51 protein-coding genes (1 of these 51 running past the window's edge) are annotated in these 56,914 nt (G+C 60.0%); 34 read left to right on the top strand and 17 right to left on the bottom strand.

Features of this window, described 5'->3' with window-relative positions; genetic code table 11:
• The 10 genes from ACI77H_RS26635 to ACI77H_RS26590 form a co-directional block, all read left to right on the top strand.
• Positions 1–793 carry the 3' portion of a cobalt-precorrin-5B (C(1))-methyltransferase gene (locus ACI77H_RS26635; RefSeq protein WP_407014673.1) on the top strand. 305 nt of this gene lie to the left of the window's left edge, so only the last 793 of its 1,098 coding nucleotides appear in the window; the start codon falls outside the window, past its left edge; the stop codon is at positions 791–793.
• Entirely contained in the window at positions 790–1,509 is a 720-nt protein-coding gene (locus ACI77H_RS26630) for a cobalt-precorrin-6A reductase (RefSeq protein WP_407014672.1), read from the top strand. The genes ACI77H_RS26635 and ACI77H_RS26630 overlap by 4 nt, the downstream gene beginning before the upstream one ends.
• 161 nt (positions 1,510–1,670) lie before the next feature.
• Positions 1,671–2,069 (top strand): DUF2946 domain-containing protein, encoded by a 399-nt coding sequence (locus ACI77H_RS26625; RefSeq protein ID WP_407014670.1) that lies wholly within the window; start codon positions 1,671–1,673, stop codon positions 2,067–2,069.
• A gap of 48 nt (positions 2,070–2,117) precedes the next feature.
• Entirely contained in the window at positions 2,118–2,597 is a 480-nt protein-coding gene (locus ACI77H_RS26620) for a copper chaperone PCu(A)C (protein ID WP_407014668.1), read from the top strand.
• A 21-nt stretch (positions 2,598–2,618) separates the two neighbouring features.
• Positions 2,619–3,068: a DUF2946 domain-containing protein gene (locus ACI77H_RS26615; RefSeq protein ID WP_407014666.1), complete on the top strand. Its 450-nt coding sequence runs from the start codon at positions 2,619–2,621 to the stop codon at positions 3,066–3,068.
• 187 nt (positions 3,069–3,255) lie between these two features.
• On the top strand, positions 3,256–5,373 hold the full coding sequence (locus ACI77H_RS26610; protein WP_407014665.1) for a TonB-dependent copper receptor: 2,118 nt from the start codon (positions 3,256–3,258) through the stop codon (positions 5,371–5,373).
• A 127-nt stretch (positions 5,374–5,500) separates the two neighbouring features.
• Positions 5,501–6,880, top strand: a complete 1,380-nt coding sequence (locus ACI77H_RS26605) for a PepSY-associated TM helix domain-containing protein (RefSeq protein ID WP_407014664.1) — start codon at positions 5,501–5,503, stop codon at positions 6,878–6,880.
• Positions 6,881–7,167: 287 nt separating this feature from the next.
• Complete coding sequence (locus ACI77H_RS26600) at positions 7,168–7,956, top strand: ABC transporter ATP-binding protein (RefSeq protein WP_407014663.1); 789 nt, start codon at positions 7,168–7,170, stop codon at positions 7,954–7,956.
• Positions 7,953–8,900, top strand: a complete 948-nt coding sequence (locus tag ACI77H_RS26595; RefSeq protein ID WP_407014661.1) for an ABC transporter substrate-binding protein — start codon at positions 7,953–7,955, stop codon at positions 8,898–8,900. The genes ACI77H_RS26600 and ACI77H_RS26595 overlap by 4 nt, the downstream gene beginning before the upstream one ends.
• Entirely contained in the window at positions 8,897–9,907 is a 1,011-nt protein-coding gene (locus tag ACI77H_RS26590; RefSeq protein ID WP_407014659.1) for a FecCD family ABC transporter permease, read from the top strand. Before ACI77H_RS26595 ends, ACI77H_RS26590 begins: the two co-directional genes overlap by 4 nt.
• 32 nt (positions 9,908–9,939) lie before the next feature.
• Here ACI77H_RS26590 and ACI77H_RS26585 read toward each other — a convergent pair whose 3' ends face one another.
• Positions 9,940–13,272, bottom strand: a complete 3,333-nt coding sequence (locus ACI77H_RS26585; RefSeq protein WP_407014658.1) for a hypothetical protein — start codon at positions 13,270–13,272, stop codon at positions 9,940–9,942.
• Between the two features lie 462 nt (positions 13,273–13,734).
• On the opposite strand from ACI77H_RS26585, the gene urtA reads away from it, so the two are divergent.
• The 11 genes from urtA to ureC all read left to right on the top strand — a co-directional run bounded on the left by urtA (position 13,735) and on the right by ureC (position 24,046).
• Positions 13,735–15,000 (top strand): urea ABC transporter substrate-binding protein, encoded by a 1,266-nt coding sequence (urtA, locus tag ACI77H_RS26580; RefSeq protein WP_407014656.1) that lies wholly within the window; start codon positions 13,735–13,737, stop codon positions 14,998–15,000.
• A 160-nt stretch (positions 15,001–15,160) separates the two neighbouring features.
• Entirely contained in the window at positions 15,161–16,663 is a 1,503-nt protein-coding gene (urtB, locus tag ACI77H_RS26575) for an urea ABC transporter permease subunit UrtB (protein ID WP_407014654.1), read from the top strand.
• Complete coding sequence (gene urtC, locus ACI77H_RS26570) at positions 16,663–17,742, top strand: urea ABC transporter permease subunit UrtC (RefSeq protein ID WP_407014653.1); 1,080 nt, start codon at positions 16,663–16,665, stop codon at positions 17,740–17,742. Before urtB ends, urtC begins: the two co-directional genes overlap by 1 nt.
• Positions 17,739–18,608: an urea ABC transporter ATP-binding protein UrtD gene (gene urtD, locus ACI77H_RS26565; RefSeq protein ID WP_407014651.1), complete on the top strand. Its 870-nt coding sequence runs from the start codon at positions 17,739–17,741 to the stop codon at positions 18,606–18,608. The genes urtC and urtD overlap by 4 nt, the downstream gene beginning before the upstream one ends.
• A 139-nt stretch (positions 18,609–18,747) precedes the next feature.
• Positions 18,748–19,446: an urea ABC transporter ATP-binding subunit UrtE gene (urtE, locus tag ACI77H_RS26560; RefSeq protein WP_008031204.1), complete on the top strand. Its 699-nt coding sequence runs from the start codon at positions 18,748–18,750 to the stop codon at positions 19,444–19,446.
• Positions 19,447–19,476: 30 nt separating this feature from the next.
• A complete protein-coding gene (locus tag ACI77H_RS26555; RefSeq protein WP_407014649.1) occupies positions 19,477–20,316 on the top strand; it encodes an urease accessory protein UreD in 840 nt (279 codons plus the stop codon).
• 173 nt (positions 20,317–20,489) lie between these two features.
• Entirely contained in the window at positions 20,490–20,792 is a 303-nt protein-coding gene (gene ureA / locus ACI77H_RS26550; protein WP_033055605.1) for an urease subunit gamma, read from the top strand.
• Between the two features lie 9 nt (positions 20,793–20,801).
• Complete coding sequence (locus ACI77H_RS26545) at positions 20,802–21,335, top strand: N-acetyltransferase family protein (protein WP_407014647.1); 534 nt, start codon at positions 20,802–20,804, stop codon at positions 21,333–21,335.
• Between the two features lie 6 nt (positions 21,336–21,341).
• Complete coding sequence (locus ACI77H_RS26540) at positions 21,342–21,875, top strand: GNAT family N-acetyltransferase (RefSeq protein WP_407014645.1); 534 nt, start codon at positions 21,342–21,344, stop codon at positions 21,873–21,875.
• A complete protein-coding gene (locus tag ACI77H_RS26535; RefSeq protein ID WP_192226951.1) occupies positions 21,875–22,180 on the top strand; it encodes an urease subunit beta in 306 nt (101 codons plus the stop codon). Before ACI77H_RS26540 ends, ACI77H_RS26535 begins: the two co-directional genes overlap by 1 nt.
• A 165-nt stretch (positions 22,181–22,345) precedes the next feature.
• A complete protein-coding gene (ureC, locus tag ACI77H_RS26530) occupies positions 22,346–24,046 on the top strand; it encodes an urease subunit alpha (RefSeq protein ID WP_407014643.1) in 1,701 nt (566 codons plus the stop codon).
• A 54-nt stretch (positions 24,047–24,100) separates the two neighbouring features.
• On the opposite strand, the gene ACI77H_RS26525 is transcribed toward ureC, so the two are convergent.
• Positions 24,101–29,383, bottom strand: a complete 5,283-nt coding sequence (locus ACI77H_RS26525; RefSeq protein WP_407014641.1) for a dermonecrotic toxin domain-containing protein — start codon at positions 29,381–29,383, stop codon at positions 24,101–24,103.
• 237 nt (positions 29,384–29,620) lie between these two features.
• On the opposite strand from ACI77H_RS26525, the gene ACI77H_RS26520 reads away from it, so the two are divergent.
• Positions 29,621–30,742: an ATP-binding protein gene (locus tag ACI77H_RS26520; protein ID WP_407014639.1), complete on the top strand. Its 1,122-nt coding sequence runs from the start codon at positions 29,621–29,623 to the stop codon at positions 30,740–30,742.
• Positions 30,743–30,762: 20 nt separating this feature from the next.
• Here the strand turns inward: ACI77H_RS26520 and ACI77H_RS26515 are convergent, their stop codons facing one another.
• Positions 30,763–31,068 (bottom strand): chaperone modulator CbpM, encoded by a 306-nt coding sequence (locus ACI77H_RS26515; protein WP_407014637.1) that lies wholly within the window; start codon positions 31,066–31,068, stop codon positions 30,763–30,765.
• A 23-nt stretch (positions 31,069–31,091) separates the two neighbouring features.
• On the bottom strand, positions 31,092–32,048 hold the full coding sequence (locus tag ACI77H_RS26510; protein WP_407014635.1) for a DnaJ C-terminal domain-containing protein: 957 nt from the start codon (positions 32,046–32,048) through the stop codon (positions 31,092–31,094).
• A gap of 296 nt (positions 32,049–32,344) precedes the next feature.
• Between ACI77H_RS26510 and ACI77H_RS26505 the strand changes: the two genes are divergently transcribed.
• Positions 32,345–33,619, top strand: coding sequence for an Hsp70 family protein (locus ACI77H_RS26505; RefSeq protein WP_407014634.1), 1,275 nt, complete (start codon positions 32,345–32,347; stop codon positions 33,617–33,619).
• 135 nt (positions 33,620–33,754) lie between these two features.
• On the opposite strand, the gene ACI77H_RS26500 is transcribed toward ACI77H_RS26505, so the two are convergent.
• From ACI77H_RS26500 to ACI77H_RS26490, 3 genes are all read right to left on the bottom strand, one after another.
• Entirely contained in the window at positions 33,755–34,768 is a 1,014-nt protein-coding gene (locus ACI77H_RS26500; protein WP_407014633.1) for an AI-2E family transporter, read from the bottom strand.
• Positions 34,769–34,992: 224 nt separating this feature from the next.
• Positions 34,993–35,298 carry a PsiF family protein gene (locus ACI77H_RS26495; RefSeq protein ID WP_407014632.1) on the bottom strand — a complete coding sequence of 102 codons (306 nt, stop codon included), beginning with the start codon at positions 35,296–35,298 and terminating at the stop codon, positions 34,993–34,995.
• A gap of 64 nt (positions 35,299–35,362) precedes the next feature.
• Complete coding sequence (locus tag ACI77H_RS26490; protein ID WP_407014630.1) at positions 35,363–36,157, bottom strand: AraC family transcriptional regulator; 795 nt, start codon at positions 36,155–36,157, stop codon at positions 35,363–35,365.
• Between the two features lie 96 nt (positions 36,158–36,253).
• Between ACI77H_RS26490 and ACI77H_RS26485 the strand changes: the two genes are divergently transcribed.
• A complete protein-coding gene (locus tag ACI77H_RS26485) occupies positions 36,254–37,141 on the top strand; it encodes a DMT family transporter (RefSeq protein ID WP_407014629.1) in 888 nt (295 codons plus the stop codon).
• 121 nt (positions 37,142–37,262) lie between these two features.
• On the opposite strand, the gene ACI77H_RS26480 is transcribed toward ACI77H_RS26485, so the two are convergent.
• The 3 genes from ACI77H_RS26480 to ACI77H_RS26470 all read right to left on the bottom strand — a co-directional run bounded on the left by ACI77H_RS26480 (position 37,263) and on the right by ACI77H_RS26470 (position 39,206).
• A complete protein-coding gene (locus tag ACI77H_RS26480; protein WP_407014628.1) occupies positions 37,263–38,153 on the bottom strand; it encodes an alpha/beta fold hydrolase in 891 nt (296 codons plus the stop codon).
• Between the two features lie 108 nt (positions 38,154–38,261).
• The gene (locus ACI77H_RS26475) at positions 38,262–38,567 is read right to left on the bottom strand and encodes a DMT family transporter (RefSeq protein ID WP_407014626.1); all 306 of its coding nucleotides are present in this window, start codon (positions 38,565–38,567) and stop codon (positions 38,262–38,264) included.
• On the bottom strand, positions 38,568–39,206 hold the full coding sequence (locus ACI77H_RS26470; RefSeq protein ID WP_407014625.1) for an FMN-dependent NADH-azoreductase: 639 nt from the start codon (positions 39,204–39,206) through the stop codon (positions 38,568–38,570).
• Between the two features lie 108 nt (positions 39,207–39,314).
• Here ACI77H_RS26470 and ACI77H_RS26465 point away from each other — a divergent pair, with 108 nt between their 5' ends.
• The 3 genes from ACI77H_RS26465 (at position 39,315) to ACI77H_RS26455 (ending at position 42,053) form a co-directional block, all read left to right on the top strand.
• Positions 39,315–40,286: a LysR substrate-binding domain-containing protein gene (locus tag ACI77H_RS26465; RefSeq protein WP_407014623.1), complete on the top strand. Its 972-nt coding sequence runs from the start codon at positions 39,315–39,317 to the stop codon at positions 40,284–40,286.
• Positions 40,287–40,523: 237 nt separating this feature from the next.
• On the top strand, positions 40,524–41,303 hold the full coding sequence (locus ACI77H_RS26460) for a hypothetical protein (protein WP_407014621.1): 780 nt from the start codon (positions 40,524–40,526) through the stop codon (positions 41,301–41,303).
• 78 nt (positions 41,304–41,381) lie between these two features.
• Positions 41,382–42,053: a hypothetical protein gene (locus ACI77H_RS26455; protein WP_407014619.1), complete on the top strand. Its 672-nt coding sequence runs from the start codon at positions 41,382–41,384 to the stop codon at positions 42,051–42,053.
• 64 nt (positions 42,054–42,117) lie between these two features.
• Here ACI77H_RS26455 and ACI77H_RS26450 read toward each other — a convergent pair whose 3' ends face one another.
• A complete protein-coding gene (locus ACI77H_RS26450) occupies positions 42,118–44,187 on the bottom strand; it encodes an AsmA family protein (protein ID WP_407014618.1) in 2,070 nt (689 codons plus the stop codon).
• Positions 44,188–44,575: 388 nt separating this feature from the next.
• Between ACI77H_RS26450 and ACI77H_RS26445 the strand changes: the two genes are divergently transcribed.
• The 7 genes from ACI77H_RS26445 (at position 44,576) to ACI77H_RS26415 (ending at position 49,900) form a co-directional block, all read left to right on the top strand.
• On the top strand, positions 44,576–45,088 hold the full coding sequence (locus ACI77H_RS26445; RefSeq protein WP_407014616.1) for a hypothetical protein: 513 nt from the start codon (positions 44,576–44,578) through the stop codon (positions 45,086–45,088).
• A 155-nt stretch (positions 45,089–45,243) separates the two neighbouring features.
• Positions 45,244–45,876 carry a TetR family transcriptional regulator gene (locus ACI77H_RS26440; RefSeq protein WP_407014614.1) on the top strand — a complete coding sequence of 211 codons (633 nt, stop codon included), beginning with the start codon at positions 45,244–45,246 and terminating at the stop codon, positions 45,874–45,876.
• 306 nt (positions 45,877–46,182) lie between these two features.
• Entirely contained in the window at positions 46,183–46,683 is a 501-nt protein-coding gene (gene ureE / locus ACI77H_RS26435) for an urease accessory protein UreE (protein WP_407014612.1), read from the top strand.
• The gene (locus ACI77H_RS26430; RefSeq protein ID WP_407014611.1) at positions 46,680–47,354 is read left to right on the top strand and encodes an urease accessory protein UreF; all 675 of its coding nucleotides are present in this window, start codon (positions 46,680–46,682) and stop codon (positions 47,352–47,354) included. The genes ureE and ACI77H_RS26430 overlap by 4 nt, the downstream gene beginning before the upstream one ends.
• A gap of 23 nt (positions 47,355–47,377) precedes the next feature.
• Complete coding sequence (gene ureG, locus ACI77H_RS26425; RefSeq protein ID WP_407014610.1) at positions 47,378–47,992, top strand: urease accessory protein UreG; 615 nt, start codon at positions 47,378–47,380, stop codon at positions 47,990–47,992.
• Positions 47,993–48,026: 34 nt separating this feature from the next.
• Entirely contained in the window at positions 48,027–48,599 is a 573-nt protein-coding gene (locus ACI77H_RS26420) for a HupE/UreJ family protein (RefSeq protein WP_407014608.1), read from the top strand.
• A gap of 173 nt (positions 48,600–48,772) precedes the next feature.
• The gene (locus tag ACI77H_RS26415; protein ID WP_407014606.1) at positions 48,773–49,900 is read left to right on the top strand and encodes an AGE family epimerase/isomerase; all 1,128 of its coding nucleotides are present in this window, start codon (positions 48,773–48,775) and stop codon (positions 49,898–49,900) included.
• Between the two features lie 87 nt (positions 49,901–49,987).
• On the opposite strand, the gene ACI77H_RS26410 is transcribed toward ACI77H_RS26415, so the two are convergent.
• The 6 genes from ACI77H_RS26410 to ACI77H_RS26385 all read right to left on the bottom strand — a co-directional run bounded on the left by ACI77H_RS26410 (position 49,988) and on the right by ACI77H_RS26385 (position 56,693).
• Positions 49,988–50,752, bottom strand: a complete 765-nt coding sequence (locus ACI77H_RS26410; protein ID WP_407014605.1) for an SDR family oxidoreductase — start codon at positions 50,750–50,752, stop codon at positions 49,988–49,990.
• 852 nt (positions 50,753–51,604) lie between these two features.
• Positions 51,605–52,321 carry an ABC transporter ATP-binding protein gene (locus tag ACI77H_RS26405; RefSeq protein WP_407014604.1) on the bottom strand — a complete coding sequence of 239 codons (717 nt, stop codon included), beginning with the start codon at positions 52,319–52,321 and terminating at the stop codon, positions 51,605–51,607.
• The gene (locus tag ACI77H_RS26400) at positions 52,318–53,190 is read right to left on the bottom strand and encodes an ABC transporter ATP-binding protein (protein WP_407014603.1); all 873 of its coding nucleotides are present in this window, start codon (positions 53,188–53,190) and stop codon (positions 52,318–52,320) included. Before ACI77H_RS26400 ends, ACI77H_RS26405 begins: the two co-directional genes overlap by 4 nt.
• The gene (livM, locus tag ACI77H_RS26395) at positions 53,187–54,470 is read right to left on the bottom strand and encodes a high-affinity branched-chain amino acid ABC transporter permease LivM (protein ID WP_407014601.1); all 1,284 of its coding nucleotides are present in this window, start codon (positions 54,468–54,470) and stop codon (positions 53,187–53,189) included. The genes ACI77H_RS26400 and livM overlap by 4 nt, the downstream gene beginning before the upstream one ends.
• 3 nt (positions 54,471–54,473) lie before the next feature.
• Positions 54,474–55,388, bottom strand: a complete 915-nt coding sequence (locus tag ACI77H_RS26390; RefSeq protein ID WP_407014599.1) for an ABC transporter permease subunit — start codon at positions 55,386–55,388, stop codon at positions 54,474–54,476.
• A gap of 171 nt (positions 55,389–55,559) precedes the next feature.
• Entirely contained in the window at positions 55,560–56,693 is a 1,134-nt protein-coding gene (locus ACI77H_RS26385) for a branched-chain amino acid ABC transporter substrate-binding protein (protein WP_407014598.1), read from the bottom strand.
• Between the last annotated feature and the right edge of the window lie 221 nt (positions 56,694–56,914).

The raw sequence follows: 56,914 nt of genomic DNA, 5'->3' as shown, positions 1-56,914 counted from the left end.
CGGTCGGGGGGTGGGAACGGTCACCCGACCAGGACTGGTGCTGGGTGTCGGCGAACCGGCGATCAACCCGGTCCCGCGCAAGATGATCACCGACCATTTGACCCTGCTCGCGGAGGAATACGGCTATCCCGGCGGCTTCGAGGTCACGGTCAACGTCGAGGGCGGCGAGGCGCTGGCGTTGAAAACCATGAACCCGCGGCTGGGCATTCTCGGTGGTCTGTCGATTCTCGGCACCAGCGGCATCGTCCGGCCGTTTTCCTGCGCGGCTTACATTGCCTCGATCCATCAGGGCATCGACGTGGCGAAAACCAACGGCTACCTGCACATCGCCGCGTGCACCGGCAACGCCAGCGAAGACACCATGCGCCGGGTCTACGACCTGCCGGAAATCGCCCTGATTGAAATGGGCGACTTTGTCGGTGCGGTGCTCAAGCACCTGCGCAAAGTGCCGGTGGCTAAACTCAGCATTTGTGGTGGTTTCGGCAAGATCAGCAAACTGGCGGCCGGGCACATGGATCTGCACAGTCGCCATTCGAGCATCGACCTGCCGCAACTGGCCGAATGGGCGGCAGCGGTCGGCGCCGATCAAGCGTTGCAGCAAGCGATCCGCGAAGCCAACACCAGTCAGCAAGCATTGGCGATGGCCAGCGCGGCCGGCATTGCGCTTGGCGATGCGGTGTGTGGACACGCGCTGGCGTTTGCCCGCAGCGTGGTGCCGGCGCAGGTTCAGGTTGAAGTGTTTGCCATCGATCGCCAGGGCGGGATCGTCGGCCATGCGGGGGCATTTCAATGAAGCGTATTTTGCTGCTCGGCGGCGTCACAGAAGCGCTGGCCATCGCCCGCACGCTGGGGCCGGAACACATCTATAGCCTGGCCGGCGTCGGTCGCGTGCCGACCGATCTGACCTGTCGGGTCCGTGTCGGTGGCTATGGCGGCGCGGACGGCCTGGCGCAGTTCATCCGTGACGAAGGGATCGATCTGCTGCTGGACGCGACGCACCCCTACGCGGCGCAAATCAGCCAGAACGCCGCGACCGCCGCGCAGGTCTCCGGCGTTCCTTGTTGGGCACTGCGCCGCCCCGCCTGGCAACCGCAAGCCGGGGATGACTGGCGCGAAGTCAGCGACTGGGCAGAGTTGATCGAAGCCCTCAAACCGTTCCGCCGACCGCTGTTCACCCTCGGCCGCGAACCTTTGCAACATCTGCATGAAATCCCCCCGCAGCAATTCTGGACGCTGCGCGCCCTGGACGTTTATCCGGGCAACGAGCGCTGTGAAGTGATCGGCGCACGGGGGCCGTTTCTGATCGCAGATGAACGTGAGTTGTTTGAACGGCGGCAGATTGATGTGCTGATCAGCAAAAACAGCGGCAGCACTGCCACCGAGCCGAAACTGGACGTAGCGCGGGAGCGGGGGGTGCCAGTGCTGGTGTTGAAGCGGCCGGTGTTGGCGAGGGTGGATCGGGAGTTTGGGTCGGTGGGTGAAGTCCTGGCCGCACTGACGGACGCCTAAGTATTTGTGGCGAGCCACAACTCCTCCCGGCATTTCAAACGGGAGCCGCTACACTCCTTTGTTATGCGCTGCGACACCAAACCGCAGGCCACGTTTTTACTTATCGGCACTGATCAGGCTAAATAGCCGCGCCTGATCTCCCACCCAACCGGATCTGTCCCATGTCCCGACAACGGCTCGCAATTGCCTGGATAGCCTGCTTCGCAGTGCTGTTCAACATGCTCGCCATGCCGATGACCGGAGCGATGGCGCAGACGGCGACATCGCCGGCCGAACAGGTGTTGTGGGGGAGTTTCTGTTCGTCCACCGGCACAAAAATGGTGGCGATTTCCCTGGGGACGCTTGAGCAGAAAGCGCCGCAGAACGACGATCATTCCAGCATGCAGCATTGCTGGTGCTGCTCCGGTTCCGCGCCACTGGTGGCGTTGCCCGGGCACGTGCCGCCGTTGTATTTCGCGCGTTTCGAGGCCCAACGAAGCCTGCCCGCACCTGCTCTCGACACTCCCACTCCGCGCCAGCAATGGCCGAATCTCAACCCCCGCGCCTCCCCTCTGGTGTGATTCCTTTTCGCAATTGACCTGCGTTTTGAATCGTTCTGGAGAACTGCCATGTTGAACAAACTCATCGTTCTGGCTGCGTTGCTGCTGCCTGCCTGCTTTGCCAATGCCCATGAATACAAGGCCGGCGAATTGGAAATCGCGCATCCGTGGTCGCAGGAATTACCACCGAATGCGCCGACCGTCGCGGCTTACTTTGTGATTCAAAACCACGGTAAAGCCGCTGACAAACTGCTCAGCGTCGACTCGCCGATTGCAGGCATCGCCCAGTTGCACGAGCACGTGATGCAGAACGATCTGATGAAAATGCAGCAGGTGCCGACCGTCGAAATCCCGGCGGGTGGCGGCGTCACGTTTGCCCCGATGGCGTATCACGTGATGCTGCTGGAACTGAAAGACCGCAGTCTGCTGAGCGACGGCAAGCGGTTCCCGCTGACGATGCATTTCGAGAAATCCGGTGATGTGACTGTCGAGGTCACGGTGCAGAAAAAAGCGCCGGACGGCGCGCAAGAACACGCACACAATCCGTAAGCGCCAGAGCTGAATACGCCCATGCGCCCGCTTAGCGCCAGGTCATCCGCTCCCCGTCGTCAGCCCTTGAGCCTGACCCGCGGCAGCTGGATCAGCCTGTTCGCCATGTTGATGATCTTCATCGGCCCGCTGATTTCTCAGTCGATGCCGATGGATCAGCGCGCCTCTTCAATGTCCATGAACATGTCGATGGACATGAGCATGGACATGTCAGCGATGGCGCACGGCGAGCACGATGCAACGCCCGCCGCCGAGCACTGCCCGCCCAAAACCTCCCATCACGCCATCTGGGAAAAATGCGGCTATTGCAGCCTGCTGTTCAACTGCCCGGCGCTGACGGGCGGCCAGTCTTTCGTTGCATTCGACGCGCCCAAAACCAGCACCTTCGCCACACCCGCCACCCGCCTGGGCCACGCCTGGCAAACCTTCTTCCCCGGCGCCCGCACCCGCGCGCCGCCCATCGTCACGTAAACACCCCCCAAATCTCACACGGTTAGAAGACAGCCAGGCAACCCGTGGGAGCGGGCTTGCTCGCGAAAGCGCCGGGGCATTCAACATTGATGTTGGCGGCCCCGGCCAAATCGCGAGCAGGCTCGGTTCCACAGAGATTGCCCAGGCTGGCGGCCGTGTCGTTTACGACTGTTCGATGGAAATTGTCATGTCCAGGTTTTCTGCTGACACACGCTTGAGCGCCGCCCGAGCTTCTTTTGCCCTGAACGAAACGCGCTTTCGTTTCAGGCACACCGCCGCCGTACTTTGCGGCGCACTGCTGACACCGATGGTGCTGGCCGATGATCACGCCGGCCACAGTGAAGAGCTGAGCCCGACGGTGATCACCGCCATCGCACCGAGTTCGCCGCTGACCATCGTCACCAACCCTAAAGACCCGCGCCAACCCGTGCCGGCCAGCGACGGTGGTGACTACCTGAAGACCATCCCCGGCTTCGCCCTGGTGCGCAATGGCGGCACCAACGGTGACCCGGTACTGCGCGGCATGTTCGGCTCGCGCCTGAACATCCTCACCAACGGCGGCCAGATGCTCGGCGCCTGCCCCGGCCGGATGGACGCGCCAACCTCCTACATCTCGCCGGAAACCTACGACAAACTCACCGTCATCAAAGGCCCGCAAACCGTGCTCTGGGGACCGGGCGCGTCCGCCGGCACCATCCTGTTCGACCGCGAGCCGGAAAGCTTCGGCGAACTCGATACCCGAGTGAATGCCAGCGTACTGGCCGGCTCCAACGGTCGCTTCGACAAAGTGGTGGATGCTGCCGCCGGCGGCCCGTTGGGTTACCTGCGAGTGATCGGCAACACCGCGCACTCCGACGACTACCGTGACGGCAACAACGACACCGTGGCCTCGCGTTACGACAAGTGGAACGGCGACGTGGCACTCGGCTGGACCCCGGACGCCGATACCCTGCTGGAGCTGACCGCCGGCAAGGGCGATGGCGAAGCACGATACGCCGGACGCGGCATGGACGGCTCACAGTTCAAGCGTGAAAGCCTCGGCCTGCGCTTCGAGAAATCCAGCATCGGTGACGTGCTGGACAAGGTCGAAGCGCAGATCTACTACAACTACGCCGACCACGTGATGGACAACTACACCCTGCGCACGCCGTCCGGCACCGGGATGATGGCCGGCCCGATGGCCTCCAGTGTCGATCGCCGAACCCTAGGCGCACGGATCAAGGCCACCTGGCGCTGGGCCGATGTGCAATTGATCAGCGGCATCGACGCGCAGACCAACGAACACCGCAAGCGCAGCGCCATGGGCATCGACACCTACAAGGATCTGCCGCGCGACAAGGACGCCGACTTCCACAACTACGGCGTGTTCAGCGAACTGACCTGGTACGCCGCCGATCGTGATCGCTTGATCACCGGTGCGCGACTGGACCGTGCCTCGGCCAAGGATTTTCGCCAGACCACTGGCTCGGGGATGATGACCCGGCGCAACCCGACCGCCGACGACACCCGCGCCGACACCTTGCCCAGCGGTTTCGTCCGCTACGAACACGACCTCACCGACAGCCCGACCACGCTGTACGCCGGTCTCGGCCACACCCAGCGTTTCCCGGATTACTGGGAGCTGTTTTCGCCCAACTCGGGACCTGCCGGTTCGGTCAACGCCTTCGATTCGATCAAGCCCGAAAAAACCACCCAGCTCGACTTCGGCCTGCAATACAAGACCGAAGACCTCGAAGCCTGGGCCTCGGGTTACGTCGGACAGGTGCGCGATTACATCCTGTTCAATTACAGGCCAGGAATGATGGGCATGACTTCGCAAGCCGAGAACATCGACGCGCGGATCATGGGCGGTGAACTGGGGGCGGCCTACAAGCTGACGTCGAACTGGAAGGCCGACGCAACCCTGGCCTACGCCTGGGGCAAGAACAGCAGCGACGGCAAGGCATTGCCGCAAATGCCGCCGCTGGACGCGCGATTCGGCCTGACCTACAGCGAAGACAACTGGAGCGCCGGCGCCTTGTGGCGAGTGGTCGCGGCGCAAAACCGCATTGACCAGAACAAGGGCAACGTGGTCGGCAAGGACTTCGACAAGACCTCGGGATTCGGTGTGTTCTCGCTCAACGGTGCCTATCGGATCAACCAGAACTGGAAGGTCAGCAGCGGCGTCGACAACCTGTTCGGCAAGGCGTACGCCGAGCATTTGAACCTGGCCGGCAACGCTGGTTTTGGCTACCCGGCCAATGACCCGCAGGCCATCAAAGAACCGGGGCGAACGCTCTGGACCAAGGTGGACATGAGTTTCTAAAAACGCCGCGAGCAGGCTCGCCCCCACATGGACAGTGTTGAACCTGTGGGAGCGAGCCTGCTCGCGAATGACTGCACAGCAGTCACCAGACAACAACAAAAGATCCAAGCCAAGCGGAGCACAACCGATGAAACAGCCCAAACCGAATTTCTACAACCTGGCCTGGCGCTGGCATTTCTATGCCGGTCTGTTCGTCGCGCCATTCATGGTGATGCTGGCCCTGACCGGTGTCATTTACCTGTTCAAGCCGCAACTCGATTCGTTGATGTACGGCAGCCTGATGAACGTCCCGGCCGGTCATCACAGCGTCCCGGCCGACGACCTGCTCAAGCGGGTAAAAGAGGCTTATCCACAAGCAACGATCAAGCAGTACCTGCCGCCGATCAACGCCGAACGCAGCGCGCAATTTGTCGTACTCAATGGCAACAATGAGCTGAACGTTTTCGTCGATCCTTACCACGGCGACATCCTCGGCGAGCAAGACGCCAAGAAGAATCTGCAAGCCGTTGCCCGTGCGATCCACGGTGAACTGATGATCGGCACCGTCGGTGATCGACTGATCGAACTGGCCGCCGGTTGGGGCGTGGTGCTGGTGGTTTCAGGGGTCTTTCTGTGGTGGCCGCGCGGTCAGGCAGCCGGTATTTTGTGGCCGCGCCTGAGCAGCCGCGGTCGAGTGCTCTGGCGCGACCTGCATGCCGTTACCGGGTTCTGGGGCGCCACGTTGTTGCTGGTGATGCTGCTGAGCGGCATGACCTGGACCGGGTTCTGGGGCAAGACCTATGCGCAAGTCTGGAACGTGTTTCCGGCAGCGATGTGGGACGACGTACCCAAGTCCGATGTTGAGGCCCGCAGCCTGAACACCGCCACGCGCCAGACCGTGCCATGGGCGATGGAAAACACGCCGATGCCGATGTCCGGCGACCACGCCGAACACATGGCCCACGGCGGCGCGCAAGCCGGCCCCGCCGCACCGACCATCAGCCTGCAAGACGTGCAGAACATCGCCGTGCAACGCAAGGTTGAACCGGGTTACAGCATTACTTTCCCGACCACGGCCACCGGCGTATTTACCATCGCCGTGTTCGCCGACGACCCGCGCAACGATGCCACCCTGCACGTCGATCAATACACCGGCAACGTCCTCGCCGATGTGCGCTTCGAGCAATACGGCACCGTCGCCCGCGCCACGGAAATCGGCGTGATGTTGCACGAAGGCAAGATGTTCGGTGTGCTCAACCAGATCATCGTGCTGCTGATCTGCCTGATGATTCTGCTCAGTGCCGTCAGCGGCGTGGTGATCTGGTGGAAACGTCGGCCACAAGGCAAGTTCGGTGTTCCACCGCTGCGCCATGACCTGCCGAAATGGAAATCCGGCGTGGCAATCATGCTGGTGCTGGCGGTGGTGTTTCCGCTGGTGGGGGCTTCGTTGGTGATGGTCTGGCTGCTGGATCACGTGCTCTTGTCACGATTCACCCGACAAACTGAATCAGCCTCATCTTCATCATGAAACAGGCGAGATGCGTGCATTAGAGGCATCTGTAGACTTCGGCACTTATCGCCTGGCCACTTAAAGTGTTACTGTATAACTCAAGCGCGTCATTCAACCCGCAGCCATGGCTGCGGGTTTTCTTTTGAAGAAGTGATTCACGGTCCCGATGAACAGTACCTCTCGACCGGCCTCTGCCTGCTCGCCCTGAACAACAGTGCCCAGGTGCAGCCGAAGCTTTTGTGGCGAAGGCGCTTGCTCCCTCACCACAGATGATGTGCAGATTTAAAACGATCAACAGGAATGCAATGACCTCGCTGAACCTCACCAACCTCGCCTGGACACCCTTGGGCCACGGCCATTGTCATCACCAGTTCAAACTGCGTGATGCTTCGTTGCATGTGGCCGCCGGTGAGTTTGTCGGGTTGATCGGTCCCAACGGCAGCGGCAAGACCAGCCTGCTGCGCTGCGCCTATCGCTTCAGCAAACCGGAAAACGGTGAGGTCCGGCTCGATCATCACAACGTCTGGAAACAATCCTCGCGCTGGTGCGCGCAACGCATCGCCGTGGTGTTGCAGGAATTCCCCGACGCCTTCGGCCTGACCGTCGATGAAGTGGTCGCCATGGGCCGCACACCGCACAAAGGTTTGTTCGATAGCGACACCCTCGAAGACCGAAATCTCGCGACGCAAGCACTGAAATCCGTCGGCCTCAACGGTTTCGAAGACCACGCTTTCGCCACGCTCTCCGGCGGTGAAAAACAGCGGGTGATCCTCGCCCGCGCCCTGGCCCAGCAACCGCAACTGCTGATCCTCGACGAGCCCACAAATCACCTCGACCCGCGCTATCAGCTTGAGTTACTGCAACTGGTCAAACGCTTGCAGATCGGCACCCTGGCGAGCATCCATGACCTCAATCTCGCCGCCGCGTTCTGTGACCGGCTGTACGTGCTCAATCACGGCCGCATCGTCGCCAGCGGCACACCGAAACAAGTCCTCACCGCCCCGCTGCTGCGTGATGTGTTCGGCGTCGAAGCGCTGATCGATGAACACCCTTTGCACGGCTACCCACGAATCACCTGGATAACCCAACCATGACTTTGCGTTCCCTGCTGTGCGTCGCTCTGTTGCTGGGCAGTGCCCAAGCGCTTGCCGAGGCGACGAAATATCCGCTGACGATCCAAAGCTGCAACCGCGCAGTGACCTTCACACACGCGCCGAAACACGCGATCAGCCACGACATCAACATGACGCAGATGATGCTCGCCCTCGGCCTCAAACCGAGCATGGCCGGCTACAGCGGCGTCAGCGGCTGGAAGTCGGTCACGCCCCAGATGCAGAGCCTCCTCGACGGCCTCCCGGAGCTGGCGGCCAAGTACCCGTCAGTAGAAACCCTGCTCAACGCCAACGTCGATTTCTTCTTTGCCGGTTGGGATTACGGCATGCGCGTCGGCGGTGATCTCACGCCGCAAACCTTGCAGCCGCTGGGTATCAACGTCTATGAGCTGACCGAGTCCTGCGCCTTCGTCATGAAGCGCCCACCGGCCAGCCTGGAAGACACCTACAACGACCTGCGCAACCTCGGCAAAATCTTCGACGTGCAGGATCGCGCCAATGCCCTGATCGCCGACATGCAGGCGCAAGTCGGCGAGGTACACAAGAATCTGCCGGCCAACAAACCACGGGTGTTCCTTTACGACAGTGGCGAAGACCGCGCCATGACCTCGGGTCGCCTGGGCATGCCGCAAGCGCTGATCGACGCCGCGGGCGGGCGCAACATTCTGGATGACGTCGAGGCGAGCTGGACCCGGGTGAATTGGGAAAACGTGGTCGAGCGCAATCCGCAGGTGATCGTGATCGTCGATTACGGCGAAGTCACCGCCGAGCAGAAGGTGCAGTTCCTGCTCAACAACAAGGCGCTGCAATCGGTGGACGCGATCAAGAACCAGCGCTTCATCGTCATTCCGTATGTGCAGGCCACGCCGGGGATCGACAACGTGTTGGCGGTTGAAACCCTGGCCAAAGGTTTCCACGGCGAATGATCAATCGTCGCTACGCCCTGTTGCTGATCGCCCTCGGCGCGTTGCTGCTGGTGTCGTGTGTGGTGTCGCTGGGCTTTGGCCCGGCGCGGGTGCCGGTGGACGTGGTGTGGCGAATTTTGCTGCACAAGGTGTTCGGTTTTGGCGAGGTAAGCTGGACGGCCGGGCAGGAACACATCGTGTGGTTGATCCGCGTGCCACGCATGTTGCTCGGCGCGTTGGTCGGCGCTGGCCTGGCGTTGATCGGCGCGGTGCTGCAAGCGGTGACGCGCAATCCGCTGGCCGATCCGCATTTGCTCGGGGTGACCTCCGGCGCGACGCTTGGCGCTGTGATTGTGGTGCTGCATGTCGGCGAAATCGTCGGCCTGCTGACCTTGCCGATCGCGGCGTTCATCGGCGCGCTGCTGAGCATGCTTATCGTGCTGATAATCGCCAACCGCAACGGTCGGCTGGACAGTGATCGGCTGCTGCTGTGCGGTGTGGCGGTGTCGTTCGTGATGATGGCAATCGCCAATCTGCTGCTGTTTCTCGGCGATCACCGCGCCAGTTCGGCGGTGATGTTCTGGATGCTAGGCGGGCTCGGACTGGCGCGCTGGGAATTGCTCGCGGTGCCGGCAGCGAGCGTGTTGCTGGGGCTGGTTTTGCTGCTGGGCATGGCCCGTCCGTTGAACGCGTTGATGGCGGGTGAACAGACGGCCGTGACGTTGGGACTCAACGCCCGCAGCGTACGCCTGCGAGTGTTTTTGATTGCGTCGCTGATGACCGGGGTGCTGGTGTCGATCAGCGGCTCCATCGGGTTTGTCGGGCTGATGGTGCCGCACATTGCCCGTCGATTGGTCGGCGCCGAGCACCGGCGATTGCTGCCGGTGTGCGTGCTGTTGGGCAGTGTGTTTCTGGTGTGGGTCGATGTCGCCGCGCGCACGCTGATCGCCCCCGAGGACTTGCCCATAGGCGTGGCCACGGCGGCGATTGGCGGCTTGTTTTTCATTGGCCTCATGCGCAAGCGTTGACCGGGTGCGCCGTGGTCAGCCTCCGGACACGGTTACAACTCATCCCGGGGGTGTTGGACGGATACGTCCGGAAACTGCTGGCGTATGTCTTGCCAGTCGGTGCCCAGTCGTCCGGCCTGGCGCCAATAACCGGCGGCCTTCAACACCTCTAAATGGCTGTTGTTCGCCAGCCTGGAAATGAACGCCTCGAACGACAGCACGGTGGTCCATCGATCATCGGGAGGCTGCACCAGCTTTACTTCAAGCAGTGCTTGCTCTGCTATCGAATAGGTCGGTACGTACTTCAGCAATGCGCCGTCGCGTGACGAATAGTAGAAAGCCGTCATATCGAAGCCTTTGTTTTTCACGGCCTGAGTGTGCGAATGAATCGACTCGGGCGAAGCAAAGTTCACAGCGTCAGCCTCTGATCCCGTGTGCGCGTTGCCTGACTGATCAAACTGATGGCTGGCCATCCATGTGTAGCCGTCAGGCAAGCGCGGCACTCTAGTGCCTGGTGCAGCTGAAACGTCGTTCGCCGTACGAAAGATCAGGCTGATGGCTGCATCGGGATGACTCGTGCCAGCCAGCGGCTGCAGGCCAACGTATGAATAGCTATCGGGTTTGGCCAGGATTGCGCCTGTACACGCCAGGCCTTGATTGAATCGCGCCGCTCGAAGCTGCGCATAACAAGCGGCATCGTCGGGATGATGAAACATCGGCCCCAACGGCAGCCTGGATTGGTTTGCCCACCTGGCCTCGACGGACACCGTCGGCATACCAGCAAGCCAGTCCTGCCCCACCTCACCCGCACGGGACCAGTAAGCGCTGGTCAGCAGCACCTCCAGTTTCCCCGCCGCCGCCATACGCCGAATGTAATCCGTCAGTTTGAATGAGCCACGGTTGATATCGTCTTGATCACGCTGAGCCTGCGCCGTTGTCGCAAACGGGTTGTCCCTGACCTGAACCTGGCCAAATTCGTCCCGAGACACAACCGGATCGAATGGCGCGAGTTCAAGACGCAGCAGTGCGCCGTCGCCACAGGAAAAATAGATCGGCCTGTAGCCGTTGGACGAACGTACGCTGTCACGCGCCAGACTCACCTCCATCGGTGAAAAGAAGTGCCGGTGGTCATCGTCCGGCAACCCCGCCGGCGTAGCCGCCGCACACATGATGAGGCCACTGTCCACGTAGCGATAAGGCAATACACCGGGAAAGACACGGTCATACGCCAACCGTGAGTTGCGCACACTCACGGGCAGCGTCGCGAGGAATGAACCGTCACGAGCGTTGCGCAGGATAAATCCAAAGCCGAGTAGTGAACGACTGCCTGCCTGTTCATGTGCCAGGCGCGCGGCATCCTGCTCCTGGATGCAGACCGCGCTGTAAGCCGGTTCCACCAACGCCCTGGGGTAACCCGTCGTTTGGGGCATCGTCTGATACGGCTCGAACTCCGTGACTTCACGTGCCGGGCCCCATAGGCGACTTCCTGCAACCACTTTCAGATACCCGGAACTGACCAGCTTTTTGACCCACGCGGTAGGCGTCAACGTACCGCTATGGATCTGTTCCTTGATCCAGGTGGCGTCCAGATCACGAGCTGGCTGCCCCGACAGACTGAGCGCAATGCCCAGATCCGCGCGGATGCGCTCCCATGTACCGATTCGGTAACGGATGATCGATCCGTCGGGTGCAAACAGGTATTCATCGTGCGCCTGAGTTCTGCGCATGAAGGCGGTGTAAACAGAATCGACAGAGAGCATGTTGCGATAGAGCTCTTTGTCGACGTCCGATAACAAGACAGGTAACGCGCGCAGCACCCGTGAGCGATAGCGCGCAACGATCGTGCAGTCGGGCGGAAACTGGCCGAGCTCGATCGCTGAATCCGCAAAAATCCACCGGATATCAAAGTCTTCCCGGGGGATATCGACAGGATCAGTGGCCACATACCGACCGTCAGCGCGCTGCAGAATCAGACCGCCGAAAGCGCTTGGCGTGCCGGCAGGTACTTGTGAACGCGCATGCACGGCGGCGTCATCGGCCGTCAGGAACACCGGACCGAGCGCACGACGCGGCAAGTTCCGGCTCGGCGCCCAATGGGTGTCAACCGGCCCTTTCCTGTCCCAGCACAGGCTGGTGCGCAACACGTGCAATGCATCGTTGCGGGCGACCGTCGCGACAAAATCGGTTGCGCTCGACACGCCCTTGACCAGATTGTTTTGAATGGCCTCCAGGCCCATGTTCGGGACGTCGTTGTCGAACAGCGGGGTGTCCGGGCGGGGAACGTACTTCAGCAGCGCGCCGTCCGGCGTCGACACGTAGAGCAACGCCGGAACCCTTTCCCCAAAGACCGGGCGTTTTTTTGCGTTGTAGACAGCAACCCACAAATCTTTCGGAACAATGAAATGCTCGGCCAACCAGCGTCGGGGCACATCCCGCTCATGCTTGACGCGCTGGCGCGAATAGAAATAGGAGTGGGAGGTGAATGACTCGGGATAGACATACTCCCCGGTCGTTGGGGAACGTCGGAACACACTGCGTTCCAGGAAGAGCTTGTCTCTTGGGTAACTGACGGGAACCAGTTCCGAAGCGACATATTCTTCTTTGTCCTTGTGCTTGAGAATGAAGCCGAACCAGGTCTGTCCTGCATCACGTTGTACGGTGTTTCGGGCATAACGATCGAGCGCCGCTGCGTCGGATGACTGGAAAACCGCACCCAACGACACCCTCTCCGGTACATTGCGCTCCCAGGGGCCGGGGACGAAGTGCTCCGTGACGTTGCCTCGAGGTCGCCAGCGACCGTTGCTGATAATGACCTGCAAATCGCCGGCGGCTGCCGCCTCAGTCACGAGTTGCTCCGGTTTGACCACTCCCTTTTCCAGGTCGAGGGCAAGCTTGCCGGGCGATTGGGTGGTTCCCAACTGTTTGAGCAGCGCCTGCGAGCGCGAGCTGTCCGGGGTGAACACGATCAAGCTGTCTTCGGCCCCCGACAGATAGGACGACAGGTCAGTTGCGAGAATAGTGCGCAGCTCTTTGACACTGAACATCAGCAAGCTCGTCGCCGCATCATCGACAGACCATTCCAGCTCCGCGACCGTGTGCACATCAAGTGTCGAAAGCGCAGGGTGAGAATAAAACCGACTGTGCAAGACATGATTGTCGGGGACTAGCGGGTGATGCGTACTTGAACTGGCCGATTGTTCGGCGGGCTCGGTCATCACGTACCGCTGATCATCTCGCTGGAGGATATAGCCGTAGTAGCCGCGATTACGGCGCCGCCCGACCCGTTCGTGGGCATGACAGGCGGCGGCGTCCGCCGACAGGAAGGTCTGGTCCAGCACATTTAGTGTTGATACAGCGTTTGTCGAATCGGGTTGTTGTTCATCCATGAGGGGGTACTCCATTGAGTCGTCATTGAGCGCTCACTGTCGCACCGTGAAATACGCCCATGGCGGTACATAGTTATTCCTATTCCCTGAGTGTTTGCGTTCGTATGCCCAGGCGGGAAATTGTGCCGTCGCCCGGGCGGCTGAAGGTGTATTGATCAAGGTGCTGTCCATGCTCTGCGCGCTTGCTTGAGAGTCCCTCATCAGCAAGATTGCGCAGCGCAGCGGACGGTACCTATTTATCGCCAGCCCGGATTGGGTGTTAAACACCGCCAGCACCAATGCTGCGCACGCAAGTGCACCCGCCTCGCAATCCGGCCCCAGTCTGGTGCGAGCCCCAGCCCGCCGCCGGCTCTATCTCGAGTTTTTCCGGCCTTTTCCGAACAGGCACAGCCCTTGCTAAAGACCCTTCAGTAGTCCGCATCTGCCAACCAAGAAAATTCATAAGTTCATGGAGATCGCACAATGAAGCGTCGCAGCTTGATCAAGGCTTTTACACTCACGGCAAGCATTGCCGCGATGGGCATGACCTGGACTGTCCAGGCGGCCGAGACCATCAAGGTCGGTATTCTGCATTCGTTGTCCGGCACCATGGCGATCTCCGAAACGTCCCTGAAAGACATGGCGTTGATGACCATCGACGAGATCAACGCCAAGGGCGGCGTCAACGGCAAGATGCTGGAACCGGTGGTGGTCGACCCGGCGTCGAACTGGCCGCTGTTCGCGGAAAAGGGCCGGCAGTTGCTGACCCAGGACAAGGTCGCCGTGGTGTTCGGTTGCTGGACCTCGGTGTCGCGTAAATCGGTGCTGCCGGTGTTCGAAGAACTCAACGGTCTGCTGTTCTACCCGGTGCAATACGAAGGCGAAGAGATGTCGCCGAACGTGTTCTACACCGGTGCGGCGCCGAACCAGCAGGCGATCCCGGCGGTGGAATACCTGATGAGCGAAGAAGGCGGCAGCGCCAAACGCTACTTCCTGCTCGGCACCGACTACGTCTACCCGCGCACCACCAACAAGATCCTGCGCTCGTTCCTGCACTCCAAAGGGGTGGCCGACAAGGACATCGAAGAGGTTTACACCCCGTTCGGCCACAGCGACTATCAAACCATCGTGGCCAACATCAAAAAATTCTCGGCCGGTGGCAAAACCGCCGTCATCTCCACCGTCAACGGCGACTCCAACGTGCCGTTCTATAAAGAGCTGGCGAACCAGGGCCTGAAAGCCACCGAAGTGCCGGTCGTGGCGTTCTCCGTGGGCGAAGAAGAATTGCGTGGCATCGACACCAAACCGCTGGTGGGCAACCTCGCGGCGTGGAACTACTTCGAGTCGGTGGAGAACCCGGCGAACAAGAAATTCGTCGCCGACTGGAAAGCCTACGCGAAGAAACACAACCTGCCGGGCGCCGACAAAGCGGTGACCAACGACCCGATGGAAGCCACTTACGTCGGCATTCACATGTGGGCGCAGGCCGCTGAAAAAGCCAAATCCACCGACGTCGACAAAGTCCGCGAAGCCCTCGCCGGCCAGACCTTTGCCGCGCCGTCCGGCTACACCCTGACCATGGACAAGACCAACCACCACCTGCACAAGCCGGTGATGATCGGCGAGATCCAGGCGGACGGTCAGTTCAACGTGGTGTGGCAGACCGAAGGGCCGATCCGCGCCCAGCCGTGGAGCCCGTTCATCTCGGGTAACGACAAGAAGCCGGATTATGCGGTGAAGAGCAACTAAGCCACTGGGTGTTGGCCTCGGACACTGCGCCTGAGGCCAACGAGAATCCTGTGGGAGCTGGCTTGCCTGCGATGCGGACACCTCGGTGTACCTGATGCACCGGGGTGATGCCATCGCTGGCAAGCCAGCTCCCACAATGTCTGCGTCAAGGCGACTTCCTATGCCCACTGCCCTTTACCGCTTCATCCTCGCCATCGCATTTTTATTGCCGATGGCCGCGCATTCCGGCGACGCCGAAGACTTCGTCGCCGCCAATCCGGTGCAGCAAGCCAAGCTTCTGGAAGCCTGGGCCGCACAGCCCGATCCGGCCCGTGTCGAACTGATCAACGCCCTGCAACAAGGCGAGTTGACGGTCGACGGTCAACCGAAAACCTTGCGCCTGAACAATCGCCTGCGGGGTCTGATCGACACCGCGCTGGCCAGCCACCAATTGCTCGCCGCCGACGCCAAAATCCGTCTGGGCGCCGCGCAGCAATTGCAGAAAAGCGCCAAGCCTGCGCAGCTGAAATTCCTCGACCAGCAACTGACTGGCGAACGAGACGAAAACGTTCACGCCGCGCTCAGCCTCGCGCTGGCCAACCTGCAACTGGTGGACACCGATCCAGCCGTGCGCCTCGCCGCTGTGCGTCTGCTCGGGGAAACCGGCGATCCACTTGCCCGCACTCGTCTGGAGAGTCTGCTCGAACCGGGTGTTGAAGCCGACGCCAGCGTGCGCACGGCCGCCGAAACCAGCCTGGCGCAAGTCAAACGCAAACTGCTGATCGGCGAGATGCTCGGCCAGGCCTTCAGCGGCATGTCGCTGGGCTCGATCCTGCTGCTCGCGGCGCTCGGTCTGGCGATCACTTTCGGCCTGCTCGGCGTGATCAACATGGCCCACGGCGAGATGCTGATGCTCGGTGCCTACTCGACCTACGTCGTGCAACTGATGTTCCAGCGCTTCGCGCCGCAAGCCATCGAGTTTTATCCGCTGATCGCGTTGCCGGTGGCGTTTTTCGTCACCGCTGCGATCGGCATGGCGCTGGAGCGCACGGTGATTCGTCACCTCTACGGCCGCCCTTTGGAGACCCTGCTCGCCACTTGGGGCATCAGCCTGATGCTGATTCAGCTTGTCCGATTGGTGTTCGGCGCGCAGAACGTCGAAGTGGCCAACCCGGCGTGGCTGTCCGGCGGGATTCAGGTACTGCCGAATCTGGTGCTGCCGTACAACCGCATCGTCATCATCGCCTTCGCCTTGTTTGTGGTGGTGCTGACCTGGCTGCTGCTGAACAAGACGCGCCTCGGTTTGAACGTGCGCGCCGTCACTCAGAATCGCAACATGGCGGCCTGCTGCGGGGTGCCGACCGGGCGCGTCGACATGCTCGCATTTGGCCTCGGCTCCGGCATCGCCGGCCTCGGCGGTGTGGCGCTGAGCCAGATCGGCAACGTCGGCCCGGACCTCGGCCAGAGCTACATCATCGACTCGTTCCTGGTGGTGGTGCTCGGCGGCGTCGGGCAACTGGCCGGTAGCGTGCTCGCCGCCTTCGGCCTGGGCATCGCCAACAAGATTCTCGAACCGCAGATCGGTGCCGTACTTGGCAAGATCCTGATCCTCGCGCTGATCATTCTGTTCATCCAGAAACGTCCGCAAGGCCTCTTCGCACTGAAAGGACGGGTGATCGACTGATGAACCAGCCCCTGATGCTCACAGCCAGCCAAAAGGCCGGCCCCAAAGTCACGATTGCCGTCGGTGCGGTGATCCTTGTTTTGCTGTTGGCGTTGCCGCTGCTGTCGCTGTTGTCGCCGGACAGCGCGTTTCACGTCTCGGCTTATACGCTGACACTGATGGGCAAGATTCTTTGCTACGCCATCGTCGCCCTCGCCCTCGATCTGGTCTGGGGCTACGCCGGCCTGTTGTCCCTCGGCCACGGTCTGTTCTTCGCCCTCGGCGGTTATGCGATGGGCATGTACCTGATGCGCCAGGCCTCGGGCGATGCCTTGCCGGCGTTCATGACCTTCCTCTCGTGGACCGAATTGCCGTGGTACTGGACCGGCACCAGCAGCTTCCTCTGGTCGATGTGCCTGGTGGTATTGGCCCCGGGATTGTTGGCGCTGGTGTTCGGCTTCTTTGCCTTCCGCTCGCGGATCAAAGGCGTGTATTTCTCGATCATGACCCAGGCGCTGACCTTCGCCGGGATGCTGCTGTTCTTCCGCAACGAAACCGGATTTGGCGGCAACAACGGCTTCACCAATTTCCGCACCATTCTTGGCTTTGGCATCACCGAACCGGGGACGCGCGCGGCGCTGTTTTTCGCCACCGTGCTGTTGCTGGTGGCGAGCCTGTTCATCGGCTGGCGCCTGGCGCAGAGCAAATTTGGCCGGGTGCTGACGGCACTGCGCGATGCGGAAAACCGCTTGATGTTCTGCGGTTACGACCCTCGCGGTTTCAAGCTGTTTGTCTGGGTCTTGAGTGCGGTCCTGTGCGGTCTGGCGGGCGCGCTGTACGTGCCGCAAGTCGGCATCATCAACCCGAGTGAAATGTCGCCGACCAACTCAATCGAAGCCGCCGTCTGGGTGGCGTTGGGTGGTCGCGGCACGCTGATCGGTCCGCTGCTTGGCGCTGGCGTGGTCAACGGCATGAAGAGCTGGTTCACCGTGGCGTTCCCGGAGTACTGGCTGTTCTTCCTCGGCGCGCTGTTCATCGTCGTGACCTTGTACCTGCCCAAAGGCGTGATCGGCCTGCTGAAAAAAAGGGGTGACCAATGAGAGTGACTGCGACGGCTGAATTCATGCTCGAACCGGCCTTCTATCCACCGGAGCCGAACAAGGACGCCGGCAGCAGCCGCGACGCCATCGGCCTCGGTCAACGCGTCGGCCCCGGCCTGGATACCCGCCACGGCACCATCCTGACGCTGGAAGACATCAGCGTCAGCTTCGATGGTTTCAAGGCCCTGAACGATTTGAACCTGTACATCGGCGTCGGCGAATTGCGCTGCATCATCGGCCCCAACGGCGCGGGAAAAACCACGCTGATGGACGTGATCACCGGCAAGACTCGCCCCAGTCACGGCAAGGCCTGGTTCGGTGAAACCCTCGATCTGACGCAGATGAGCGAAGTGCAGATCGCCCAGGCCGGCATCGGTCGCAAGTTCCAGAAGCCGACCGTGTTTGAAGCGCTGAGCGTGTTTGAAAACCTCGAACTGGCGCAGAAAACCGACAAGTCGGTGTGGGCCAGCCTGCGGGCTCGCCTGAGTGGCGAACAGAAAGATCGCATCAGCGAAGTGCTGGAAACCATTCGCCTGACCACCTCGGTCAATCGCCCGGCAGGCTTGTTGTCCCACGGTCAGAAGCAGTTTCTGGAAATCGGCATGTTGTTGATGCAAGACCCGAAATTGCTGCTGCTCGACGAACCCGTGGCGGGCATGACCGATGCCGAAACCGAATTCACCGCCGAACTGTTCAAGAGCCTGGCGGGCAAGCATTCGCTGATGGTGGTGGAACACGACATGGGGTTTGTCGGCTCGATTGCCGACCACGTCACCGTGTTGCACCAGGGCAGCGTGCTGGCCGAGGGGTCGCTGGAGCAGGTGCAGGAAAACGAGCGGGTGATCGAGGTGTACCTCGGTCGCTAGATCTGCGAACACAGAACCTGTGGGAGCTGGCTTGCCAGCGATAGCGGTGGGTCAGTCAACATCATTTTCGGATGTGCCGGCCTCATCGCTGGCAAGCCAGCTCCCACAGGGTTCGGTGTGAACCACAAGGAATTTGAACATGCTGCAAGTCGACAAGCTGCACCAGTACTACGGCGGTAGCCATATCCTGCGCGGCCTGACGTTTGACGTGAAGGTCGGCGAAGTCACGTGCCTGCTCGGGCGCAACGGCGTCGGTAAAACCACCTTGCTCAAATGCCTGATGGGTTTGCTGCCGGCCAAAGAAGGCGCGGTGAACTGGGAAGGCAAACCGATCACCACGTTCAAACCGCACCAGCGGGTGCATGCCGGAATCGCTTATGTGCCTCAGGGCCGGGAGATTTTCGGTCGGTTGACGGTGGAGGAAAACCTGCTGATGGGCCTGTCGCGGTTTCCCGGCAGCGAAGCGAAAGAAGTCCCGGCGTTCATCTACGAGCTGTTCCCGGTGTTGCTGCAAATGAAGCAACGACGCGGCGGCGACCTGTCCGGTGGCCAACAGCAGCAATTGGCAATCGGCCGGGCGCTGGCCAGTCGTCCTCGGTTGCTGATCCTCGACGAGCCGACTGAGGGCATCCAGCCGTCGGTGATCAAGGAGATTGGCGCGGTGATCAAAAAACTCGCAGCACGCGGCGACATGGCGATTCTGCTGGTGGAGCAGTTCTACGATTTCGCTGCCGAACTGGCCGATCAATACCTGGTGATGTCCCGTGGCGAGATCGTGCAGCAGGGGCGCGGCGAAAATATGGAAGCCGAGGGTGTACGCGGTTTGGTAACGATCTAATCTGTAGCGACCTAACGATAATTAGAAACCATGAATTTACCTCTTGCCACTGTCCTGTTTACCCCGAGCTGGCACGCCGAGCTGGAGTTGGGCTATGCCCGATTCGGCGACACCACGCGCCCGGTCCAGCGCCGGCATCAAGGCCCGTTGCGGGTGCAAAAGCACCTGTATGCCGAAGGCCCCGAGGTGTGCCAGCACATCATCGTCCACCCGCCTGGCGGGATTGCCGGCGGTGATCGGCTGGACATTTCGGCCAGTGTCGGCCGCGATGCGTGGGCGCAAATCACCAGTCCTGGCGCGGCCAAGTGGTATCGCGCCGCAGGTCCGGCTTATCAGACACTCGAGCTGAAAGTGGCTGCAGGCGCGACCCTGGAATGGTTGCCGCAAGAGACGATTATCTTCAGCGCCGCACAAGCCGAACTGCGCACCGCCATTGAACTGGAAGGTGATGCGCGGCTGTTCTACTGGGACGTGGTGGCGCTGGGTCGTCCGGCCAGCGGCGAGCGCTTCGACCTCGGGCATTTTCAGGCGCAGCTGGATATCCGCCGCGACGGCCAGTTGCTCTGGCACGAACGCCAGCGCATTGTCGGGGATGACGGTTTGCTCGACTCGCCGATTGGCCTGGATGGGCAACCGGTATTTGCGACGTTGTTGGTGACCGGCGAGGTGGACAGTGAACTGCTGGAGAAATGCCGCTCGTTGGGCAATGACGTGCGTGGAGATTTGACGCAGTTGCCGGGGCTGATCGTGGCCCGGTGCCTGGCCAGTGAGGCGCTGTTGGCGCGAGGCTGGTTGATTGATTTGTGGCGATTGCTCAGGCCGGCGCTGTTAGGCCGAGAAGCCGTCCCACCCCGAATATGGAGCACCTGAAACGCAATCCTGTGGGAGCGGGCTTGCCCGCGATAGCGGTGGATCAGTCGACATGTCTATCGACTGAAAGGACGCCATCGCCGGAACGCCGCCCGCAGCAAGCCGGCTCCTACAGGGTTATGTATTCACAGATCCGAATACCTTTTTAATCTGCCGATTATGGATTCCCAACGATGGACCTGACCCCACGCGAAAAAGACAAGCTGCTGATCTTCACCGCCGGCCTCGTGGCCGAGCGGCGTTTGGCGCGCGGCGTGAAACTCAACTACCCGGAAGCCATGGCCTACATCTCCGCGGCGCTGCTCGAAGGCGCGCGTGACGGTCGGACCGTGGCCGAGCTGATGCACTTCGGCACCACCCTGCTCAGCCGCGAACAAGTGATGGAAGGCATTCCGGAAATGATCCCGGAGATTCAGGTCGAAGCCACGTTCCCTGACGGCACCAAACTGGTCACCGTCCACCAACCCATCGCCTGAGGACGCGCCATGACTTACCACATCCGCGATGCGGTGCATGCCGATCTGCCGGCGATCCGCGACATCTACAACGACGCCGTGCTCAACACCACGGCGATCTGGAACGAACAGGCCGTCGACCTCGGCAACCGTCAGGCCTGGTTCAGCGCCCGGCAAGCGCAGGGCTATCCGATCCTGGTGATCGTCGACGGCGATAACAGCGTACTCGGCTACGCTTCATTTGGTGACTGGCGACCGTTCGATGGTTTCCGCCACACCGTCGAGCACTCGGTCTACGTGCGCAGCGATCAACGCGGCAATGGACTGGGTCCGCAATTGATGGACGTGTTGATCGAGCGCGCCAAAGGCTGCGACAAGCATGTGATGGTCGCGGCCATCGAAAGTGGCAATGCCGCCTCCATCCGCCTGCATGAACGCGTCGGTTTCGTGACCACCGGGCAGATGCCGCAGGTGGGCACCAAGTTCGGTCGCTGGCTGGACCTGACCTTCATGCAACTGACCCTCAATCCTGGCGCCGAACCGCCGCCCGCCAGCAAGGAGTAATGTCCGATGAACGCCGCCCAACTGCGCCGCGTCAATGTTGAAAGCTTTGCGCACTATCGCCAGGGGTTGATTGATTTGCTGCTCGACGCTGTCGGCTACGGCGCCAGCGTCGGCTTCATGGCCGATCTGGATGCCACTCAGGCGCGCGCCTATTTCGATGAAGTCCAGGACAACCTGAACAAGGGCAACGTGCTGCTGTGGGTGGTGGTCAAGGACGAGCAAGTGCAGGCCAGTGTGCAACTGACCTTGTGCCAGAAAGCCAACGGCCTGAACCGCGCCGAAGTGCAGAAGCTGCTGGTGCGTGAACACGCGCGCCGCCGTGGGTTGGGTCAACAGTTGATGAGCGCCCTGGAACAGGCCGCGCTCCAGCACAAGCGCGGCATGCTTTACCTCGACACCGAAGCCGGTTCCCCGGCCGAGGACTTCTACAAGGCCCTGGGCTACACCCGTGCGGGACAAATCCCCGACTACGCCTGCGACCCGAGCGGCCAGTACAAGCCGACCGCCCTCTACTACAAGATTCTCCAAGGAGCCCATTGATGATTCCCGGTGAGTACCAGATCCAGCCCGGCGACATCGAACTCAACGTCGGCCGCCGCACCGTCAGCCTGAAAGTGGCCAACAGCGGCGACCGGCCGATCCAGGTCGGCTCGCATTACCATTTTTTCGAAACCAACGACGCCCTGACCTTCGACCGCGCCGCCAGCCGCGGCATGCGCCTGAACATCCCCGCCGGCACCGCCGTGCGCTTCGAACCGGGGCAGAGCCGCGAGGTCGAGCTGGTGGATTTGGCCGGGCATCGGCGGGTGTTCGGGTTTGCCGGGCGGGTCATGGGTGACCTGTAAATAATGCGTTGTCCGCTCCAGCCCGATCGCCGGCAAGCCGGCTCCTACAGTGGATCGCATTCCACCCGTCTATCGGCGTGGAATGCGAACCTGTAGGAGCCGGCTTGCCGGCGATAGCGAGCGCAGCGAACGATTTCAAATTCAATTGAATCTCAAGGCGAACGAATGAAGATTTCCCGTCAAGCCTACGCCGACATGTTCGGCCCCACCGTCGGTGACAAGGTCCGCCTGGCCGACACCGAACTGTGGATCGAGGTCGAAAAAGACTTCACCACCTACGGCGAAGAAGTGAAATTCGGCGGCGGCAAAGTCATCCGCGACGGCCAGGGCCAAAGCCAACTGCTGGCCGCCGAAGTCGTCGACACGGTGATCACCAACGCACTGATCATCGACCACTGGGGCATCGTCAAAGCCGACGTCGGCCTCAAGGACGGCCGCGTTGCGGGTATCGGCAAGGCCGGCAATCCGGACGTGCAGCCCAACGTCACCATTGCCATCGGCGCCAGCACCGAAGTGATCGCCGGTGAAGGCATGATCCTCACCGCCGGCGGCATCGACACGCACATCCACTTCATCTGCCCGCAGCAGATCGAAGAGGCGCTGATGAGCGGCGTCACCACCATGATCGGCGGCGGCACCGGCCCGGCCACCGGCACCAACGCGACCACTTGCACGTCCGGGACATGGCACCTGGCGCGGATGCTTCAAGCGGCGGACGCCTTCCCGATGAACATCGGCCTCACCGGCAAGGGCAACGCCAGCCTGCCGGAGCCGTTGATCGAGCAGGTCAAGGCCGGCGCCATCGGTCTCAAGTTGCACGAAGACTGGGGCACAACACCCGCGAGCATCGACAACTGCCTGAATGTCGCCGATCAGTACGATGTGCAGGTGGCGATCCACACCGACACCCTCAACGAATCCGGCTTCGTCGAAACCACCCTCGCCGCGTTCAAGGGCCGCACTATCCACACCTATCACACCGAGGGCGCGGGCGGCGGTCATGCGCCGGACATCATCAAGGCCTGCGGCTTCGCCAACGTACTGCCGAGCTCGACCAACCCGACCCGGCCGTTCACCCGCAACACCATCGACGAACACCTCGACATGCTGATGGTCTGCCACCACCTCGACCCAAGCATTGCCGAAGACGTGGCCTTCGCCGAAAGCCGCATCCGCCGCGAGACGATTGCCGCCGAAGACATCCTCCACGACCTCGGCGCGTTTTCGATGATCAGCTCCGACAGCCAGGCCATGGGCCGCGTCGGTGAAGTCATCACGCGCACCTGGCAGACCGCCGACAAGATGAAAAAACAGCGCGGCCCGTTGCCCGGTGATGGCGAAGGCAACGACAACTTCCGCGCCAAACGCTACATCGCCAAGTACACAATCAACCCGGCGATCACCCACGGCATCAGCCATGAAGTGGGTTCGATTGAAGTTGGAAAGTGGGCGGATCTGGTGCTCTGGCGCCCGGCGTTTTTCGGCGTCAAACCGACGCTGATCCTCAAGGGCGGCGCCATTGCGGCGAGCCTGATGGGCGATGCCAACGCCTCGATTCCGACACCGCAGCCGGTGCACTACCGCCCGATGTTCGCCAGCTACGGCGGTTCGTTGCACGCCACCAGCCTGACGTTTATCAGCCAGGCGGCGCACGAGGCCGGTCTGCCCGAGGCCTTGGGTTTGAAGAAGAAAATCGCCGTGGTCAAAGGCTGCCGAGAGGTGCAAAAAACCGACCTGATCCACAACGACTACCTGCCGAGTATCGATGTCGATCCGCAGACGTATCAGGTCAAGGCCGACGGTGTGTTGTTGTGGTGCGAGCCAGCGGATGTGCTGCCGATGGCTCAGCGTTACTTCCTGTTTTGATCAGACGGTTGAATCACCGGGGCCTCGCCGGGCCCCGGTGTAAAGCAATAACGATCAGCTGTTCGGCTGTACGGTGAAGGGAATTTCCATGCGTTGCAGTTTTGCCCGTTCGATCGCCTGGCGTGTGAACGTTTTGATAAACGCTTTCTTGTCTTCGTCGATGACTTCCAGCTCGGCGGCACATTCCGCGTCAGTCATGACGCGTCCCGGCGCAAACGCGCTTTCCGGTTTGTTCAACTCAGCACCGAGCACCCTGAGTTCTTCCTTTAACCGAGCCTTTTGCTCCAGAGAAAGTGTTGTCTCGGTTGCGCGTTTTTCCAACGCTGAGTAGAACTCGATTGTGGCTTCGATCCGGCGACTGAAACCTTTGATAACCCCCCGGTTGACCCCCTCGGCATAGGATGCCCAGAACGGCTGATCGACGAGTAAATCAGCCAGCAGCTCTCCTTCCTCAAGGTCCAGTACGCGCCGCAAAGCATCCTCGATCATCTCTGGCGTAACTGCGGCGATTTTTCTGAACTGCATTTTTCGCGTCTGCCACGGCAGGTCCAGCCGCTCGGCAAGATCCGTCATGAACGCCAGGTGAACTTCAACCTCATCAATCGTGCCGGTGACCTCGCCCGCGGCATTGACGCGCCTGAATTGCTCGCCCATCGCCTCGCGCTCGGACACCGTTTTGCGGGCAATCCTGCTGAGTTCATCCAGACGTGACTTGCCCCGCGCCAGCGACACCAGTTCAGTCTCCACCAGCGCGGGATTGGCCAGTTCATAGGCTTCATGTATCAGCACCTCCATCCCCATGGCGTTGAACAGCTGCGCGCCAGCATCGACACACGCTGTGGGCGCGCTGGTCAGGGTGAAGAGTTTTTGCCGCAGCTCGGTATTTTTCGACATTGCATCGAGCATTCGCCAGACCTTGGCGGTCATGTCGACCCGAAACCCGGGGTCGTGCTTGAAATGCCCCGATTCGGTGAGTTTGCGAATCTCATTGAAAAACCCGAGCGAGCCGATCTCATCCTCGACGCTGTTCCACACCCCCTGTTTGGCCACCCATTCTGGCCGGGTCATGCCGGCCTCCCAATCGAGACTGTCGCGTACGCCACGAGGCGGATACGGTCGATCGGGGTCCATGCCGACGGACGCGATGTACTCCCTGAGCGTCTGCAGATTGAAGGCCGGCAGAAAATCCGTGTCCCGGCTCAACACCGTGCGCGCCAGCAATTCCGCCTGAACGGAACCCCGCGGGACCATGGGCACGTAGGTGATTTCGTTGTGCTGCATGTCCAGGTAAAAATGCCGGAAGCGTGGCTGCGCGAACAAACCTTCCGGCCAGGTCCGAATGCCGGTATCGGCCAGGATCAGCGTATGCAACATGCGCATGCTGCCAATATCCGGTTCCCGGCCCAGAGGGTTGCCGTACAGGTCCAGGGCCTGAAGCCGTGTCAGGTTGCGCAGGTCCGCGACGCCTTGCGCATCCAGAACAATGCGGTTTCCTCGCATGTTCAGCTCCGTCAGCGCGCGCATACGACCGACTGCGCGAGGAATCCGAGTGAGCGAATTACCGTTGACGTTGAGCGAACGCAATCGCGGAAAATGATCGAGCAGGGAAATATGCGCATCGGTCATTTCAGTCAGGGTCAGATTGAGGCGGGTGACGTGGTCGAAGGTGCCCTCCAGCATGGGCATGGAACGCAGATGACGACCCAACGGCAGGTTCTCGAGGTCGAGTACAACGCCTTGCAGCTCGCCGAACGAATCCACATGGCGCAACCCGGTGTGCTGCCAACACTCCCTGATCGCTTTGTATACCGCGTTTCGGGATTGCCATTCGGCGGCGCCGGCGCCAGTGAACCAGGACCCTTCGGTCGGCGACCTCAGCCAACGTTGAAAATGGCTATTGAGCCGATTGAATTCCGCCTCCAGGGCGCTCGCCCTCTGCTCAACACTGACATCGCTACCACCCGCCTGCAGATAGGCCTGCGCCTCGGCCTCCGTCCAGCCCGGGCGGACAACCCGGACTCGTTCCTGTGGCGTAATGTTTCCGGTGACCCGCCGCAGCCCCTGGGAAACCCCGCGCATGCCACCACGCAGCCGCATCGTGGCCGGGTCGAAGTTGGGCTTGCGAACAGGGTTCTGTGCCAGAAGCGCGTTGAACCTGTCCCGTGGCAATAGCGCTTTTTGAACGGCCTGCTTGAGCGTTGCGCCTTGATTGATGTGATACCCCAGCGCGTTTCGTTCGGCATCCGGCAGGGCATGCAAAACGGACGAGTAGAGGTCATCGCGCCCATGCAGGTGCAGATCATCGTCATCGCGGGCCTGGTACTGACCGTCCTCGCTGACCAGGACCCGGCGAACAGAGGCATCTGTCGGGCCGACACTGTAGTGCAACGGTCCATCGAATGAAGTCTCACGGATTTCGATCCGCACGTTGTCTGGCCAGTTCGGCAATGCTTGCAACGAGTGCAACGCCAGCCGCTCGGTATCGACACTGTACGTGGCATCGAAGAAAAGTCCTTCGTAAGCACGTGCGGCGCGTAACGTGCGCAAGGCCAACCGCGTGCGTTCGCTGAGTTGCAAGGGGATGCGCGAAGGCTCGGTGATGCTGAGCCGTGTTTGCGGATCGACGTCGGCCAGCAACTCCCGGGCGATCACCGCGGGGAGTCCACTGAACGCGTTCTGGAGCACCTGCACTTGCGGGTTGTCGGTTTGTTGCAAACGGCGATCCAGCGCTTTGAACAGCGCTTCACGCTGATTGCCCGCCCGTTCGGCCAGCTTGTTTTTCAACGCATCGATCCGGATGTGCTCGTCAGTCGAAATGCCCGGCCCGAACACCGCTCGGACATCGGCCTCGTTCATGAACTTCACGGCAAGCCCCGGAAGTTTTCCCGCGCTGACCTCGGCACGGCTTGTTTTCAGCGTGTTGGCCGGCGACGCGTCGACATTGCCGTACTTTGTCGAGGGCCCCGTATTACCTGCGCCGTCAAAAAGCTCGATGCTTTTTTGCTCAGGCCATCTCGGCAGGTCAACCAGCAAACGGGGCACCTGCTCGATGAACGCTTCAGGCACCTCATCGCGCATTATCTGGTCGGGCAGCTTTTGCACGTCGGCCCAGGTCTTGAACCGTTCGATCGTGTCGGTCAGCAATGCTGGCGCGGGTTCGTTGACCACATGCAACCTGCGCAACTGGCCTTCATCGATACCACTGACGACCCGAATCTGCTCCAGCGTGGCATCGGAGAACCCCTCGACCGCCGGCCCCATGCGCCGCATGAGTGTGGTTTTGTCCCACTCGACGGGTCGGTCGAGCTCGGTCTTCCAGACGCCCGCACCGTCGTGTTCGAGTGTTGGCTGATACGCCTGCGGTCGATCCGGATGTTGCAGGCGTGGCTGACCCGTGCGCGGATCGTTTCTGACTTCGAAGTGTTTGCTTTCATGTTTCAGGAAGTCTTTTTCGCTGTGTCGGTACAGCCCCTGTTCGTTTGGCGACACCCCTTTGGGCAGCGTCAGGTCATGGGCATAGGGCGACAGGTCCGGCTTCCACAGGCGTGTCTTGCCGTCAGGCAGTTCAACCTTTTGCAGCTGATCGATAAAGGCCGACGGTTTGACCGACGCCGCTGCACCGGCGGGCAAAACATTCCCCGTCGCCATGATCGCCAGTTGCGCGAAATTGATCATGACCCCGGTGAGATGGGCCGCCGCTTCCTCCTTGTCGCCCTTACTCCACTCTTCAATGCCTTCCATGGTTTCGAACAGCATCTGCCCGACCATGACCGCCAGCATCGCTTCGCCGAGACCGGGCACCAACATGGCGCCAAAGTTGAACACGTTCCAGCCGATGGTCAGATAACTGGTCAACCGATTCCAGCGGGTGGTCGCGTCTTCGTCACCGGTCGGCACAGCGATGAACCGCGCATCCGCAATCGCCTTGTCCCTGCGCCAGCGACCGATTTGCGGCCAGAGGTCGCCTGAAACGATGTTGGTGATGGGCTCTGCATTGGCGTTTTCAATCGCGGTCTCTCGCCACCACGGCCCCATGTTCAGCGGTTCACGCTGGGTCCAGGTGAACGTGGTGAAACGCTCGCGAACCCGGGCAAAGAATTTGCCATGGTCTTTTTGTGCGACGAATCGGCTGAAAAACTGTTGATAGTCCGGCGAGCGTAACTGGCTCGTCAGCTCCTTCATGAAGTCAGTGAAGGACGCGTACTCTTTGAGCGGGTGCTCGGGATCATCCGGGACATACGCGATCAACCTCCCGTCGAGACGGCTTTGTTGAAAATCATCTTCCCTTCGCAACATGGCATCGACGAGACCGCTGGGGCCATTGGCGAAAAACGCCTCGAGTAGTTTGAACTGTTCAAATTCCTGGCCTGGCAGCAGCGTCAAACGCCTGGACCAGTCCAGCAGTGTGCGCTGGTGCGCGGGAATCAGACCGTCGTAAATTCTTTTAACTTCAGTGGGGTCTGCCACCGCGCTGAATAACAGGATGCCGGATAACCTGAACCCCATCAGCGACAGTCGATGACATTGCAAAGGGCGATTGTTCCAAAGGATGCCCTTTTCATTGTCACGAACTTGCTTGAGTTTGCCGTAGCCATAGGAGCTGATGTCGTTTTTCAAGTAAGCGATCAGCGCGGCTTCGTTGAAAGCGGCTTTTTCGCTGGCCAGGCATTGCTGTTCAACCAACGCTTTGGCCGCGCCCTCTTGCGGACTCAACAGGCCCTTGATGTGCTGCTGATAGAGCGCACCAATATCAAGCGTGCGGCACAGGGCAGCAAATCGCTCGACTGTCAGCGCATGCCGCTGTAACTCGTTTTCATCGTCCAGGGTGAAGATGCCGGAGCCATCGCGAAATCCGCCGGCCTGCGTTTCGGGCTCTTCGAAATTGTGAAGCGCCGCTTCGAGCAACGTGGATTGCCTGATCCGACTGGCATTGGTGTCGATGCCAAAGCCCAGCTTTGCCGGGATATACAGGCGAATGAGCGTCGCATTGACGTCCAAATCGAGATTCAGTTGTTCCTTTAATGCTTTGACGAGCAAGGGCTCGGCGAAGGCGAGAATGTCCTGCTGCAGATTCTCCAGCGCTTCGTCCAACGGCACCTGAACGCGCCAGCGCTCATCGGTCAGTTGCTTGAGGTACTGACGGTCAATGGCGCGTGCATTCAAATACCACTCCGGGAAATCCACTGTCGATTCGGCCATCGTGAGCAGCCGCGAAACCGGTGCGTCTTTTACCGGCGAAGGCAGTTGGCTCAGTAGAAAATCACGATGAACATTATTTTTGCCTTCGCCATGTCCGGAATTATTTTGCAACGCCGGAACGGCAGATAGTTGGGTCATTTCGCAAATCCTTATGCGATGAAAAGAACCATCAGACTATTGAATGCGGTTAAAAACAAAAGATTAAAAAACCACTGGGAACATCGCGATAAATCAACATTGCATTGAATTTTAGAATCTAAAAAATAATTAATTAGCTCCCTGAACCCAGCGAAGTATGGTGGCCGGCGTATTGGTAGTTTTTAGGGAACGCCAAAGGGGCTAAGATGCCCCCAGATTGCCACCAGGAAACCGACCATGCGCTTATCCGAATTCATCAGGCAACACGTAGACCGTATCGTCGATGAATGGGAACAGTTCGCCAGAACGATCACTCCGGCGGCCGAAAACATGGACCGGGTTTCCTTGCGTGATCACGCCAGGGAAATCCTGCTGGCTGCCGCGCGGGACATGACCACCGCGCAAACTGCCAGCGAACAACTCGCCAAGGCCAAGGGCGAAGGTCCGGAAAAAACCCCGAGCCTCGACGAAGCCAGCGCCAGCCATGGTGAACTGCGGCATACCGTGGGCTTTGATCTGGTGCAGATGACCAGCGAATTCCGTCACCTGCGCGCCTGTGTGATCCGGTTGTGGGTCAACAGCCTGGAATCGCCGGACCTCGCCTACTTCCAGGACATGATCCGTTTCAATGAAGCCATCGATGAAGCCCTGGCCGAATCCACGGCGGCCTATGCCGAACAGGTCAATCATTCGCGGGACCTGTTTCTGGCGATACTCGGGCATGACCTGCGCGCCCCCTTGCAAGCCGTGAGCATGTCCACTGAATTGCTGATGCGCAAAGCCACGCTTGAAGGCGATGCTATGGCTTGTGCGATCAACATCAAGCACGGTACGCGGAACATGGCGGTGATGGTCGGCGACTTGCTGGAGCTGGTGCGCAGTCGCCTGGGCAAGCGCCTGCCGATTGAACCGAAACCGATGGACCTGGCCGATGCCGCCCACGCGGCGATTGCCCAAGCGTGTGCGGGCAATCCCGAGTGCGATCCGACGATTCATGTCGAGGGAGACACCAAAGGCGTCTGGGATGCCGGTCGCCTGGCTCAACTGCTGCAAAACCTGATCGGCAATGCATTGCAACATGGATCGAACAAGCGCGATGTGACGGTCACTCTAAGCGGCGAGCCCAATGCGGTTCGCCTCACGGTGCATAACTACGGCGCTCCGATTCCCGACGACGCGATTGGCACGATCTTCGATCCGCTGGTGCGCAGCACCGGTGAAGAACTCGGCCAGCCCTCCACCAACCTTGGGCTGGGCTTGTTTATCGTCAAGGAAGTGGTCGATGCCCACGCCGGGACGATCGAGGTCAGTTCGAACGAAACCGACGGGACGCTGTTTACCGTGGTATTGCCTAGATAACCGCCATCTGTAGGAGCCAGCTATTCAACCACCAACCGTCCCAGCCGCTGCTTGAGCATCCGGTTCTCGGCCCGCAGTTGCTGGACTTCTTCGAGCAAATCCAGCGCCAGGGCGACGCCTTCCCACTCCAGTTCCAGGTCGTGCCGCAGCTTGGCGGCACGTTTGGCCAGCGCCAACTCATAATCGTTGAAACGCCAATCCTTGGGCACAGAGCCCTGAGGTTCGAGGATGCCGTGCTCGACGATTTCGATCACGTAGACGTCCGACAGGTCGGTCGCCTCACAGAATTCTGCCAAGTCCAGTTGAACGATCAGGGGGATGCTCATGATGGGCTACTCCGTTTCTTGGATCAGAAATTTTCTCTCGGGTCGAACGCCGCTTTTTTAGCCAGTTCCTGCCACAGCGCCTTGACCTCATCGCTCGAGGTCTTAGGCATGACGGCCTTCAATTGCACGAACAGATAACCGCGTTCTCCGGCCTTGTTCAACAGACCATGGCCCTTGGCGCGCATGCGCTGGCCGTTCTGGCTGCCGGCCGGGACTTTGAGGTTGATCTTGCCGGTGAGTGTAGGCACGGCCACTTCGGTGCCCAGTGCCAACTCCCACGGAGCCAGCGGCAGCGTGATGATCAGATTCTCGCCTTCGACGTCGAACTTCGGATGCGGCGCGAAGCGAATGATCAGGAACAAGTCGCCGTTGGCGCCACCACCGATGCCCGGTGCCCCCTGCCCTTTGAGGCGGATGCGCTCGCCGTCGGTCACGCCGGCGGGGATCTTCACGTTCAGGCTTTTGCTGGTGTTGCTGACGTGCTGGCCGGCAGCGTTGTACTGCGGCACCTGGAAGGTGACCTTCTTCGATTCGTTCGAGAGGGTTTCCTCCAGAAAAATCGCCAGTTCCATTTCCACGTCTTGCCCTCGACGTCCGGCACTGCGACCCGACTGTCCACCACCAAAACCCGGACCACGGTTACCGAAGATCGAACTGAAAAAGTCCGAAAAATCGCCCGTATCCTGGCCGCCACCGAAACCACCGGCACCACCGGCACCACGCCCCTGCCAACCCGGCGGGCCCTGGAACGGTTGGCCGTGTTGGCCATATTTGCGCAAGTCGTCGTATTCGGCGCGCTTGTCGGCGCTTTTCAGCGCTTCATAGGCTTCCGAGGCGTCCTTGAACTTGGCCTCGGCATCCTTTTCCTTGCTGACGTCGGGGTGGTATTTACGCGCCAGTTTGCGATAAGCGGCTTTGATCGTCTTATCGTCCGCGGTCGGTTCCACACCGAGAATCTTGTAATAGTCTTTGAAGTCCATCTAAGGATCACCATCCGTTATCGATATCGCGCCGTCACCGACAGCATGCGCTCATTGCCTGCCGCCGGGTTGACCAATCTCAAGTTTGTGACCGGGCAGCGCATCAGAAGTTTATCGGCAGCAGCGGACGGTTCTTGCGACCGTCCTGTGGCTGCCAAGCCTAATGCAGACAAGTTTGGGGCGAAGGATAGTCTTTCAAGGCGCTAATAGCTGAGATTTAGCGGATAGTCGGCCTTCGAATCTGCGCCGCACTGACATACACTGCGCGGCCGTTTTTTAACCGGAACCTGAAAGACATGAAAAACGCATCTCCAGCCCGTGCCTGTGGTATCGACTTCGGCACGTCCAACTCCACCGTCGGCTGGCTGCGCCCCGGCATGGAAACGCTGATCGCGCTGGAGGACGACAAGATCACCCTGCCTTCGGTGGTCTTCTTCAACATGGAAGAACGCCGCCCGGTGTACGGCCGACTGGCGCTGCACGAGTACCTGGAAGGCTACGAAGGCCGGTTGATGCGCTCGCTCAAGAGCCTGCTGGGTTCCAAGCTGATCAAGCACGACACCAGCGTCCTCGGCACGGCGATGCCGTTCAAGGACCTGCTCGGGCTGTTTATCGGCCAATTGAAGAAGCGCGCCGAGACCGCCGCTGGTCGCGAATTCGAAGAAGTGGTGCTGGGCCGCCCGGTGTTCTTCGTCGATGACGACGAAATGGCTGACCAGGAAGCGGAAAACACCTTGGTGGACGTTGCCCGCGCCATCGGCTTCAAGGATGTGTCGTTCCAGTACGAGCCGATTGCCGCCGCATTCGACTATGAGTCGACCATCGAAAAGGAAGAGCTGGTACTGATCGTCGACATCGGCGGTGGTACGTCCGACTTCTCGCTGGTGCGCCTGTCGCCTGAGCGCCGCAATCACGACAGCCGCCACGATGACATCCTCGCCACTGGCGGCGTGCACATCGGCGGGACCGATTTCGACAAGCAGCTCAGCCTGCAAGGCCTGATGCCGCTGTTCGGCTACGGCAGCCGCATGAAGAGCGGTGCCTACATGCCGACCAGCCACCACATGAACCTGGCGACCTGGCACACGATCAACTCGGTGTACTCGCAGAAGTCGACCCTGGCTTTGGGCAGCATGCGCTACGACATCGAGGACACCGGCGGCATCGACCGTCTGTTCAAGCTGATCGAGCAACGCGCCGGGCACTGGCTGGCGATGGAAGTGGAAGAAACCAAGATCCAGCTGACCCACGCCGACAGCCGTCATGTGCCGCTGGATCGCATCGAACCGGGCCTGAGCGTGGAACTGAGCCGGGCGCTGTTCGAATCGGCCATCGACAACCTGCTGGAGCGAGTGCGCAACAGCGTGACCCAACTGCTGAACGACGCCAACGTGCGGGTCGATCAGGTGGATACGGTGTTTTTCACCGGTGGTTCGAGCGGGATTCCGGCGTTGCGCAATAGTGTTTCGGCGATGTTGCCGAATGCGCGGCATGTGGAAGGGAATATCTTTGGCAGCATCGGCAGCGGGTTGGCGATTGAGGCGATGAAGCGTTACGGCAACATGGACTGATCCGAACCCGAGTCGTCCCCTTCGCGAGCAAGCCCGCTCCCACATTCGACCGCGTTCTTCCAGATGGAATGCGGTCCAATGTGGGAGCGGGCTTGCTCGCGAAGGGGCCTTGCCAGGCAATACACATCTACCTGGTCAAACCATCCCCACCTGCTTCAACTCACTCTTCAAATACGCGTAATAAATCGGCCCCGCCACCACCCCCGGCAGGCCGAACGCGGCCTCGAACACCAGCATCGCCAGCAGCAACTCCCACGACTTGGCACTGATCTGCCCGCCGACAATGCGCGCGTTGAGGAAGTATTCGAGCTTGTGGATAACAATCAGGTAACCCAGCGCGGCCACTGCGACCCAGATCGACAGCGATAGGCCGACGATGGTGATCAGCGTGTTCGACATCAGGTTACCGATCACCGGCAACAGGCCGAGCAGGAAGGTCAGCACGATCAGGGTCTTGGTCAGCGGCAGCTTGATGCCGAACATCGGCAGGACCACCACCAGGAAAATCCCGGTGAAGAAGGTGTTGAGCAGGGAGATCTTGATCTGCGCGAACACAATGTTGCGGAACGCCTGGACCAGCAGGTGCAAGCGATCAAACAGTGCGGCGGCCAGCGGCTTGCGCTTGGTCAGGTCTGGCACCCGTTGCAGGGCGATGATCGCGCCGAGCACCATGCCGATCAGCAACGTCACGAACATGTGTGCCGCGTCCTTGCCCACCAGTTGCAGGTCGCTGAGGTGTTTGCTCATCCACTCGCCAATCGCCACGCGGAACTCGGCAGCACTGGCCGGCAGATAGGCGTCGATGAACGGCGGCAATTGCCCGCGTGCGCGGTCGACCACGTGCATGAATTTATCGAGGGAAGCGCCGGGGTTTTCCGCTTCATGCAGCAAGAAACTGATGGCGCCAGCGAAGATCAGCGTCAGCACACTGACCACCAGCGTCCCCAGCAACGCTACCGCCAGCCAGCGCGCACGCCGACCTTCGATCAGCCGCTGCAATTGCGGGGTGAGCATGTTGACCAGTTCGAACACCAGCAGGCCCGCCAACAGGCTTGGCAGCAAGCGCAACGGGATCACCAGCAGCAAGCCACCAAAGATGATGACCCAACTGATGAGCAGCAAGACTTGGCGTTGAGAAAACGTTGGCATACAGCCTCAAAACGAACGGCGTAAAAGGATTGGCAGTCTGCCAGCGTTCCGATGTCAGCACTAGGGATTGTGTGGGGCGACCTTGGTCGGGGGCTCGGATGTGTTTTTTGCAGTGACCTTACCGGCCCCATCGCTAGCAGGCTAGCTCCCACAGGGGAATGCATTCCAAGTGTGGGAGCTTGCTTGCTAGCGATGAGGTCCTCACAGCCACCCCAGTCCAGTGCTTATTTTTTCTTCAGGCAATCACTCATGAATGTCTTGCGCTCATCACCCTTGAGGGCCTTGGTCGCGGCATCGGCATTACACGTCTTCATCTTTTCTTGCTGAGGGGTCAGGGCTTTGGCGTCATTGGCGGCTGGCGCCGCTTTGAGGCAGGTGCTCATGAAGGCTTTGCGCTCATCGCCCTTGAGGCTTTTCGCGGTAGCGTCGGCATTGCAGGTGGTCATCTTGTTCTGTTGGGCAGTGGCGGCGAAACCCTGGGAGCAGAGCAGCAAACCGATCATCAACAAAGGGACACGCAACATCTTCATGGAGTTTTCTCCTTGTTGCCGCACCGAGGGGCGCGGCCTCGCTCTGGAGTGTAGACAAAGCCTGTTACACCTTCCTGCTCTCGAGATGGCTGCGTCGATACTGCTCCGGCGTGCACCCGGCCTGACGCTGGAACATGGCGATGAACGCCGAACCGGTGCTGTAGCCCATGTCGAACGCGATCTCCTGAATGCTGCGATGACTGTCCAGTGCTTCAATCGCCGCCAGAAAACGCAAGCGCTGCCGCCATTCGCCGAAACTCATGCCCAACTCGCGCACAAACTGCCGCGCAAGAGTTCGTTCGCTGACGTGGATCTGCTCTGCCCACGCCGACAGCGGCCGGTTATCTCCCGGTTCAGCCTGCAAGGCTTCGAGAATGCCGAGCAGCCCAGGGCTGCTGGCGTAGGGCAAATAGCAGTCGTGGACGGGCGCTTGCTGCAGTTGATCGACCAGCACCTGGGCCAGGCGTTGGTCGGCCGCCTGCTCGGGGATCTTCACGTCACGGGCGGCGAAGTCCTTGAGAATCGCTTTGAGGATGTCGCTGATCGCCAGGGTGCAGGCCTGCTTCGGCAGCTCGTCGCACAGCGCCGGCGCGAGGCAGACGGCGCGGTAGTTGATTGGCTGATTGCTGTAGAAACTGTGCTCGATCTGCGGCGGCACCCACACGGCGTATTGCGGCGGCGACATGAAACGGCTGCTGCCGATTTCCATGTGCAAAACACCGTTGGCCGAATATTCCAGGGTGCCCCAGGGGTGACGGTGGGCCGAGGCATATTCGTGGCTATTGAAGTCGGCGTAGCGGAAGTACACCGGTGCGGGCAACTCGCTGAAATCCAGCAGGTCGATGTGTTTGCTGTTCATGCTGTCTGTCATCTGGGTCAGGTTGTCTGGATCGAAGTATAGGCTTGCATCCGGACAGGCGATAATTCGCCCTCATTAACGTTCTGGTTGTTCCTGATGCAATACGCTTATCCCCTGCTGGCCATTTTCATTTGGGCCGGCAACACCGTGATCACCAAAATGTCGGCCGGGGCGATCTTCCCTGCCGAAATCGGTTTTTACCGCTGGCTGCTGGCCGGCTTGTTGTTCACGCCGTTCATGCTCAAACCCGTGATTGCCCATTGGTCGGCCATTCGTCCAAACCTGGGGAAGATTTTCATCCTCGGCGTGCTGGGCATGGCGGTTTATCAGAGCCTGGCGTACTTCGCCGCGACGCTGACCTCAGCCACCAACATGGGCATCATTCTGTCGCTGATGCCGTTGATGTCGCTGGCCATGGCCATCGTCAGCCTCGGTCAGCGTCTGACGGCGGGAGCGCTAGCCGGTGCGGTGTTGTCGTTTGCCGGCGTGTTGGTGGTGGTGTCGTCCGGCAGCCTCAGTGCCTTGCTTGAGCACGGGGTGAACCTGGGCGATGCGATGATGCTGATCGCCACACTGGCCTACGCGATCTACAGCACGTTGCTGAAAAAATGGCAGCTGCGTTTGCCGCCGCTGGTGTTGTTGTATCTGCAGGTGTGGGTGGCGGTGGTGGTGCTGTTTCCGCTGTTCGCCGTGTCACCGAAAATCGGCCCGACGCTGCAGAATATTCCACTGGTGCTCTACGCCTGCCTGCTGGCATCGATGGTTGCGCCGCTGGCGTGGATGCAGGCCGTGGTGCGTCTGGGGCCGAGCCGGACGACGCTGTTTTTCAATTTGCTGCCGGTGATTACCGCACTGATTGCCGCGCTGGTGTTGCATGAGCAATTGGCGATGTATCACCTGGTGGGCGGGATGTTGACGTTGGGTGGAGTGATTGTTTCGGAGCGCTGGACCACGGTGTTGGGCCGCAAAAACAGCGTCGCCTGATCTGGCGTCATCGCGGGCAAGCCCGCTCCCACTGGGGCGAAGTCGTGAGCAAAATTCGTGAACGGCGCCGAACCTGTGGGAGCGTGGCTTGCCCGCGAAGAACGATAACGCGGTCTGGCGTCTAAACCCCCGCCGCCTTCAACCGCGCCGCATGCTCGACAAACAACCGAATCGGCTCAGCCCCCTTCCCCACCAACCCCAGCGACTGATTGACGATATCAAAGTGATCCAGCGGATACTCATCGCCAATCACCGTGCCCAGGTGCGAGCTGTAACGCCCGACCATCCCGTCGCAATGCCCGGTTTCGCGCACGAAGGTTTTGGCAAACAGCCGACAACTGCGATTCGTTCCGTCGAACAGATTGCGCCCGCGATCGGTCTTGCCCGGCTGCAAGGTGCCGGACCACGAGTAATAGCGCACGCCATTGACCTCTTCCGGGCCGTGTCCGCCCCAGGTGTCAGGCAAGCCCTGTGGATAACACTGGTTGAACAGCGCCACACCCGCTGTCGTCAGCGATTCATGGGAGGCGTGGATATCCACCGGCAGCTTCGGCCCGCGATAACCGGTTTCCAGCAGGCTCATCAACGCACCGATCATCCGCAATAAAAACGCCAGCAGCCGTCCCTTCGCGCTGTCCGCCGGGTAGTGCTTGTGCAGGTAATCCGCCAGTTCCGAGCCGTGATTCGGGCCTGCCACCGAGGTGACAGAAGCCACGCGATCCGGGCGTTTGGCGGCGGCGTACCGGGCCGTGAGCGAGCCCTGGCTGTGACCGATCAGGTTGACCTTCTCGGCCCCGGTTTCGCGCAGGATCTCGTCGATGCGCGCCAACAATTGTTCGCCGCGCACCTCGGTCGAGTGCAGCGGCGAAACCTGCACCGCAATCACCGTCGCCCCTCCTTGGCGCAACGCCGCCACGATCCCGTACCAGTACGGATACAGCACCAGACGGATAAACCCGAGCATTCCCGGGACCAGCACCATCGGATAACGCGTGGCAGAACCTTGCGACATGGGTGGACGTCCTTGTGATCGGTGAGGTGACGCAAGGCTGAATGCAAGACATCAGCCAAGCATCGACATCAAAAATGACAACTCGACGACGAGTCTATGACATCTCCCCTATTTCAACCCCGCCACCCCTGCCACGATCAGCCCGACCGACACCAGTTTGACCGCCGTCAGGCTTTCACCGAGCAGCGCAAACCCGAGAAACACCGTGCCCAGCGAACCGATGGCAGTCCAGATCGGATAAGCGATGCTCACCGGCAATTCGCGCATGGCCTGGGTAAGGAAGTAGATCCCGCACACCGCTGCCACAACGGTGATCAGCGAAGGCCAGAGCCGGGTGAAGCCTTCGGCGTATTTCATGCCCATGGCGAAGGTGACTTCGAACCCGGCGGCGATCAGTAAAAACACCCAGGCCATCTAGAACTCCCTGGCCAGCGTCAGTAAACGCTGCTCGGCCTCGGCGGCGGATATCTCGAAGGTACGTGCGGCCGACTCTTCGCCCTCGGCGGCCACGACGGTGACATCAGTCATGCCGATGAACCCCAGCGCCGTGCGCAACAGCGTATCGGCATGGTTCAAAGCTTCGAGTTCTCCCCCTGGACCGAAACCGAACCCGCCACGGCTGGTGACGATCAGCGCTTTCTTGCCGTGCACCAGCGGCTCGTATTGCGCGACGCCATTGTCCAGCGTGTGATTGAAGGTCAGCCCGAGTCGCACGATTTGATCGATCCACGCCTTGAGGCCGCTGGGCACGCTGAAGTTGTGCATCGGCGTGGAAATCAGCAGCAGATCGTGGCCCAGCAGCTCGGCGACCAATTCATCACTGAACGCCAGATCGGCCTGCATCGTCAGCGGCCGCGCCTCGGGATCGGGGTAAAACGCGGCGGCGATGAAGGCTTCGTTGACCGGCGCAATCAACGCGCGTCCGACTTCGCGGCGGGTCAATTGCGCGTGCGGATGGCGGGCCTGCCAGGCGCTGAGAAACACTTCCGCCAGGCGACGGGAGTGGGAGCGCTCGCCACGTGGACTGGCGTGAATGGCAAGAATTCTGTTCATCTGAATCTCCTGAGGACTAAACTCGATCGGCGTGTGGCGTGCAGCTTGTGCCCGCTAACGTCTCGCCTCAAATGAGCAAAAATCAGTCTGGATGAATTAATTTCATCCATGGAGTGTTCAATGTTTGCCTCGCTGCCGCTGACCGCCCTGCGCGCCTTCGAAGCCGCCTCACGCCTGCTGAGTTTCAAGGCCGCCGCCGAAGAACTGTCGGTAACGCCCACGGCGGTTTCCCATCAGATCCGCGCGCTGGAAACCTGGCTCGGCGTGCCGCTGTTCGAGCGACTGCCACGGCAAGTGCGCCTGACCGAATGCGGTGAGCGCCTGTTCCACAGCCTGCACGGCGCCTTTCTGGAAATGGCGCAAAGCGTCGACACTTTGCGCCCGCAACGCAGCGGCAGCAGCCTGACAATCTCCACCACCGCGGCTTTTGCCGCCTTGTGGCTGGTGCCGCGACTGGGGCGCTTTTACGCCCGGCACCCGAACATCAGCGTGCGACTGGACACCCACTGCGAAGTGATCGATTTGCATCAGGACGCCAGCGTCGATCTGGTGGTGCGCTATAGCCTCGATGACTACCCGAACCTTTTTGGTCTGTGCCTGTTCGATGAATCGTTCGGCGTTTATGGCTCGCCAGAACAAGTCGCGCAGGCTTCTATCCGGGCACCGACGTTGATCAGCGTGCGTTGGCACAACTCGAAGCTGTACGCCCATGGCTGGGAGGCGTGGTGCGCGCAGTCCGCAGAAACCTGGCTGACGGGGCAACCGGCAGTCCGCGAATACGACGAAGAGCATTACGCATTGCAAGCAGCGATTGCCGGGCAAGGCCTGGTGCTGGCAAGCAACATTCTGGTGTCCGAAAGCGTGGCCAGTGGTGTGTTGGTGGCTTACCGCAGGGACATTCAGGTGAATGGCGCCGGCTACAGTGCGCTCTGTGTTCCCGGTCGTGAACGCCATCCGCCGGTGCGCGCATTTTTTGCGTGGTTGCAGGAGGAAGCCCGATTGTCAGGCCTGTTGCCAAGATCGCAAATGACATCAAGTTTTTCGCCGCGCCCGTCACTCGATCATTCAGTACATCGGTGAGAAAGATCCGCCCATCCAGCGCAACTGGCTAAGAAAGCAATGACAGGGCAGACATACTTAAAGACTTATACATAATAATTAAATCCTTATTGTGCAATGGCAATAAGGATTTAACCAACCGCTCACCCCTCTTCAAACCTGACGTTACAAACCCTAAATAGACATTTCCCGGCATGGACTTATTCTAACAACCACAACCCAGCGGTTGTTTTAATAAATCTATAAAGGACTCTCTCCATGTATCTGGAACAAAGACTCGAATTTATTGACTCGCTTCCAGCACTACCAGCAGTACTAGCGGCGTCTAGAAAAATGATTATTTCGCCCCGCTCGCTGACCAACGCACCGCTTCACGATATCAACAAGCCAACGGCCAGTGTCATGCCTGACACGATCGATGCATTCCTTCCCGGCGTTTCACAGCAAATTATCGACGACGTCAACCTGTGCAAGTTGGTAATGCAAAATGCCGCCACCAAACTATACCCTGAAGATGCACAACTCTTCGAATGGTACAAATACTATGTGGGCGGTCTGGACAAGCTTGGCTGGGTTATTCAAAACAAAAACCTGGAAACTGTCACCGTCCGAAAAATTGGCCTGACCATGGATCAGGTTGCCCTTCATGTTGCAACCGCACTGATCGGAGCGGGCCCTGCCGCTATCTTGGCCAACGTAGCCCAAATGGCTGTCGACGCCGTGCAAAAGGACCCCGGCGCCATCCAGATATTCGACCGAAACAGGAAAACCGGCACACAGGCAAAGTTTGATATCGCTCCGATCTGGGTGGATAAAAGCAATCAACCGAACATGCTCCTCAATTGCATCTCCCTGGATGCACGGGAAAGCACTCGCGGCATTCTGTTCTGGAAATCCACCCAACAGGCCACCACCATACAAACAGGTGCCGTACGCACCTATCTGGACACCCGGACATTCTCGGGGCTGCGCTCCGATCTTTATGCGAAGTACACGGAAGCCGGGAAAAAGTTCATCAAAGACCTTCCTGACTTTTAATCACTTATGACTATTTAAATCGACAAGCAATTGTCGATTTAAATAACTTACGAGCACACACTTCATCTGGAGCCAATCATGGATACCTCCACATTTGATCTATACCTTGTCAATGGCAATATCACGATTTTTTGCGGCATTCACACTGACAAGTTCAAGAATGACATTTTGAACTCAAGCCTTTATGCAGAGCTGCTAGCGACGCAGCGACGCGGTGATCGAGAAGCACTTTGGCTAACCTACACAGAACTAGTAAGCCAGTTCAAATGGGTCATAAACAGTCGAGAAACCCAGCGCACGGTGTTTGACAATTCAAGTTTACTGAAGCGATTGACTCAAAGTGCGGGAAGCGCTCTGCCACATAATGAACAACAGATTGTGACCACTGCCTTTTCGCGAATAAAAAAACTCGAACGCGACTCATTGATCATTAATACATTCATCGAAAAGCTCAACACCAACGGCGCTGCGGCTACCGGCAGAACACACGCGCTGTTGAATATTGTGCGCAAAGACAAAACCGTTTTAACACTGCAACTATCCTTTGAAACGGCCAGGGTGATTGACATCGACATCCTGGACAAACCGGTGTTGAAGTCCATCAATGACGGAAAAACCAATATTCGACTGTTGCGCAGCTCATTGAATGAGCTCCAATACAACGAAGTCAGAGAGACGGTTATCAATAAACTGGGGAACAAAATCATTACTGACCTGCTACATATCCCCACGCCAAGCCAATTGAACTGATTCTCAGGGGAGTTAATCGCTCTCGAATCGCCCGCTCGAAAGCGATTAAACCGTTCAGACGAAATCAGTTTTTGACCGTCTTCGGCGCCTTGCCCGCCTTCATCTGCTCCAGCAACGGCGCACACTGATTCGGCTCGCCACCACTTGGTGCCACCAGCGCCAGCAACCCCGCAGCCGGGGCCGCAATCACGCCCAGCGCCACCATCCCCGCCCCGCGCAGCAGCAGCGGTACCGCTTTGACCCCGGCATCCGGCTTGATGAACTTGCCCCGCACATACAGCGGCGAACGCAGGGAAATCAGGCGCCACCCCTTGGATTCCGGTGTGATGGTCAGGTCCAGTTGCTCAGTCGCCATGTTCGCCGTGCCATCGATGTAGATGATCGCGTTCTCGGTATCGAAGACGAACAACCGAGTGGTCGCCAGGCCGGTTTTGATGTCGAAGTCGGCCGCCGCGCAATTGATCTTCACGGCCTTGTCACCAAAAATTTTGCCGACCACGTAGTTGCCAACGTTCAGCCCGGCCAGTTCCATCAACTCACGGCTAATAGCGCCGTCGTTGATCAGCATCTTCAGTTTGCCATTGGCGGTGCCCAGCAGCTTGGCCACCGAGTTGCCGCGACCACTGATGTCGGCGTCGCCATTGAGTTCGCCGAAACTGGTCTTCATCGGTTCAAAGGTCGGGAACAACTGCTTGAGCTTGAACCCCCGCGCGCTCAGTTTGGCGTTGCCTTCCAGCGGCTCGGTGCGACCGTTCAGGCGAATCTGCGCATCCAGTTTGCCGCCGGCCACGCCGAAACGCAGCGGTTCGAGGCTGAGCACGCCATCAGTCAGCACCAGGTGCGTGTAGAGATCATTGAACGGCAGTTTTTCACTGTGGACGATGCGCTTGCCGGTGAATTCGACGTCGGCGTCCATGTCGCGCCAGCGCTCGGTCTTGAACTCTTCGACCGGTAACACTTTGTCCGCCGGCTGCTTGCTTTCCCCACCACGGGCCTTTTGCTTGGCATTGGAGTCGGCGCCGATCAAGGGCGCCAGGTCGGCGAACAACAGTTGATTGGAGAGCAGCGAACCACTGAGTTTCGGCCGGGGCTGGCTGGCGACGTAGGCCAGGCTGCCATGGATGTCGCTCTCGCCGATCTTGCCGTTGAACTCCTCGTAACGAAACACCGCGCCGCCCGGCTCATGCAACCTGGCAATCAAGTGGCCATCGGTGGCATAGGGCGGTGTATCCGGCAGGGTCACGCCAGTCAGCGGATAGAGGTTGCCCAGGCTGCTGCCGGCCAGTTTCAGGCGCAGGTCCAGCGCACCGAGGTTGAGCGGATCGGTCAGCGTACCGGCGAGCTCGACGCGGGTGTCGGCGATCTTGAGCTGAGCCTGGAGCGGGAACGGTCGGGCCGAATCCTGCAAGGCCAGCAGGCCGCCGATCTTGCCTTCGCCAGCCAGTTTCTGGCCGTGGTATTGGCCTTTTACCTTCAGCGCAAACGCGTAGTCCTGGGGAGCGCCGCCCTTCTCCTGCGCGGTTTTCGCGGCTTTATCGCCGACGATATCGCTGAACGGAATCGGCTTGCCCAACGGATCGATGATCAGGTCGAGCTGAGTGTTCAGGCTCTGGTCGTCGAGGGTCACGTGGCCTTTGTCGAAGCCGATCGCGCCAATGTCGACTATCCAATTGGAAGGTGTGGCATTCGGGTCTTTCGGGTCGAATTTGAAGGTCCAGTTTGCGCGGCCATCGGCCAGGCGCTGGAGGTCGGCGTTCGGTTCGGTCAAGTCAATGCGCGGGATCGTCACCCGTTGGGCCAACAAGGCCAGCGGTGAAATGCGCAGCTCGACGCGTTTGAGCGTGACCATCTGCGGCGGCTTCGACCAGTCCGGGTTGCCGAGACTCAAGTCCTCTGCCACCACATGCGGCCACGGCACCCAGGCGCGCCACCCACCTTGGTCAAGCTCACGCCGCCAGACCACCGCGAGGTTGCCATTGATGGCAAACGCTCGATGCAACTCTTCGGAGACTTTGCTGTTGATAGTCGGTTTGATCCGGTTCCAATCGAAGAACACGATGATCAGAACCAGTAGCGCCAGCAGCACAGCCAGGCTGGCAAAGGTCCAGGCGAAAATTTTCGGGGTGCGCGTCATTGCACAGGGCTCCTGAATACGACTGAGCGCCCCGACCGCGACGCACGTGTGAAACGTTAGGCCAGAACCGGCCTGCCATGAAGCCTAGGACTGGAAAACGGCGTGCAGGTTTAACCGAAATGCCGCTTAACGTTCAAATAATCGGTCGTGGACACCCTGCTCGCGAAATCCGGCGTTACCGACCCCGCACTTTTGTGCGGCGCATGTGAGTCGAAAATACCCACATCAGTGCGAAAACGTCCGCCGGAAAGGCCCGGTTTAGAGCCTTCGCACGGAACAATCAATTCTGTTGATTATTACCATTGCGTTTATGAACTTTTATATCGACTTATCGAGAGTAGCATTGCCCTCGTACCCACTTTATCGCCCTCCCACTGAGCACCCAATCATGAAACGCCAATTACTGCTTAGCCTTACCCTCTCCCTGCTGGCTAGCACTGCTTTCGCATTGCCTGCTGCTGAACAGGCCACCCCACAAGTGAAAGACACTCACTCGGTGTTCAGCCAGACCGTTGCCGAAGGTGGCAATGATCGCCTGAAAGAAAAAGGCCTGATCACTCAAGACGGTTCCGATCGCACCCCACAAGGCCAAACCGTGGCTGCTGACGGTTCCGACCGCACTCCACAAGGCCAAACCCTGGCTGCCGACGGTTCCGACCGCACTCCACAAGGCCAAACCCTGGCTGCCGACGGTTCCGACCGCACTCCACAAGGCCAAACCCTGGCTGCCGATGGTACCGACCGCACTCCACAAGGCCAAACCCTGGCTGCCGACGGTTCCGACCGCACTCCACAAGGCCAAACCCTGGCTGCCGACGGTACCGACCGCACCCCACAAGGCCAAACCCTTGCTGAAGGTGGTGGTGACCGCGTGATCGAACGCAACAGCGCTGTGAGCTAAGCCCATGGCGGCCCTGAAAAAAAGCCCAATCCACGGATTGGGCTTTTGACTTTATAGAAGCCACACACTCCCTCGCGTCCCCCGATAGTCGTTCGACGCCAGCAAAGCCGATTTGCTAGAGTGCGCCGCTGTCCTGTCCAGAAAACACCCTTGCGATGCTGCCCCGCGCCGAACAGAAACAACAAACCCGCAACGCCTTGATGGACGCTGCCCGCCACTTGATGGACTGCGGCCGAGGATTCGGCAGCCTGAGTTTGCGCGAGGTGGCGAAAACCGCCGGCATCGTCCCCACTGGTTTCTATCGGCATTTTGCCGATATGGACGAATTAGGCCTGGTGCTGGTGAGCGAAGTCGGACAAACCTTCCGCGAAACCATTCGCTTGGTACGCCACAACGAGTTCGTCATGGGCGGCATCATCGACGCCTCCGTGCGGATCTTTCTCGATGTGGTGTCGGCCAATCGTTCGCAGTTCCTGTTTCTGGCCCGCGAGCAATACGGCGGTTCGCTGCCCGTACGCCTGGCCATCGGCCGTTTGCGCGAAGACATCAGCTCGGACCTCGCAGCCGACTTGTCCTTGATGCCGAAACTGCAACATCTGGACATCGCCGGCCTGAGCGTCATGGCGGACCTGATTGTCAAAAGCGTGTTTGCGACCCTGCCGGACATCATTGATCCGCCGGCCGAGGCATTGCCTGAGCATCTGACACCGCAGGCGAAAATCACTCAGCAGCTGCGCTTTATCTTTATCGGCCTCAAGCATTGGCAAGGCCTGGGCAGCACCGAATAACCCCGTCTCTGCACACGCGCATCCCCTGTAGCAGCTGGCTTGCCAGCGATGGCGGCCTTCAGTCAATGAAGATGCCTCCTGACCCACCGCTATCGCTGGCAAGCCAGCTCCTATAAAGATTTTTGGCAGACCTGTAATCTGGAGCACGCCGCACGCCGTCATTTGGTGCGACCGCCGATGTCGCGCACCAAATTGCCGCAACAATCTGCAATACCACCTCAACTCCGACAGGCATTTCCTACACCTCCCCCGATTGGCAAGCCCCTTGCTCTAGCCTGACTATTGTCCATAGCTGGAAGCTTTCCGATGCTGGTGATTCATCGCAGAATCGAGCCTCAACCCGTCTGGGCCGCTGAGCTGCACCTGACTTTCGAAGCCCGGAGCAAAAGCCGTTTGCGCTGTTTCAGTGCCGAGGGTGAAGACGTTGGGTTGTTTTTGGAGCGCGGTCAGTCGCCGCTGTCCGACGGTGAATGCCTACAGGCTGAAGACGGTCGCATCGTCCGCGTCTGCGCTCGCCCCGAACAACTGCTGCACGTCACCTGCGCCAACGCCTTCGAGCTGACCCGCGCGGCGTACCATCTGGGCAATCGCCACGTCGCCCTGCAAGTCGGTGATGGCTGGCTGCGCTTGCTCGACGACTACGTGCTCAAGGCCATGCTCGAACAACTGGATGCCAAGGTCGAAAACATCGAAGCACCGTTCCAGCCTGAACATGGCGCCTATGGCGGCGGCCATCACCACTCCAGGCACGGCGACGAAGACTTCAACTACCCGCCGAAACTGCACCAGTTCGGCGTGCGGCCATGAATCCGGCCTGGGCGCTGCTGCGCCTGGCCAGTCCGCAGTTGCCGATTGGCGGTTACAGCTATTCCCAAGGGCTGGAAATGGCGGTGGATAACGGTCGGGTGAATGATTCCAACAGCGCCCGCCGCTGGATCAGCGATCAATTGCTGCTCAACCTGGCACGCTTCGAAGCGCCGCTGTTGCTCGCCCATTGCGTGGCCGCTGCCGCAGAAAACTGGGCCGAACTGCTGCAACGCTGCGAAGAACACCGCGCCAGCCGGGAAACCCGCGAGTTGCATCAGGAGAGCCGACAGATGGGCTACTCCTTGCAGCAACTGCTCAACGGTTTGCCGGAACTCGATGCACCGGCCCGCGCCTTTCTCGAACAACGTCCCGAACCGCACCTGGCCCTCGGCTGGGCGCTGGCCGCGCGCGCCTGGCACATCAGTCCACAAGACGCGCTGGCCGCGTGGCTCTGGAGCTGGCTGGAAAACCAGTTGGCGGTGCTGATGAAAACCCTGCCTCTGGGCCAGCAAGCCGCGCAACGCCTGACCAGCGAACTGCTGCCGCAGCTGCAACAAGCCCAGCAGGACGCCACTCGAATCAATCCCGAACACTTTGGCAGCGCCACTTTCGGCCTGTCCCTGGCGTGCATGGCCCATGAGCGCCAGTACAGCCGTCTGTTCCGTTCCTAGGGCCTGTTATTTTGGAGAATCACATGAACACACAACCTCTGCGCGTCGGCATCGGCGGCCCGGTCGGTTCCGGCAAAACCGCCCTGACTTTGGCCCTGTGCCTCGCGCTACGCGAGCGCTACAACCTGGCGGTGGTGACCAACGACATCTACACCCGCGAAGACGCCGATTTTCTGGTGCGCAACCAGGCCCTCGCGCCGGAGCGGATCATCGGCGTGGAAACCGGCGGCTGCCCGCACACGGCGATCCGCGAAGACGCCTCGATCAACCTCGAAGCCGTGGACCAACTGAACCGCCGCTTTCCGGGGCTGGACCTGATTCTGGTGGAATCCGGCGGCGACAACCTCTCGGCCACGTTCAGCCCGGAACTGTCCGACCTGACGATCTACGTGATCGACGTCTCAGCGGGCGACAAGCTGCCGCGCAAGGGCGGGCCGGGGATTTGCAAGTCCGACCTGCTGGTGATCAACAAGGTCGACCTCGCGCCGCTGGTAGGTGCCTCGCTGGAATTGATGGACAGCGACACCCAGCGCATGCGCAACGGCAAACCGTTTGTCTTCAGCAACCAGAAAACCGGGCTGGGCCTGGAAGAAATCATCGCGTTCATCGAACGCCAGGGCCTGCTGACCGCAGCCTGATCACGATCAAACTTATCAACAAGGAAGCTTATCCATGACACTTAAACGCATCCTGGGCGCCATGGCCCTGCTACTGACCCCGACAATCGCCTTCGCCCACCCCGGTCACGGCGACAATGGTTTGATCGCCGGCATCAGCCACCCGATTGGCGGCCTCGATCACTTGCTGGCGATGATTGCCGTGGGGCTATGGGCGGCGCAGCAGAAAGGCGCCGCACGCTGGGCGCTGCCGTGCACGTTCGTCGGCACCATGCTGATCGGCGGTCTGTTGGGGTTTGAAGGGCTGAACCTGCCGGCGCTGGAAAGCGGGATCGCCGCGTCGGTGCTGGCGCTGGGCTTGGCGGTGGCACTGGTGGTACGTCCACCGCTGAGCCTGGCGGTGGGTGCGACGGCGTTGTTTGCGCTGTTCCACGGCGTGGCGCACGGGCTGGAATTGCCCGACATGTCGAGCCCTTGGGCGTATGCCGCAGGGTTTGTAGCGGCGACGGCGGCGTTGCACGCAGCGGGTTATGCGCTGGTTCGCGTGTTACCGCAAGCGGCGGCGCCGTTGGTTCGTCTGGCGGGCGCGGCTTCGGCGGCGGCTGGGGTTTGGTTGTTGGCGGGTTGATTTGGTTTTGCCTGTGAGGGCCTCTTCGCGGGCAAGCCCGCTCCCACATTGGATCTGTATACACAGTTCGAATGTGGGAGCGGGCTTGCCCGCGAAGGCGGCCAGACAGACACCGCCACTCTCAGGCCTGTTAACATGTCGCGCAATCAACCCTGCCGTGACGACGCCAGCCAATGCCTCATGCTCCCCGCTCCGCTTCCCAGCCTGAATTGACCGCTCTGTTTGCCGCGGTGCAACAGCATTTCCAGGACGTGATCGTGCCCCTCTGGCAAGGCCCAGGCTGGAATGCCGAGCTGGCGCTGCCCTACGAAGCGCTGGATGCCGAGCATCATCCCTTGCCACCGCAACGCTACCGGGCCATGGCCTGTGCACGGCAGCTGTATCTGTTTTCCAGCCTGATCGGTCAGGTGCCAGGCGCGAAGGAGCGTGCGGCGGCGTTGTTCCGTTCGTTGCAGCAACATTTCCACGACGCCGAACACGGTGGCTGGTTCTACAGCATCGACCCGCAAGGCGCGCCGCTTGATCAGCGCAAAGACCTCTACACCCACGCCTTCATCCTATTCGCCTGCGCCCATTACTGGGGCAAGGTGCGCGAGCCGTTGGTGGAGTCGGTGCTCAACGCCGTGCTGGAAGTGTTGGCGCAGCGCTTCAGTTCGGGCGACGGCTTGTACGAAGCCTGCCTGGAGCGTGATTGGTCGTTGCTGAACACCGGGCCTCTGCAAAACCCGTTGATGCACCTGGCCGAAGCGTTTCTCGCCACGTTGTCGGTGCGTGAAGACCTCGCCGTGCAGCGCGCGCTCGTCGAGTTATGCACAGCCATGCAACAGCGCTTTATCGACCCGCAATACTGTGTGTTGATGGAAAAGCCGCTGGGATCTGTGGATAACTGGTTTGAACCGGGACACCAGTTCGAATGGTATTTTTTACTGGAGTCTTCGCCGTTGTTGCGCGGTTCGAAGCTGCACGCCTCTGTTGAACGCGCCTTTGCGTTCACCGAGCAACTGGGCGTTGATCAATCGAGTGGTGCCGTGCGGGCGATGCTCACGCTCGACGGGCATTCCAAAGATGCCACCCAACGCATCTGGGCTCAGGCTGAATACCTGCGCGCGCTGACGCTGCGCCCTGACAGCGGGGCATCGGTATTGCACCAATTGCAAGCGCTACAAGAGCGCTCACTGCATGCACGCGGCTGGTATGAGTGTCGTGACGAGAACGGTGAAGTAAGCCGACAGGATATGCCGTCAACCACGCCTTATCACTTGGCGACCTGCTATCGCGGGCTGGCTGAATATCTGCGCTGATACAAAGATTGCTATCGCCGGCAAGCCGGCTCCTACAAAGGTGAAAATGTAGGAGCCGGCTTGCCGGCGATTGGCCGATACGCGGTCTTATGCCTTGTTACGCTCAATCGCAAACCCGGCCCACGTCTGGCTCACCGGCATCAACTCCAGGCTGTTGATGTTGATGTGCGCCGGCGCGTTGAGTACCCAGAAAATGGTCTCGGCGATGTCTTGCGGCTGGATCGGCTCAGCGCCGGCGTAGGTCGCGTTGTAGCGCTCCTGGTCACCGGCGAAACGCACCAGCGAGAACTCACTCTCACACAGGCCCGGCTCGATGTTGCTGACGCGAACACCCGTGCCTTGCAGGTCGCAGCGCAGGTTCAGGGAGAACTGTCTGACGAACGCCTTGCTCGCGCCATACACGTGACTGCCCGGATACGGGTAGTTACCGGCAATGGAGCCGAGGTTGATGATGCCGGCGCCACGGCCATGGGCGATCAGGCGCGGCAACAACAGGCGAGTGCTGTACATCAAGCCCTTGATGTTGGTGTCGACCATGGTGTCCCAATCATCAAGATCGCACTTCGGCGCCGGATCCACACCGAGCGCCAGGCCAGCGTTGTTGATCAACCCGCGCAGCTTGGCGAAGGACGGTGGCAGGTTGGCGATCGCCTCCTCCATGGCCTTGCGATCACGCACATCGAGCACCAGGCCATGGACTTCGGTTTGCTTCGACAACTCGGCGCACAAGGCATTGAGGCGCTCTTCACGACGACCTGTCAGCACCAGTTTCCAGCCGGCCTCGGCAAAACGGCGAGCACAAGCTTCGCCAAAACCGGAAGTCGCGCCGGTAATAAACAGGGTGTTAGACATCGTGTTCTCCTTGCTTCGGCGCACGGGCCGCCATTGGATTAGAAAATCAGCTGGCAGCATGCCCGGCCTTGCCGACAGCGGCAACCATCAGAAAATCTGTACGAAAAACGATCAATGCTGGCGACGCCCTATACACCGTGGCCTGCAGCCATGTACCCGCACGTTATCCACAGGCCGGTCCACAGTTTCCGGGGGCAAGTGAAAAAGCTGGAAGCCGCTGTGCACAAGGCTTTGCGGGCAGATTACAAAGTTTTTTGCTTGACCCTGGAGTGCTGACTGTGTAGCCCATGGCATTTTGCACGATCTCCCCGGTAAACCAGGGGTGGCGCCGAGCCAGTAACTACGGCCCTCAGCCGACTCTTTCCAGAGTTTAACCACAGACTTATCCACAGGCATCAGCCCTCCGCCTCAGACTGAATTCGTGGCCAATAAAAAGGTTGACAAAGCCGAGCCTCAGCCTAGCAAAAGCACCTGATCAAAAAACAACCACCTCTCTGAAAGCCACGTATCTAAAGGCCCTCAGCCAGCTACTCCCACGTTATTCACAGCCAGTTCCACAGCAAACGGGGACAAGTCAAAACCGTGACAAAACAACTATTTGCAGCGGCTTTATGTCGCGCTTTGAGAGCTTGGTGAATTTGTTTTCCACAATTTCCAGAAACCGCGCTGCGCCCCTTGTAGGAGCGAGCTTGCTCGCGATGGACGTCAACGATAACTCAACAATCTGGATAGACGCGTCGTCCTGAAGACCTTCGCGAGCAAGCTCACTCCTACAAGGGATTGGGGGTGAGTTGGTGATGTAAAAAAGCCCCGGCGATTGCTCGCCAGGGCTTGTTGATTACAACGATGGACTCAATGCCCGCCGAGATAAGCGTTACGCACCTCTTCGTTCACCAGCAGCTCCTTGCCGGTGCCACTGAGGCGGATCTCGCCGTTGACCATCACGTACGCCCGATCCGACAACCGCAGGGCGTGGTTGGCGTTCTGCTCGACCAGAAAGATGGTCATGCCGGTCTTGGCCAGTTCCCGCAGGGTGGCAAAGATCTGTTTCACCACAATCGGTGCGAGCCCCAGGCTCGGCTCATCGAGCAACAGCAGTTTCGGCCGGCTCATCAGCGCACGGGCGATGGCGAGCATTTGCTGCTCGCCGCCGGACATGGTCATGGCCCGCTGGGTCCGTCGCTCTTCGAGACGCGGAAACAGCTCGAACATGCGCTGCATGTCTTCCTTGGCGTACTTGTCACCGATCGGAATGGTGCCCATCAGCAGGTTTTCCTCGACAGTCATGTCGGGGAACACGCGCCGGCCTTCCGGTGATTGCGCAATGCCGTTGGACGCAATGTAGTGCGACGACTTATGGGTGATGTCCACGCCCTGATAGATGATCTGCCCGTCTGCCGCGCGCGGCTGGCCGAAGATCGACATCAGCAGGGTCGACTTGCCCGCACCGTTGGAGCCGATGAGGCTGACGGTTTCCCCTTCGTTGATGTGCATCGAGACTTTTTTCAGCGCCTGGATCGGGCCGTAGAACACGTCCAGGTCTTTGAGTTCGAGGATAGGTTGGGTCATACCACTTCCTCTTCATCGGCGCCCAGGTAGGCCGCAATCACTTTCGGGTCGTTGCGAATCGCCTCGGGGCCGCCCTCGGCGATGACGATACCGTGGTCCAGCACCACGATGTGGTCGGAAATGCTCATAACCATGCCCATGTCGTGTTCGATCAGCACCACGGTCAGATCGTGCTCGTCGCGCAGCAGCCGGATCATCGCGCTCAGCGCTTCGGTTTCCTGAGGGTTGAGGCCGGCGGCCGGTTCGTCGAGGCAGATGATCTGCGGCCGCGTGCACATGGCCCGCGCAATCTCCAGACGACGCTGCTGTCCGTAGGACAACTCGCCGGCCAGACGGTTGGCGCAGTCCACCAGGTCCACCACTTCCAGCCAGTAGAAGGCGTGGTCCAGCGCATCGCTTTCAGCCTTGCGGTAGCCCTTGGTATTGAGGATGCCCGCGAGCATGCTGCGGTTGACCCACATGTGTTGCGCCACCAGCAGGTTTTCCAGCACCGACATTTCCTTGAACAGGCGAATGTTCTGGAACGTCCGCGCAAGGCCGGCCCGGTTCACCAGGTGCGTACCGCCGAACATCTTGTAATACAGCCGACTGAGAAAGGATTTCGGCGAAACGAAATCCACCGGTTTGAACGATTCGCCCAGCAACTGGATGACGTTGGTCTGCTCGCCGCGCACGTTGAGTTCGATCTTGCCGCCCGAGGCTTTGTAGAAACCGGTCAGGCAGTTGAACACGGTGGTCTTGCCGGCGCCGTTGGGGCCGATCAGGGCGAAAATCGAGTTGCGATGCACCTTCAGGCTCACATCGCTCAACGCCTTGATGCCGCCGAAGTGCATCATCAGTTTCTCGACCGAGAGTACGACTTCACTCATGGCGCTACTCCTTTACGCGGGGTCACACCGGTACGGCTGATCCGAATCAGGCCACGCGGTCGCCAGATCATCATCAACACCATCAGGATGCCGAACAGCAGCACGCGGTATTCCGCGAAGCCACGCAGCAGTTCCGGGGCCACGGTCAGCACGAACGCCGCGATGACCACGCCGATGGTCGAACCCATGCCGCCGAGTACCACGATGGCGAGGATCAGGGCCGATTCAAAGAAGGTGAACGAAGTCGGGTTGACGAAACCCTGGTAAGTGGCGAAGAACACGCCTGCAAGACCGGCCGTCGACGCACCGATGGTGAACGCCGAAAGCTTGACCAGCACGTGGTTCAGGCCCATGGAGCGGCAGGCGATTTCGTCTTCGCGCAATGCTTCCCAGGCGCGACCGACCGGCATTTTGACCAGACGATGCTTGATGTAGAGCACGGCCAGAACCACCAGGAACAACACCGCATAGATGAAGTAGTACTTCACATCCGGGTTGTAGGCGATGCCGAAAAACTCATGAAACGGTACACCGCCGTCCTTCGCCCGCTTGCCGAATTCGAGGCCGAAGAAGGTTGGCAGCGGCGCGGGCATGCCGTTCGGGCCACCGGTCAGGCTCAACCAGTTATTGAGGATCAACCGGATGATTTCGCCGAAGCCGAGGGTCACGATCGCCAGATAGTCGCCGTGCAGACGCAACACCGGGAAACCGAGAATGCAACCGGCCAGCCCCGCCGTGATCGCTGCGAGTGGCAGCACCGTCCAGAAACCCAGCCCGAGGTATTGATAACCGAGCGCCAACCCATAGGCGCCGATGGCATAGAACGCCACGTAACCGAGATCGAGCAGGCCGGCCAGGCCGACCACGATGTTCAGGCCAAGGCCCAAAAGCACGTAGATCAACCCGAGGATGACCACGCCCAGCAGGTAGGAGTTGGAGAAGAACGGGAACACCACGGCAATGACGATCACCAGTGGGAGGATCCAGCGCAAACGGGTTTTGTAATCAGGTGGCAGTACATGAACCCCGGAACCGGTGCTTTCAAAGCCATCAAGGATTTTCAGCCCCTTCGGCGTTTGCAGGAACAGCCCCAGGGCAAAGCGGCCGGCCATGACGATGGCGACAATCCACGCCACACGGGTCGGTTGCAGGTTGAAACCGTAGCCATCCAGGACCACGCCGACAATCGGGCCGAACACAATCAGGGCGACCAGACCGGCAAGAATCGCGTCAACCAGGCTTCTTTTGAGATCAATGGTTTTTTTAGTGGTTGAAGACATCGCTTACACCTTCGACACAAGAGGACGGCCGAGCAGGCCTTGGGGCCGAAAGACCAGAACGAGAACGAGCAGCGAGAAGCTGAAAACGTCTTTGTAGTCCGAGTTGACCAAGCCCGAGAACAGCGACTCGGAAATCCCGAGAATGATCCCGCCGAGCATTGCGCCAGGCAACGAGCCAATTCCGCCGAGTACCGCTGCGGTGAAGGCCTTGATGCCGATGACGAAGCCTGCATAGAAGTCGAACGTGCCGTAGTTCATGGTGATCAGCACGCCGGCCAGGGCCGCCATTGCCGCACCGATGATGAACACGTAGGAAATCACGCGGTCGGTGTTGATCCCCAGGATCGAGGCCATCTTGCGGTCTTGCTGGGTGGCGCGGCACATGCGGCCGAGCTTGGTGTATTTGATGACGTAGGTCAGCAGGGCCATCCCGGCGAATGCGGCAATCAGGATGAAGATCTTGGTGTAGGTGAGTTGGACGAAGCCGCTTCCGATTTCCACTCGCCATGCACCGGTCAGCAGGGTCGGTACGCCTTGTTGGCGGGCGCCTTGTGCGATCTGTGCATAGTTTTGCAGGATCAGCGAAATACCGATGGCACTGATCAGCGGTGCCAGTCGGGTCGAGTTACGCAGGGGTTTGTAGGCGACACGCTCAATGACCCAGCCATATACCGCTGTGACGATGATGGTGAAGACCAGTGTGCCAAGCATCAGCAGAGGGAAGGATTCAATACCGAAGTATGCCAGCAGAGCCAGACTGATCGCCGCGAGGTAAGCGGAAATCATGTAAACCTCGCCATGGGCGAAGTTGATCATGCCGATGATGCCATAGACCATTGTGTAGCCGATGGCGATCAGGCCATAGACCGACCCGAGGGTCAGGCCGTTGACCAGTTGCTGCAGGAAAATACCATCCATAACGCAATCTCACGCATTTGAGAGACTGCACAGAAGCGAGGTGCGACGGACCGGGGTTCAGCCACCCGCGCAACACGGTTGTGTGCAGCTCTACGAGAAAAGACAGGTACTGCACGGACATGTTGGTTGACTGCCCGGCGCACAAGGCGCCGGGCAGATCAGCAGCTCATATCACTTCTGTTTTTCCAGCTGGTGGTATTTGCCATCCTTGTCCCACTGGTAAACCACGTAGTCGGAGACTTTCAGGTCGCCCTTGGCGTCCCAGGTCTTCTCGCCCATTACGGTTTTAACCGGGTTTTTCTTCAGCCACTCAGCCGCTTTTTCGCCGCTGTTGGACTTGGCGCCGTTGAAAGCCGCCGCCAGGGTCTGAACCGAAGCGTAGGCGTACAGGGTGTAGCCTTCAGGCTCGGTGCCGGCCTTGCGGAACGCGTCTACCACAGTCTTGCTGTCTGGCAGCAGGCGCGGGTCGGCGCCGAAGGTCATCAGCACACCGTCGACGTATTGCGGGCCGCCAGCGGTGGTCACCAGTTCGTCAGTCACGATGCCGTCGTCGGACATGAATTTCACGTCTTTCAGGCCTTCGGTACGCAGTTGTTTAACCAGTGGACCGGCTTCCGGGTGCAGACCGCCGAAATAGACCACGTCGGCACCGGCCGCACGGATCTTGGTGACCACGGCGCTGAAGTCTTTCTCGCCACGGGTCAGGCCTTCATACAGCACCGGCGTTACGCCACGCTTGACCAGTTGTGCCTTGGTGGCATCTGCCAGGCCTTGGCCGTAGGTGTCTTTGTCATGCAGCACGGCGACTTTCTTTCCCTTGAGTACGTCGACGATGTAGTCGCCGGCAACAATGCCCTGCTGGTCGTCACGGCCGCACATGCGGAACATGGCACTCAGGCCGCGCTCGGTCACCTGTGGGTTGGTGGAACCCGGAGTGATTGCAATGATGCCCGCTTCGTCGTAGATCTCGGAGGCCGGAATGGTCGATGAGGAGCAGAAGTGACCAACCACACCCGCCACTTTCTGGTTGGTCAGGTCCTTGGCGACCGTCACAGCCTGTTTCGGTTCGCAGGCGTCATCGCCCTTCACCAGTACGATTTTTTCCCCGTTGACGCCGCCCGATGCGTTGATTGCATCGGCTGCTGCCTGTGCACCCTTCATGTACTGCTCGCCAAATGCTGCGTTGGCGCCTGTCATAGGACCCGCAACACCGATTTTTACGTCAGCCTGTGCAAACGCAGAAACACCCAGCGCAGCTGCCACTGCGAGGGCCAGAAAGCCTTTCTTGTAAAACGTCTGGGACATGAGGTGGTGCTCCAAGGTTTTTTTTTAGTTGGCACTGCGACTTCACTGAATGCTCAGAGCAAGGGCCGTGCCATCGGTTTTTTATTCTGAAAAAAGTCGCTGCTTTATTGTTATTTCGACTGTTTCGGTCCCATTTTCATTGGGCGTGCAACCGTCTAAACCGCGGGAGGTGAAACCATTTATTTTTTAAGGCGCAACCCGTGTGCGCCATCATTGCAACC

This window comes from Pseudomonas sp. O230 (assembly GCF_045447035.1).
In the GTDB taxonomy this organism is placed as follows: domain Bacteria; phylum Pseudomonadota; class Gammaproteobacteria; order Pseudomonadales; family Pseudomonadaceae; genus Aquipseudomonas.
This window is presented reverse-complemented; position numbering and strand designations above follow the sequence as displayed.

What these genes read in the sequence shown, in the direction of transcription:
- ACI77H_RS26405 (WP_407014604.1), bottom strand. Translation starts at nt 52,321, where the DNA reads ATGACCCAACCTATCCTCGAACTCAAAGACCTGGACGTGTTCTACGGC.
- ACI77H_RS26480 (WP_407014628.1), bottom strand. Translation starts at nt 38,153, where the DNA reads ATGTCGCAAGGTTCTGCCACGCGTTATCCGATGGTGCTGGTCCCGGGA.
- ACI77H_RS26525 (WP_407014641.1), bottom strand. Translation starts at nt 29,383, where the DNA reads ATGACCCAACTATCTGCCGTTCCGGCGTTGCAAAATAATTCCGGACAT.
- ACI77H_RS26415 (WP_407014606.1), top strand. Translation starts at nt 48,773, where the DNA reads ATGCCTCATGCTCCCCGCTCCGCTTCCCAGCCTGAATTGACCGCTCTG.
- ACI77H_RS26400 (WP_407014603.1), bottom strand. Translation starts at nt 53,190, where the DNA reads ATGAGTGAAGTCGTACTCTCGGTCGAGAAACTGATGATGCACTTCGGC.
- urtD (WP_407014651.1), top strand. Translation starts at nt 17,739, where the DNA reads ATGAGAGTGACTGCGACGGCTGAATTCATGCTCGAACCGGCCTTCTAT.
- ACI77H_RS26490 (WP_407014630.1), bottom strand. Translation starts at nt 36,157, where the DNA reads ATGAACAGCAAACACATCGACCTGCTGGATTTCAGCGAGTTGCCCGCA.
- ACI77H_RS26410 (WP_407014605.1), bottom strand. Translation starts at nt 50,752, where the DNA reads ATGTCTAACACCCTGTTTATTACCGGCGCGACTTCCGGTTTTGGCGAA.
- ACI77H_RS26385 (WP_407014598.1), bottom strand. Translation starts at nt 56,693, where the DNA reads ATGTCCCAGACGTTTTACAAGAAAGGCTTTCTGGCCCTCGCAGTGGCA.
- ACI77H_RS26600 (WP_407014663.1), top strand. Translation starts at nt 7,168, where the DNA reads ATGACCTCGCTGAACCTCACCAACCTCGCCTGGACACCCTTGGGCCAC.
- ACI77H_RS26515 (WP_407014637.1), bottom strand. Translation starts at nt 31,068, where the DNA reads ATGAGCATCCCCCTGATCGTTCAACTGGACTTGGCAGAATTCTGTGAG.
- ACI77H_RS26540 (WP_407014645.1), top strand. Translation starts at nt 21,342, where the DNA reads ATGAACGCCGCCCAACTGCGCCGCGTCAATGTTGAAAGCTTTGCGCAC.
- ACI77H_RS26430 (WP_407014611.1), top strand. Translation starts at nt 46,680, where the DNA reads ATGAATCCGGCCTGGGCGCTGCTGCGCCTGGCCAGTCCGCAGTTGCCG.
- ACI77H_RS26505 (WP_407014634.1), top strand. Translation starts at nt 32,345, where the DNA reads ATGAAAAACGCATCTCCAGCCCGTGCCTGTGGTATCGACTTCGGCACG.
- ACI77H_RS26595 (WP_407014661.1), top strand. Translation starts at nt 7,953, where the DNA reads ATGACTTTGCGTTCCCTGCTGTGCGTCGCTCTGTTGCTGGGCAGTGCC.
- livM (WP_407014601.1), bottom strand. Translation starts at nt 54,470, where the DNA reads ATGTCTTCAACCACTAAAAAAACCATTGATCTCAAAAGAAGCCTGGTT.
- ureE (WP_407014612.1), top strand. Translation starts at nt 46,183, where the DNA reads ATGCTGGTGATTCATCGCAGAATCGAGCCTCAACCCGTCTGGGCCGCT.
- ACI77H_RS26545 (WP_407014647.1), top strand. Translation starts at nt 20,802, where the DNA reads ATGACTTACCACATCCGCGATGCGGTGCATGCCGATCTGCCGGCGATC.
- ACI77H_RS26610 (WP_407014665.1), top strand. Translation starts at nt 3,256, where the DNA reads ATGTCCAGGTTTTCTGCTGACACACGCTTGAGCGCCGCCCGAGCTTCT.
- ACI77H_RS26445 (WP_407014616.1), top strand. Translation starts at nt 44,576, where the DNA reads ATGAAACGCCAATTACTGCTTAGCCTTACCCTCTCCCTGCTGGCTAGC.
- ACI77H_RS26440 (WP_407014614.1), top strand. Translation starts at nt 45,244, where the DNA reads ATGCTGCCCCGCGCCGAACAGAAACAACAAACCCGCAACGCCTTGATG.
- ureA (WP_033055605.1), top strand. Translation starts at nt 20,490, where the DNA reads ATGGACCTGACCCCACGCGAAAAAGACAAGCTGCTGATCTTCACCGCC.
- ACI77H_RS26555 (WP_407014649.1), top strand. Translation starts at nt 19,477, where the DNA reads ATGAATTTACCTCTTGCCACTGTCCTGTTTACCCCGAGCTGGCACGCC.
- ACI77H_RS26475 (WP_407014626.1), bottom strand. Translation starts at nt 38,567, where the DNA reads ATGGCCTGGGTGTTTTTACTGATCGCCGCCGGGTTCGAAGTCACCTTC.
- urtA (WP_407014656.1), top strand. Translation starts at nt 13,735, where the DNA reads ATGAAGCGTCGCAGCTTGATCAAGGCTTTTACACTCACGGCAAGCATT.
- ACI77H_RS26590 (WP_407014659.1), top strand. Translation starts at nt 8,897, where the DNA reads ATGATCAATCGTCGCTACGCCCTGTTGCTGATCGCCCTCGGCGCGTTG.
- ACI77H_RS26495 (WP_407014632.1), bottom strand. Translation starts at nt 35,298, where the DNA reads ATGAAGATGTTGCGTGTCCCTTTGTTGATGATCGGTTTGCTGCTCTGC.
- ACI77H_RS26450 (WP_407014618.1), bottom strand. Translation starts at nt 44,187, where the DNA reads ATGACGCGCACCCCGAAAATTTTCGCCTGGACCTTTGCCAGCCTGGCT.
- urtB (WP_407014654.1), top strand. Translation starts at nt 15,161, where the DNA reads ATGCCCACTGCCCTTTACCGCTTCATCCTCGCCATCGCATTTTTATTG.
- ACI77H_RS26520 (WP_407014639.1), top strand. Translation starts at nt 29,621, where the DNA reads ATGCGCTTATCCGAATTCATCAGGCAACACGTAGACCGTATCGTCGAT.
- ACI77H_RS26390 (WP_407014599.1), bottom strand. Translation starts at nt 55,388, where the DNA reads ATGGATGGTATTTTCCTGCAGCAACTGGTCAACGGCCTGACCCTCGGG.
- ACI77H_RS26485 (WP_407014629.1), top strand. Translation starts at nt 36,254, where the DNA reads ATGCAATACGCTTATCCCCTGCTGGCCATTTTCATTTGGGCCGGCAAC.
- ureC (WP_407014643.1), top strand. Translation starts at nt 22,346, where the DNA reads ATGAAGATTTCCCGTCAAGCCTACGCCGACATGTTCGGCCCCACCGTC.
- ACI77H_RS26460 (WP_407014621.1), top strand. Translation starts at nt 40,524, where the DNA reads ATGTATCTGGAACAAAGACTCGAATTTATTGACTCGCTTCCAGCACTA.
- ACI77H_RS26535 (WP_192226951.1), top strand. Translation starts at nt 21,875, where the DNA reads ATGATTCCCGGTGAGTACCAGATCCAGCCCGGCGACATCGAACTCAAC.
- ACI77H_RS26420 (WP_407014608.1), top strand. Translation starts at nt 48,027, where the DNA reads ATGACACTTAAACGCATCCTGGGCGCCATGGCCCTGCTACTGACCCCG.
- ACI77H_RS26630 (WP_407014672.1), top strand. Translation starts at nt 790, where the DNA reads ATGAAGCGTATTTTGCTGCTCGGCGGCGTCACAGAAGCGCTGGCCATC.
- ACI77H_RS26625 (WP_407014670.1), top strand. Translation starts at nt 1,671, where the DNA reads ATGTCCCGACAACGGCTCGCAATTGCCTGGATAGCCTGCTTCGCAGTG.
- ACI77H_RS26465 (WP_407014623.1), top strand. Translation starts at nt 39,315, where the DNA reads ATGGAGTGTTCAATGTTTGCCTCGCTGCCGCTGACCGCCCTGCGCGCC.
- urtE (WP_008031204.1), top strand. Translation starts at nt 18,748, where the DNA reads ATGCTGCAAGTCGACAAGCTGCACCAGTACTACGGCGGTAGCCATATC.
- urtC (WP_407014653.1), top strand. Translation starts at nt 16,663, where the DNA reads ATGAACCAGCCCCTGATGCTCACAGCCAGCCAAAAGGCCGGCCCCAAA.
- ACI77H_RS26585 (WP_407014658.1), bottom strand. Translation starts at nt 13,272, where the DNA reads ATGGATGAACAACAACCCGATTCGACAAACGCTGTATCAACACTAAAT.
- ACI77H_RS26500 (WP_407014633.1), bottom strand. Translation starts at nt 34,768, where the DNA reads ATGCCAACGTTTTCTCAACGCCAAGTCTTGCTGCTCATCAGTTGGGTC.
- ACI77H_RS26510 (WP_407014635.1), bottom strand. Translation starts at nt 32,048, where the DNA reads ATGGACTTCAAAGACTATTACAAGATTCTCGGTGTGGAACCGACCGCG.
- ACI77H_RS26620 (WP_407014668.1), top strand. Translation starts at nt 2,118, where the DNA reads ATGTTGAACAAACTCATCGTTCTGGCTGCGTTGCTGCTGCCTGCCTGC.
- ACI77H_RS26455 (WP_407014619.1), top strand. Translation starts at nt 41,382, where the DNA reads ATGGATACCTCCACATTTGATCTATACCTTGTCAATGGCAATATCACG.
- ACI77H_RS26470 (WP_407014625.1), bottom strand. Translation starts at nt 39,206, where the DNA reads ATGAACAGAATTCTTGCCATTCACGCCAGTCCACGTGGCGAGCGCTCC.
- ureG (WP_407014610.1), top strand. Translation starts at nt 47,378, where the DNA reads ATGAACACACAACCTCTGCGCGTCGGCATCGGCGGCCCGGTCGGTTCC.
- ACI77H_RS26615 (WP_407014666.1), top strand. Translation starts at nt 2,619, where the DNA reads ATGCGCCCGCTTAGCGCCAGGTCATCCGCTCCCCGTCGTCAGCCCTTG.
- ACI77H_RS26605 (WP_407014664.1), top strand. Translation starts at nt 5,501, where the DNA reads ATGAAACAGCCCAAACCGAATTTCTACAACCTGGCCTGGCGCTGGCAT.